At 52.1% G+C, this 57,671-nt stretch carries 49 protein-coding genes (2 of these 49 only partly in view); 29 read left to right on the top strand and 20 right to left on the bottom strand.

The genetic code is table 11. The annotated features are described in order from the left end of the window. A protein-coding gene (gene thiL, locus HJG54_RS06900) for a thiamine-phosphate kinase (RefSeq protein ID WP_316434114.1) crosses the window boundary here: on the top strand, window positions 1-981 show its 3' portion. 84 nt of this gene lie to the left of the window's left edge; 981 of the gene's 1,065 nt are visible here — the last part of the coding sequence; its start codon lies beyond the left edge, outside the window; it ends in the stop codon at window positions 979-981. A 28-nt stretch (window positions 982-1,009) separates the two neighbouring features. Here thiL and HJG54_RS06905 read toward each other — a convergent pair whose 3' ends face one another. Continuing rightward, window positions 1,010-1,222: a hypothetical protein gene (locus HJG54_RS06905; protein WP_036004145.1), complete on the bottom strand. Its 213-nt coding sequence runs from the start codon at window positions 1,220-1,222 to the stop codon at window positions 1,010-1,012. 245 nt (window positions 1,223-1,467) lie between these two features. On the opposite strand from HJG54_RS06905, the gene HJG54_RS06910 reads away from it, so the two are divergent. From HJG54_RS06910 to HJG54_RS06930, 5 genes are all read left to right on the top strand, one after another. Then, on the top strand, window positions 1,468-1,698 hold the full coding sequence (locus HJG54_RS06910) for a hypothetical protein (RefSeq protein WP_316434116.1): 231 nt from the start codon (window positions 1,468-1,470) through the stop codon (window positions 1,696-1,698). A gap of 91 nt (window positions 1,699-1,789) precedes the next feature. Further along, window positions 1,790-3,130: an FAD-dependent hydroxylase gene (locus tag HJG54_RS06915; protein ID WP_316434117.1), complete on the top strand. Its 1,341-nt coding sequence runs from the start codon at window positions 1,790-1,792 to the stop codon at window positions 3,128-3,130. Window positions 3,131-3,229: 99 nt separating this feature from the next. Continuing rightward, window positions 3,230-4,453: an AI-2E family transporter gene (locus HJG54_RS06920; RefSeq protein WP_316434118.1), complete on the top strand. Its 1,224-nt coding sequence runs from the start codon at window positions 3,230-3,232 to the stop codon at window positions 4,451-4,453. Between the two features lie 9 nt (window positions 4,454-4,462). Next, window positions 4,463-5,272, top strand: coding sequence for a threonine/serine exporter family protein (locus HJG54_RS06925; protein ID WP_316434119.1), 810 nt, complete (start codon window positions 4,463-4,465; stop codon window positions 5,270-5,272). A 9-nt stretch (window positions 5,273-5,281) separates the two neighbouring features. After that, the gene (locus HJG54_RS06930; RefSeq protein ID WP_051925514.1) at window positions 5,282-5,722 is read left to right on the top strand and encodes a threonine/serine exporter family protein; all 441 of its coding nucleotides are present in this window, start codon (window positions 5,282-5,284) and stop codon (window positions 5,720-5,722) included. A gap of 24 nt (window positions 5,723-5,746) precedes the next feature. On the opposite strand, the gene HJG54_RS06935 is transcribed toward HJG54_RS06930, so the two are convergent. Then, window positions 5,747-8,194, bottom strand: coding sequence for an ATP-dependent helicase (locus HJG54_RS06935; RefSeq protein WP_316434120.1), 2,448 nt, complete (start codon window positions 8,192-8,194; stop codon window positions 5,747-5,749). Between the two features lie 223 nt (window positions 8,195-8,417). Here HJG54_RS06935 and HJG54_RS06940 point away from each other — a divergent pair, with 223 nt between their 5' ends. The 3 genes from HJG54_RS06940 to HJG54_RS06950 all read left to right on the top strand — a co-directional run bounded on the left by HJG54_RS06940 (window position 8,418) and on the right by HJG54_RS06950 (window position 13,919). Next, window positions 8,418-9,887, top strand: coding sequence for a DUF2079 domain-containing protein (locus tag HJG54_RS06940; protein WP_316434122.1), 1,470 nt, complete (start codon window positions 8,418-8,420; stop codon window positions 9,885-9,887). 74 nt (window positions 9,888-9,961) lie between these two features. Further along, window positions 9,962-11,716 (top strand): hypothetical protein, encoded by a 1,755-nt coding sequence (locus HJG54_RS06945; protein WP_316434123.1) that lies wholly within the window; start codon window positions 9,962-9,964, stop codon window positions 11,714-11,716. Window positions 11,717-12,095: 379 nt separating this feature from the next. Then, on the top strand, window positions 12,096-13,919 hold the full coding sequence (locus HJG54_RS06950) for a glycosyltransferase family 39 protein (RefSeq protein ID WP_316434125.1): 1,824 nt from the start codon (window positions 12,096-12,098) through the stop codon (window positions 13,917-13,919). Window positions 13,920-14,013: 94 nt separating this feature from the next. Here HJG54_RS06950 and HJG54_RS06955 read toward each other — a convergent pair whose 3' ends face one another. The 4 genes from HJG54_RS06955 to HJG54_RS06970 form a co-directional block, all read right to left on the bottom strand. After that, on the bottom strand, window positions 14,014-14,424 hold the full coding sequence (locus HJG54_RS06955) for a hypothetical protein (RefSeq protein ID WP_316434126.1): 411 nt from the start codon (window positions 14,422-14,424) through the stop codon (window positions 14,014-14,016). A gap of 389 nt (window positions 14,425-14,813) precedes the next feature. Next, window positions 14,814-17,759 (bottom strand): HEAT repeat domain-containing protein, encoded by a 2,946-nt coding sequence (locus HJG54_RS06960; protein ID WP_316434127.1) that lies wholly within the window; start codon window positions 17,757-17,759, stop codon window positions 14,814-14,816. A gap of 233 nt (window positions 17,760-17,992) precedes the next feature. Next, window positions 17,993-18,667 (bottom strand): GAP family protein, encoded by a 675-nt coding sequence (locus HJG54_RS06965; RefSeq protein WP_316434129.1) that lies wholly within the window; start codon window positions 18,665-18,667, stop codon window positions 17,993-17,995. A 319-nt stretch (window positions 18,668-18,986) separates the two neighbouring features. Continuing rightward, window positions 18,987-20,162 (bottom strand): LuxR family transcriptional regulator, encoded by a 1,176-nt coding sequence (locus HJG54_RS06970; protein WP_316434130.1) that lies wholly within the window; start codon window positions 20,160-20,162, stop codon window positions 18,987-18,989. 798 nt (window positions 20,163-20,960) lie between these two features. Between HJG54_RS06970 and HJG54_RS06975 the strand changes: the two genes are divergently transcribed. From HJG54_RS06975 to HJG54_RS07000, 6 genes are all read left to right on the top strand, one after another. Then, window positions 20,961-22,364, top strand: a complete 1,404-nt coding sequence (locus HJG54_RS06975) for a PQQ-binding-like beta-propeller repeat protein (protein ID WP_316434132.1) — start codon at window positions 20,961-20,963, stop codon at window positions 22,362-22,364. A gap of 338 nt (window positions 22,365-22,702) precedes the next feature. Further along, complete coding sequence (locus HJG54_RS06980; RefSeq protein ID WP_316431088.1) at window positions 22,703-24,100, top strand: IS110 family transposase; 1,398 nt, start codon at window positions 22,703-22,705, stop codon at window positions 24,098-24,100. Between the two features lie 166 nt (window positions 24,101-24,266). After that, entirely contained in the window at window positions 24,267-25,295 is a 1,029-nt protein-coding gene (locus tag HJG54_RS06985) for an NACHT domain-containing protein (RefSeq protein WP_316434133.1), read from the top strand. After that, window positions 25,285-25,584 (top strand): hypothetical protein, encoded by a 300-nt coding sequence (locus HJG54_RS06990; RefSeq protein ID WP_316434134.1) that lies wholly within the window; start codon window positions 25,285-25,287, stop codon window positions 25,582-25,584. The genes HJG54_RS06985 and HJG54_RS06990 overlap by 11 nt, the downstream gene beginning before the upstream one ends. A 22-nt stretch (window positions 25,585-25,606) precedes the next feature. Continuing rightward, a complete protein-coding gene (locus tag HJG54_RS06995; RefSeq protein WP_316434135.1) occupies window positions 25,607-25,849 on the top strand; it encodes a hypothetical protein in 243 nt (80 codons plus the stop codon). After that, window positions 25,849-26,253: a type II toxin-antitoxin system VapC family toxin gene (locus HJG54_RS07000; protein ID WP_316434136.1), complete on the top strand. Its 405-nt coding sequence runs from the start codon at window positions 25,849-25,851 to the stop codon at window positions 26,251-26,253. The genes HJG54_RS06995 and HJG54_RS07000 overlap by 1 nt, the downstream gene beginning before the upstream one ends. Window positions 26,254-26,384: 131 nt before the next feature. Here HJG54_RS07000 and HJG54_RS07005 read toward each other — a convergent pair whose 3' ends face one another. Next, window positions 26,385-27,065: a type 1 glutamine amidotransferase domain-containing protein gene (locus HJG54_RS07005; RefSeq protein ID WP_316434137.1), complete on the bottom strand. Its 681-nt coding sequence runs from the start codon at window positions 27,063-27,065 to the stop codon at window positions 26,385-26,387. A 145-nt stretch (window positions 27,066-27,210) separates the two neighbouring features. On the opposite strand from HJG54_RS07005, the gene HJG54_RS07010 reads away from it, so the two are divergent. Beyond that, entirely contained in the window at window positions 27,211-28,104 is an 894-nt protein-coding gene (locus tag HJG54_RS07010) for a LysR family transcriptional regulator (RefSeq protein WP_316434138.1), read from the top strand. 50 nt (window positions 28,105-28,154) lie between these two features. Here the strand turns inward: HJG54_RS07010 and HJG54_RS07015 are convergent, their stop codons facing one another. Beyond that, window positions 28,155-30,092, bottom strand: coding sequence for a S8 family serine peptidase (locus tag HJG54_RS07015; protein WP_316434139.1), 1,938 nt, complete (start codon window positions 30,090-30,092; stop codon window positions 28,155-28,157). Between the two features lie 275 nt (window positions 30,093-30,367). Continuing rightward, on the bottom strand, window positions 30,368-31,936 hold the full coding sequence (locus HJG54_RS07020; RefSeq protein ID WP_316434140.1) for a S8 family peptidase: 1,569 nt from the start codon (window positions 31,934-31,936) through the stop codon (window positions 30,368-30,370). 247 nt (window positions 31,937-32,183) lie between these two features. Here HJG54_RS07020 and ileS point away from each other — a divergent pair, with 247 nt between their 5' ends. Further along, window positions 32,184-35,126 (top strand): isoleucine--tRNA ligase, encoded by a 2,943-nt coding sequence (ileS, locus tag HJG54_RS07025; protein WP_316434141.1) that lies wholly within the window; start codon window positions 32,184-32,186, stop codon window positions 35,124-35,126. A 107-nt stretch (window positions 35,127-35,233) separates the two neighbouring features. On the opposite strand, the gene HJG54_RS07030 is transcribed toward ileS, so the two are convergent. Beyond that, complete coding sequence (locus HJG54_RS07030; protein WP_316434142.1) at window positions 35,234-35,503, bottom strand: YciI family protein; 270 nt, start codon at window positions 35,501-35,503, stop codon at window positions 35,234-35,236. 569 nt (window positions 35,504-36,072) lie between these two features. Here HJG54_RS07030 and HJG54_RS07035 point away from each other — a divergent pair. Together HJG54_RS07035 and HJG54_RS07040 are read left to right on the top strand one after the other, a co-directional pair. Then, on the top strand, window positions 36,073-36,255 hold the full coding sequence (locus HJG54_RS07035) for a DUF4278 domain-containing protein (RefSeq protein WP_316434143.1): 183 nt from the start codon (window positions 36,073-36,075) through the stop codon (window positions 36,253-36,255). Window positions 36,256-36,507: 252 nt separating this feature from the next. After that, window positions 36,508-36,954 carry a hypothetical protein gene (locus tag HJG54_RS07040; RefSeq protein ID WP_316434145.1) on the top strand — a complete coding sequence of 149 codons (447 nt, stop codon included), beginning with the start codon at window positions 36,508-36,510 and terminating at the stop codon, window positions 36,952-36,954. Between the two features lie 30 nt (window positions 36,955-36,984). Here HJG54_RS07040 and HJG54_RS35410 read toward each other — a convergent pair whose 3' ends face one another. Next, the gene (locus HJG54_RS35410) at window positions 36,985-37,254 is read right to left on the bottom strand and encodes an HNH endonuclease (RefSeq protein WP_420717383.1); all 270 of its coding nucleotides are present in this window, start codon (window positions 37,252-37,254) and stop codon (window positions 36,985-36,987) included. Window positions 37,255-37,810: 556 nt separating this feature from the next. On the opposite strand from HJG54_RS35410, the gene HJG54_RS07045 reads away from it, so the two are divergent. The 3 genes from HJG54_RS07045 (at window position 37,811) to HJG54_RS07055 (ending at window position 40,972) form a co-directional block, all read left to right on the top strand. Continuing rightward, window positions 37,811-38,257, top strand: a complete 447-nt coding sequence (locus tag HJG54_RS07045; RefSeq protein WP_316434146.1) for a DUF29 domain-containing protein — start codon at window positions 37,811-37,813, stop codon at window positions 38,255-38,257. Between the two features lie 255 nt (window positions 38,258-38,512). After that, window positions 38,513-39,493: a porphobilinogen synthase gene (hemB, locus tag HJG54_RS07050; protein ID WP_036004119.1), complete on the top strand. Its 981-nt coding sequence runs from the start codon at window positions 38,513-38,515 to the stop codon at window positions 39,491-39,493. 231 nt (window positions 39,494-39,724) lie between these two features. Continuing rightward, window positions 39,725-40,972: an ABC transporter ATP-binding protein gene (locus HJG54_RS07055; RefSeq protein ID WP_316434147.1), complete on the top strand. Its 1,248-nt coding sequence runs from the start codon at window positions 39,725-39,727 to the stop codon at window positions 40,970-40,972. Here the strand turns inward: HJG54_RS07055 and HJG54_RS07060 are convergent. Beyond that, on the bottom strand, window positions 40,969-42,750 hold the full coding sequence (locus tag HJG54_RS07060; protein ID WP_316434148.1) for a hypothetical protein: 1,782 nt from the start codon (window positions 42,748-42,750) through the stop codon (window positions 40,969-40,971). The genes HJG54_RS07055 and HJG54_RS07060 overlap by 4 nt on opposite strands. A 201-nt stretch (window positions 42,751-42,951) precedes the next feature. Next, window positions 42,952-43,653: a two-component system response regulator RppA gene (gene rppA / locus HJG54_RS07065; protein ID WP_316434150.1), complete on the bottom strand. Its 702-nt coding sequence runs from the start codon at window positions 43,651-43,653 to the stop codon at window positions 42,952-42,954. Between the two features lie 201 nt (window positions 43,654-43,854). Here rppA and HJG54_RS07070 point away from each other — a divergent pair, with 201 nt between their 5' ends. Continuing rightward, window positions 43,855-44,646, top strand: a complete 792-nt coding sequence (locus HJG54_RS07070) for a circadian clock KaiB family protein (protein WP_316434151.1) — start codon at window positions 43,855-43,857, stop codon at window positions 44,644-44,646. Window positions 44,647-44,759: 113 nt separating this feature from the next. Here the strand turns inward: HJG54_RS07070 and HJG54_RS07075 are convergent, their stop codons facing one another. Then, on the bottom strand, window positions 44,760-45,209 hold the full coding sequence (locus tag HJG54_RS07075; RefSeq protein ID WP_316434152.1) for a transcriptional repressor: 450 nt from the start codon (window positions 45,207-45,209) through the stop codon (window positions 44,760-44,762). Between the two features lie 435 nt (window positions 45,210-45,644). Here HJG54_RS07075 and HJG54_RS07080 point away from each other — a divergent pair, with 435 nt between their 5' ends. Next, complete coding sequence (locus HJG54_RS07080; RefSeq protein ID WP_316434153.1) at window positions 45,645-46,343, top strand: riboflavin synthase; 699 nt, start codon at window positions 45,645-45,647, stop codon at window positions 46,341-46,343. Between the two features lie 3 nt (window positions 46,344-46,346). On the opposite strand, the gene HJG54_RS07085 is transcribed toward HJG54_RS07080, so the two are convergent. After that, on the bottom strand, window positions 46,347-46,691 hold the full coding sequence (locus HJG54_RS07085) for a 2Fe-2S iron-sulfur cluster-binding protein (RefSeq protein ID WP_316434154.1): 345 nt from the start codon (window positions 46,689-46,691) through the stop codon (window positions 46,347-46,349). Window positions 46,692-46,875: 184 nt separating this feature from the next. On the opposite strand from HJG54_RS07085, the gene HJG54_RS07090 reads away from it, so the two are divergent. Next, window positions 46,876-48,078: an acetamidase/formamidase family protein gene (locus HJG54_RS07090; protein ID WP_316434155.1), complete on the top strand. Its 1,203-nt coding sequence runs from the start codon at window positions 46,876-46,878 to the stop codon at window positions 48,076-48,078. Between the two features lie 176 nt (window positions 48,079-48,254). Next, complete coding sequence (locus tag HJG54_RS07095) at window positions 48,255-49,283, top strand: cation diffusion facilitator family transporter (protein WP_316434156.1); 1,029 nt, start codon at window positions 48,255-48,257, stop codon at window positions 49,281-49,283. On the opposite strand, the gene HJG54_RS07100 is transcribed toward HJG54_RS07095, so the two are convergent. After that, window positions 49,237-49,896 carry a DNA-3-methyladenine glycosylase family protein gene (locus tag HJG54_RS07100; RefSeq protein WP_316434159.1) on the bottom strand — a complete coding sequence of 220 codons (660 nt, stop codon included), beginning with the start codon at window positions 49,894-49,896 and terminating at the stop codon, window positions 49,237-49,239. The two genes, HJG54_RS07095 and HJG54_RS07100, sit on opposite strands and share 47 nt — an antisense overlap. Before the next feature lie 222 nt (window positions 49,897-50,118). On the opposite strand from HJG54_RS07100, the gene HJG54_RS07105 reads away from it, so the two are divergent. Beyond that, window positions 50,119-52,074 (top strand): DNA/RNA helicase domain-containing protein, encoded by a 1,956-nt coding sequence (locus HJG54_RS07105; RefSeq protein WP_316434160.1) that lies wholly within the window; start codon window positions 50,119-50,121, stop codon window positions 52,072-52,074. A gap of 2 nt (window positions 52,075-52,076) precedes the next feature. Here the strand turns inward: HJG54_RS07105 and HJG54_RS07110 are convergent, their stop codons facing one another. From HJG54_RS07110 to HJG54_RS07120, 3 genes are read right to left on the bottom strand one after another with little or no spacing between them, the layout of a single operon-like run. Beyond that, on the bottom strand, window positions 52,077-52,487 hold the full coding sequence (locus HJG54_RS07110; protein ID WP_316434161.1) for a DUF2281 domain-containing protein: 411 nt from the start codon (window positions 52,485-52,487) through the stop codon (window positions 52,077-52,079). Then, a complete protein-coding gene (locus HJG54_RS07115; protein WP_316434162.1) occupies window positions 52,484-52,831 on the bottom strand; it encodes a DUF6883 domain-containing protein in 348 nt (115 codons plus the stop codon). Before HJG54_RS07115 ends, HJG54_RS07110 begins: the two co-directional genes overlap by 4 nt. Before the next feature lie 54 nt (window positions 52,832-52,885). After that, on the bottom strand, window positions 52,886-53,917 hold the full coding sequence (locus HJG54_RS07120; RefSeq protein WP_316434163.1) for a tetratricopeptide repeat protein: 1,032 nt from the start codon (window positions 53,915-53,917) through the stop codon (window positions 52,886-52,888). Window positions 53,918-54,293: 376 nt separating this feature from the next. Between HJG54_RS07120 and HJG54_RS07125 the strand changes: the two genes are divergently transcribed. Next, window positions 54,294-54,926 (top strand): TenA family transcriptional regulator, encoded by a 633-nt coding sequence (locus HJG54_RS07125; RefSeq protein WP_316434164.1) that lies wholly within the window; start codon window positions 54,294-54,296, stop codon window positions 54,924-54,926. Between the two features lie 404 nt (window positions 54,927-55,330). Next, on the top strand, window positions 55,331-55,831 hold the full coding sequence (locus tag HJG54_RS07130) for a hypothetical protein (protein ID WP_316434165.1): 501 nt from the start codon (window positions 55,331-55,333) through the stop codon (window positions 55,829-55,831). Window positions 55,832-56,196: 365 nt separating this feature from the next. On the opposite strand, the gene HJG54_RS07135 is transcribed toward HJG54_RS07130, so the two are convergent. Continuing rightward, window positions 56,197-57,671, bottom strand: partial view of an alkaline phosphatase gene (locus HJG54_RS07135; RefSeq protein WP_316434167.1) — the final stretch only. The gene runs 1,645 nt beyond the window's last position; the window shows 1,475 of its 3,120 coding nt (coding positions 1,646-3,120); its start codon lies off the right edge, out of view; the stop codon is at window positions 56,197-56,199.

Consider the following 57,671-nt stretch of genomic DNA (forward strand, 5'->3'; position numbering starts at 1 on the left):
GCGCTGTTGAGTGTTGCAGCGGGCCAATCGCTGGTGGTGACGACGGATATGCTGGTGGATGGGGTCCATTTTAGCGACCGTACTACCAGTCCATTCGATGCCGGCTGGCGTGCAACAGCAGCTAATCTATCGGACTTGGCGGCTATGGGAGCCTCACCTCTGGGCATCACCATCGGTCTCAGCCTGCCTGGAGCAGTAGAGGTGAGCTGGGTCGAGCAGTTTTACCAGGGCATTGTGGCCTGCTTGCAGCCCTATAGCACGCCAATTGTGGGGGGTGATATTTGCCGCTCGTCAGTAATTACGGTATCGATCACGGCCTTTGGCCAAGTCTCGCCGAGTCGAGCTATTCGTCGCTCAACCGCCCGCCCTGGAGATGCCATTCTAGTCACCGGAGTGCATGGCGCGTCTCGGGCTGGGCTAGAACTGCTGCTGCATCCAGACCAGGGTCAGGGGCTATCGGCTGCCGATCGAGCAGCTCTGATTCAGGCACACCAGCGTCCGGTGCCGCGGTTGGATGTGGTCGCGCTGTTGAGAGATGGGGGAGATGCGGCTCCTGAGCCTCGCCGAACGAAGGGAGATGCGGGAGATGCGGCTCCTGAGCCTCGCCGAACGAAGGGGGATGGGTTGCTGCGAGTGGCGGGAATGGACAGTAGCGATGGGTTGGCGGATGCGGTGCTGCAAATCTGTCGGGCGAGTCGGGTTGGGGCCGAGATTGAGCGCAATTTGATTCCGTTTCCACCGGGCTTGACGGCCTGGGTATTGGAGGCGCAGGCAGTGGAATGGGCGCTTTATGGAGGTGAAGATTTTGAGCTGGTGCTCTGTCTGCCACGTCTAGTAGCGCAGCGATTGGTGGAACAACTAGGCAATGGGGCGGCGATTGTTGGCAGGATTACTGCCGAGCCGAAGGTGGTGCTGAGGGACCGGAGTGGCCTGTATGGGGATGAAATTTTGCAGCTAGAAAAGGGATTTCAACACTTCTGAATGCTCTTGGGGTTCATGAATCCTTGGGTCAACGAATCATCCGAAATTCATCGCGGGTCAGCGATAGGACCATATCTTCTCCAATCACCTGGATTAACCAGCGGTTGCTCAATTTTCCTTCGCTTAATTCTCCCTCGCTCAGCTCTTCTGGTCCTAAAACGGTGCCAATTGCGCCAGCAACATAGTCTGGTTGCAGGATTTCGACGGTGGTGCCAATGGGTAACTCTTCGGAAGAATGCACTGATAATAAGTTTTAACCTTTTCTTAACCAGAAATATCATAGCTCTGATGAGTAGGCCGAGACAGGCCAAAAGGAAAGATTTTGCTAATTTAGTCTCACAGATTTGCAAAGTCGGGGGTGAGACACTCGCACTTCAATCACCTATCTAAGCTGATTCACGAATAGCCGACTTTCTTGTTAAATAACAAAGTCAGACAAAATTGGCTGCACACTAAAACCAATGATATCGATAGAGGAATGGCAGGATGATTAATCGACTGGTTAAAATTTTAGCTCTGGGTTTGTTGTTGCCCATGTCAATTGCCATGGTAACAGCCTGCGATGCTGGTGGTGAACGAGACAACCTTGAAGAACAGGAAGAACCTGGGAATGTAGGAGAGGATGAAGGGCAAAATCAAGAGCAGGATGAAGATGAACAAGATGGGGATGGACAAGAAGACGGTGAGCAGAATGAGCAAGATGATGATAACGACTAGAAGATTGCAAATAAGGGTAGTTGGCTTCTCCTAGGCCATCTCCCTCTCCTCGCCGCATTACCGCTTGATCGCCTTACTAAATCAGGGCAAAATGAAAGCAGATAACCTTAACTTTTGTAAAGCGCAGTCTGGCAATCTCATGGCGGGGGATATGGCGGGGGATCAAGTTTCAATGGGTGAGGGAGTTGGTGAAGCCAATAGGAGGGGCGGTGTCGAGGCTCCCTGCAGCTACGATGTGGCGATTGCTGGCAGCGGCATCGTGGGGCTGACGTTGGCCTGTATGCTCAAAAACTCGGGTCTGCGCATTGCCCTGATCGATGCCAAGCCGAAAACAGCCGGTTTGAGCCAGCGTCGCGCCTATGCGATTACACTCCTGTCTGGCCGTATCTTTAAGGGCTTGGGACTCTGGGATCAGATCCTGCCGCAGATCGCTACCTTTCGGCAGATTCGCTTGGCAGACGAGCATAGTTCTGCTGTCGTCAACTTGCAACCCGCCGATCTGGGGACTGAGGTACTGGGCTATGTAGGCGAGCATGGCATTTTGGTCAAAGCTCTACTCGATGCCCTAGAAGCAGCAGAAAATATCACCTGGTTTTGTCCGGCTACCGTGGAGCAGGTCAGATATCAGCCCGATGCCGCTGAGGTGACTCTAAGCTTGGGAGAGAGTCCCGATCAGCCAAAGCAGCAGATCCGGACGCGCTTGCTGGTGGCGGCAGATGGGTCGCGCTCCTCGATTCGACAATGGGCTGGAATTGCGACCCAGGGCTGGCAGTATTGGCAATCTTGTGTGACGGCGGTGATTCGGCCAGAACGGCCCCACGGCAACATCGCTCGCGAACATTTCTGGACCAGCGGCCCATTTGCGACGCTGCCTCTTCCCGATAATCGCTGTCAGATTGTTCTCACTGCACCCCATACCGAAGCCAAGCACTGGCTAGAAGTGGATGAGGCGAGCTTCCTGGCTGAACTGGAGCGGCGCTATGGCGGACAGCTCGGCAAGCTGGAGCTAGTTGGCAAGCGAGCACTGTTTCCGGTGCAGTTGATGCAGAGTCGGCGCTATGTGCAATCGCGGTTAGCGTTGATTGGCGATGCGGCCCACTGCTGCCATCCGGTGGGGGGGCAGGGGCTAAATCTGGGGATTCGCGATGCGGCGGCTTTGGCCCAAGTGCTGCAAACGGCCCATCAACAGGGTGAGGATGTGGGTGAGCTGCGAGTACTTAAACGCTACGAACGCTGGCGGCAGCTCGAAAATTTGGTGATTCTCGGCTTCACCGATTTGCTAGACCGCTGCTTTTCTAATCAATGGTGGCCCTTGGTGGCTCTGCGGCGGTCTGGGTTGCGGCTGATGCGGCGAGTCCGTCCGCTCAAATTTTTGGCACTGCGCTTGATGACGGGGCTATTGGGACGGCAACCGGAGTTAGCTCAACGTTAGTCTGTCCGAATCCAATTCAAGCATAAAGAATGATCCCCATTCTGTTAGCCTGTCTTAAAAATTAAGGATAATATCCGTATTACTGGTCGAGATGGGTTCATGGTCAGTTCTGGGTCATCCAAGCCAAAACGCAGTCGGTTACTGACGTGGTGGGAGTCGCTCTCCCCCTTGTCGCGTTTTTTGGCCATCACACTGGCAGCGCCAATGACGGTCTTGAATGTGTGGGCGCTGGCTACCATCTTTAGTTACTTCCAATCGCTGTTAGTCGTGCTGCTGGTGGCGGCTCTGTTTTCCTTTCTGTTGGATTACCCGGTTACTTGGCTGGAACACAACGGTATCCGGCGGGGGCAGGCGGCGATTCTAGTGTTCTTTGCGGCGATTTTGTTTATCTCGGTGCTGGGGGTGACGTTGCTGCCGCTTGCCTTTGCTCAGGCGCAACAACTCGTGGCCCGGTTGCCGGAATGGTTCGATTCGGGGCAGCGGCAGTTGATGATGCTGAACGAACGCATCGATGGCGCGGGGCTGCCGATCAGTTTGGATGGGGTGATTGCCCAGGTCAACGACCGGCTCAAATCCCAGCTGCAATCCATTGCCGGACGTGCCCTCAACCTGAGTTTAAATTTGGCTGTATTCACGGTAGCCAAACTGCTGGATGTGATTTTGATTGCCATCTCGACGCTGTATTTACTTCAGCACGGACGGGATGTGTGGAAGAGCCTGGTGGAATGGTTGCCCAAACAGGTGCAGCAACCCTTTTCTAAAACGCTGCGGTCTAGTTTCCAGAACTACTTTCTGGGCCAAATTATTTCGGCCACCTGCATGGCGTCCGGTTTAACTTCGGTGTTTCTGCTGCTGCGGGTGCCGTTTGGCTTGCTGTTTGGCTTAACAATTGGCCTGATGGCGCTGATTCCGTTTGGCGGCACGGCGGGAATTGTGCTCATCACCTCGCTGGTGGCCCTGCGCGACATTGGGCAGGCGCTGCAAGTGTTGGCGGTTTCCCTGCTGGTGCAGCAAATTGTCGAGAACGGCATTGCCCCACGGGTGCTAGGAAGCGTTACCGGGCTGAATCCCTTTTGGGTATTTGTGTCGCTGTTGGCCGGGGCGCGGGTGGGTGGCTTACTGGGAGTAGTGGTAGCAGTGCCGATGGCGGTTGTGGTAAAGGAAGCCCTAATTGCGGTGCGTTCGACGCGCAAGAGTGATGACGCTGACCATCATAAGGACGAAACCGAGGAGCCAGTGATTGCAATCGAGGCAGACCGCCCCAGCGCCGAAGTCAGCCCTCCAGAGCGGCGAGCCACCAAACCGATTCCCAAGCCCAACTAGGCGTGTGTTATGACGCGACCTGCGGAACGCCATCAACTCACGGTCCAAGACCTGGTGGAAATCATGCAGGTGGTGATGCGGGTCGGGGTGCTGATGCTGCAAAGCGGTACGGTCAGCTTTCGGGTCGAGCAGGCGATGCAGCGGGTGGCTTTAGGGCTGGGAATGGAGCGCTTGGATGCCTATGTCACCCTCACTGGCATCACGGCCTCGATCCACTGCGGCCATCTGCACTACACCCAAATTGCTAGAGTCAAGCGGCTTGGCGTGGACATGAACCGACTTGGCGCGGTGGAATACCTGACGCTGCATTTGCCCACGGCAGCCACCCCCGCCCAACTCTGTACGCTGCTCGACAAAATTGAACAAACCCCGCCGGCCTACCCAGCCTGGATGGTGCAACTGGCGGTAGCCATAGCCTGTGGAGCTTTTGCGATTCTCAGCGGCGGTAGTGGCATCGATGGGTTGGCGGCCTGTTTGAGTGCAGGGCTGGGGCTAGGATTGCGGCAACGGCTGCAACAACGGCGGCTGAATCCGATTGCGGTCACGATTGTCTGTGCGGCGGTGGCTACGAGTATTTGCTATCTGATTGGGCAGGGGCTAGGATTGTTGCGGCTTCCGGCTTTGCTGCCCCAGGCCAGCTTTGCGGCGGCAGTTTTGTTTCAGGTGCCGGGTATGCTGCTGGTGACGGCATCGCTCGATCTGGTGCGGCTAGATTTAGTTTCGGGCATAGCCCGCGTCGCGTATGCCTTGATACAGCTATTCAGTGTTGCCATCGGCATGCTGATTGTGATGGGAATGACTGGCTTCTCAATTCTGTAGACGTGGTAAATGCTATCAGCAACAGCTTTGCTTCAAGACGCCCTGCTCAGTTTTATTGGGACCTTTGGGTTTGCCCTGCTCTATCAGGTGCCCCGCAAGGCGCTGTGGCTCTGTGCGGCTATTGGCATGGGCGGTTATGTGCTGCGGTCGCTGCTGCATCAGCTAGGGCTGGATCTGGATATCGCCACGTTTTGCGGAGCGCTGTTTGTCGGCTTAGTGGGGACGATTCCAGCCCAACGATTGCAGTTACCGCTGGTGCTGTTTGCCATCACCGGAATTATTTGCATGGTTCCGGGGATTCCGGCCTTTAAGGTGCTGGTGTATTTTGAGCATGGCGATATTCTGGGTGGGCTGGGCAGTGCCATCGAGGCCGGATTTGCGGTAGTGGCGCTGGTGAGCGGCATCGGAGCTGCCCGCATCCTCACCGACTCGGAATGGGGATTTGAATAAGGCTAGCAGGCTACCTTTCGATCCCTAATGCTTCGGCTGCCGCTGAGGCAGGGCTTGGGGAAACTGTTTGCAAAGGGCAGGCAGCACCGGGCAGGGCAGGCGATTGTCCAACAGTTCCGGCTTGCTCCAGCTAAAGGGTGCTTTGTGGGCCGCAGACATCCACAGCAACCGGCGAGCGCGAGTCATCGCCACATACAGCAGCCGGTATTCTTCCGCGGTTTTGAGCGAGGCCGCCCGTAGCCAAGCTGCTTGCGTATCGGGAATCGATTCTTCTTGGTGAATGCAGGCTCGAATTTGCACCCGCGCCACTTCTGCCAAACTGAAATCGCCCAAAAATCTAGCTTGCGGCAAAACCCGCAGTTCGCCCGGAATCAAATGCTCGTGCAGAAATGGAATGAACACAAAGTCCCAATCTAAGCCTTTGGCCTTGTGCATCGTGATGATGGTCAACTGGCCGGGGCGAACGTAGCGCGAGTCGGGATCGTCGGTTTCGACTGGTTCAAACCGCTCCGAGTGGACAATTTCGCTGAGGGCATCCAGCGTTGCCGCCATCGAAGGATTGCCCGCCGTTTGCAGCGCGATCCGGTGGGCCAGTTTATCAGCCGTGGCCAGTTCGGCTTGCTCGTATTGCAGCGTCAGGGCAATGAAGGGAATCAACTGATAGTGGGGCAGTTCGATCCGCGCTCGCAATAGGGCCGTACAATAGCGGCGAGCAGGCAGAGCAGCTTCCGGCAGCGGTGGGTCAAGCGGACTGGGATAGAGAAATTGTTCGGGCAAACTGACCAGCACATTCAGATCTTGGCTGGGAATCAACTGGCGGTCCACCAGGAGCTGAAGGGTAGCCTTGAGGTAGTCGGGCGAATGGGGCCGGTCGAGAAAATGCAGTAGCGTCAGAATTTCCGACGGCACATGGGATTGGCGGTCGTGCTCGCCCACATCATAGAGGTCGATGCCCAGCTCTTTCAGGTTCACCTCGATGCCGTGCTGGTCAGGATGGCGCAGCAGTTCGGTGATGAAGCGGCCCTGTCGGTTTTCCCGCACCAAAATAGCCGCTCGCGCTTCTGGTTCGCGGGTCAACAGTTCAGCCGTGCGTTTGGCGATTAGATTCACGGTTTGGTACACATCGGGCGGAAAGCGAATTTCCAGTCCCGCGCCTTCGGGATCCGGGTTAGCGTCCGGCTGAGGATCGTTGAACGAGACGGGATGGATATGCTGGGGCCGAAACGGCAAGGGAGCTACCGCCTGTTGATTCACCCAGTCCAGCAAAAAATTGGCAGCGGCGATGATCATCGGGCTGCTGCGTCCGGCCTGCTCCATCTCGGCCAGGTTGCCCGACTGCTCACAGGTGGCGCAAAAGTCCGCGAAAAAGATCGGGTCGGCGGGCGTGAAGGTGGAGTTGATCGCCTGGTTGGGATCCCCGACGCGCACCAAGTTCATCTGGGCCGGATTAGCCGGATCGGCAGCCAGAATTTCCAGCAGGCGAGTCTGCAAGGGCGACGAATCCTGGGCTTCGTCCTCAAACACAGCAAAAATCTGCGACTGCCAGAACTGCCTGACTTCTGCATCTTCCAGCACATGCAGCGCCGCCAGAATCATATCGTCGTAGTCGATCAGGCCGCGCTGTTGCAGCAGCATCTGATAGCGCTCGTACAGGCCCGCCGCAATCGCCAGCACATGGTAATCCGGTGCATCAGACGTGGCCCGTTTTGTATGATTAGCCAAGTCCCAGACATCCGCAGGCCGTAAGCCCGAACTTTTGGCTTCGTGGATCACTGTGTAGGCCAGTTCCGGCAAAACCTCGGTGCGCAAAACCGACTGCCGCCGCAGCCGCTCGGTTTCTTCGCCGTCAAACTGGCGGCCTTCTAACAAGTGCTGATAGGTGCGGGGATGGGCCTGAATCCAATATTCCACGCTGGCCCGAATCAGCCGATTGCTTTGGTTGGGCGAAATCAGCGCCAGCCGCTCCCAGTCCAACCCAGAAAGCTGCGGGTGTCGGGTGGCAATATTCAGCGCCAGCCCATGCAGCGTATAGACCATGAATCCCTGAGGCGGCACACCCAGATCTCGTAAATACTGGCGAATTTTGGTCCTCAGGTTAGCAACGGCTGAGCGGGTAAAGGTCACCAGCAGTAAATGACTATTCATTGCCGCGGTCAATTCAGCCGCCATTTCCCGCACCGAGTCATCCAGATCTGCCAGCGGCGAGCGAATCACAAAGGACGGATCCCCACTGCCAGCACTGCCAATCTCACCCCATCCTCCCAGGTTCTCCCGATTCCGGGCCAAATGCCGCTTTGCCAACAAAATGGCCGCCGCAATCGCCATGCCGGTAGATTTGCCTGACCCTGGAACCGCCGAAACCGCTAGGGTACCGCCCTGCCAGTCTGCCATGCGCCGCTGCCCCGGTCGCAGCCCTTGCCGGAGGCGATGCAGCGTTTCTAAAGGAGTGGGAAGGTCGAGATGAATTGACATTTGTAGCTCGTGTCTGAATACTTTCTTAAGCAGATTCCGACGCCATTCCAGGAGCGGCGAGTGGATGAATCCCAGCAATCTACTGACTCATCCTGTAGCTGGTTTGAGTAGAACATTTGAACTACTCTAATCTTAACGAATCCTGATGAGTTGTACTCGGTGCGATGGCCTGCTACTGCTATTGTTCTTCTTCTATCCTGATCTAATCTAGAGTTCAACAGTTATGCCAGAGTTGTCTGAGGCTCCAGAACCTGCATCTAAGCGCCTGGAAGGACTAGCTGTCACCGATGCGGTCAAAACCATTCGCACCCACTTTCTTGCCCACTGGATCGGCATTGCGGTGGTGATTCTGCTGATTGCCAGCAGCGCGCGTCATCTGCTGCTGCGGTCTACCGCCTTTGATCTGGGTATTTACGATCAGGTTGCCTATTTGTTGAGTCGCGGCATGGAGCCGATCTCCTCCTATCTCAACTTTCACCACATGGGCAACCACACCGCCTATTCGTTTTATTTGATGGCGATTCCCTATTTCATTTATCCATCGGTATATTGGTTGTTTTTGGTGCAGGCGGTTTGTTTGGCGATCGGGGCGTTACCGACCTGGCTACTGGCACGGCAGGCGGGTTTAGCAGCAGGATTAGCGAGTGCAATGGTGGCGGTTTATCTCCTGCATCCGCTGATCTTCAACGTCAACATGTTCGACTTTCACCCGGAAGTGATGGCCCTACCGGTGATGCTAGCGGCAATTTGGCTGGCGCGGGCCGACCGGCGCGGGTGGTTTTGTCTGGCGATTGTGTTTGCCCTGGGCTGTAAAGATGCGTTGTCGATCACGATCGCGGCGATGGGATTTTGGCTGCTGGTATTCGAGAAGCGGCGGTTTTGCGGAGCCGTTGCCCTGATTAGCGGAGTGGCCTGGTTTTTGATCGCCACCCAGTGGATCATTCCCACTTTGAGCGGCAGTGAGGCAGCAGCTTTAGGACGCTATGCCCATTTGGGCGGCGATTCGGTGCTGGAAGTGGCGCTGAATGTATTCCTCAAACCCCAGATTGTATTGGGCAAAATGTTTAGCTGGGAGTCGTTGGAATATCTGGCCTTACTGTTTGTCCCGTTTCTCTGGGGGCTACATCCCCGCTATCTGACGCCGTTGGTCAGCGCTATGCCGGTGATTTTGCTCAACATCCTGTCGGAGTCGGACTTGCAGCGCGATTTGCTGCACCAGTATTCTTTGCCGGTCTTACCGTTTTTGTTGGTGGCCGTAATCGATTCGTTGGCGCATGGCAAAGGGATGCTGCGACAGCGACGCTGGATTATCCTCTGGGCGCTTGTGATGTTCATCGCGCTAGCCAAATATGGCCGCTATCACCCCGAATACACCCGCACCCTCGACACTTGGCAAGCCAGCTATGAGGCAATGGCGCTAATTCCACGTCACGAAGGCACCGTGATTACCGATAATCGCTACGGTGCCCACCTCAGCCAACGCCGGCAAATTTCACTGCTGAGCCTCCGCAACTTCAGAAGAGATGTTGCCCAAGCCGACTATGTGCTGATTAACCGCCGCCATCCCTGGGGCGAGAACGATGAGACAACAAATCGCATCTTCGAGCGGCTGCAACAGCGGCCAGACTTCCAGCTCCGCTATGAGCGGGACGGAGTTTATCTATTTACGCGCCTTACCCGCCAGAAACCCTGATGGCTCATGGTAGGATGCCGTAACGAATGCTGCGATCAGCATCGAGCGATTGGCAAATTCAGGCAACAAATTCTATGGCGTTGCAACTACCGCAGGCGGCATCTGACCGTTCTCAAGGTTCTCAAGAAGGGTTCTCTCGTCGCTGGCTTTGGTTTTGGTTGGGGCTGAGCTTGGCGTTTGCCCTGGTTTACAGCATTCTGGTGCTGCAACAGGCGTTTAGTTCGGCCTATGTGGTGCAGGATGATGCCCGTCAGCATGTGTTTTGGATGCAGCGGTTTACCGATCCGGCCCTGTTTCCCAATGACCTGATTGCTGATTATTTTCAGTCGGTGGCACCCGCAGGCTATAGCTGGCTGTATCGGCTTGCCGCTGGGTTGGGTCTGGATCCGCTGCTAATGAGTAAACTGCTGCCGCCAATTTTAGGCGTGATCAGTACCTTGGCCTGCTTTGGGATTATGCTGGAGCTGTTTCCGGTACCGCTGGCGGCCTTTGTGGCCTCGCTGCTGCTGAATCAGGTGCTGTGGATGAACGATGATTTAGTTTCTGCCACGCCCAGAGCTTTTATTTATCCCTTATTTTTGGGCTTTTGCTATTTTTTGCTGCGGCGTTCGCTGTTGGGCTGCGTGGTGACCATTGGGCTGCAAGGTTTGTTTTATCCGCAGGCGGTGTTTTTGTCGGCAGGATTGCTGCTGTGTCAGCTAGTAGAGTGGCGACCTTGGCCGCGGTTATCCAAACAGGGCAAAGATTACTGGTTTTGCGGAGTGGGTCTGCTGGTGGCGGTGGCGGTAATGTTGCCCTATGCGCTGCACCTGTCCCAGTTTGACCCGGTGGTAACCGTGGCCGAAGCCAAACAAATGCCGGAATTTCAGCGGGGCGGACGGTCCGACTTTTTTACCACCAACGCCTGGAAATTTTGGGTAGAAGGATTGCGCAGTGGCCTGTTGCCCTACATCTCTCGCCTGCCGGAACTGTTGTTCGCCGCCTTTCTGCTGCCGATCATGCTGTGCTTTCCACAGCGCTTTCCCTTAACCCAAGCGATCCAACCGGCGATGCGGCTGATTCCCCAACTGATTGCCGTATCGCTGTTCTGGTTTTTGGCAGCCCATGCGCTGCTGTTTCAACTGCATTTGCCCAGTCGCTACACGCAGCATACCTTTCGGATCCTCCTCTGCTGGACGGCAGCAATGGCGTTGGTGATTGGTCTAGACGCCATGAAACGCTGGGCCTCTCAGTCTCCTCAGCAGCGAACGCTACGCAACGGGTTAGCCAGCGGCATCATGGTGGCTCTGGCGGCAGCGCTGATTTTCTACCCCAGCTACACGCCGGAATTTCCCCGCACCAAATACTTTGTTGGCACCCAGCCGCAGCTATACCAGTTTTTTGCCCAGCAGCCCCCCGACACCCTGATCGCCTCCCTCTCGGAAGAAGCCAACAATTTGCCCAGCTTTACCCAACGTTCGGTGCTGGCGGCCCAGGAGTACGCCATTCCCTACCATATGGGCTATTACCGGCCCTTTCAGCAGCGGATGGTGGCCCTGATTCAGGCGCAGTATAGTCCGGGCTTACCGAAAGTTAAGCAATTTATCAAGCAATACGGCATCGATTTTTGGCTGCTCGATGGCGATGCTTTCAGTCCTGACTATCTGGAACAAGCCTGGTTTAAGCAGTATCCTGACGCGGTCAAAGCGGCAAACCGAGTACTCAAGCCAGGTAAGAAACCGGCCCTAGCCAGGAGCCGTCAGACCTGTGCGGTGTTTCAGAATCAGGAGTTTGTGGTGCTGGAGGCAGGTTGTTTGTTGCAGCAAACGGAGGAGGAGTTGGGGGGATAGGAGTTGGGGGTTGGGGGTGGGGAGTTGGGGGTGGGGAGTCAGAATGGAGACTGTGAATTTTGCTGTGTTGGTTTGTGGCTTGACCCACCCGCAGATGCATCGCGGGCTAATAAAGCAAGTCCACTCATACGCTTGCGCTCCCGCAGGGTAGGGGACTAAACCTCTTGCTTAGTCTGCTACTCTGCGAGAAGGCTGCGCCTACAGACTTCCCTGATTAGCCCGCGATGCATCTGCGGGTGGGAGAAGTACGAAGTCAAAAGCTGGATTGACCCAAAACTCTGAACAGACCCTAAGTACATTTTGCGTACTGCTATAACCCCCAACCCCCAACCCCCAACCCCCAACCCCCAACTCCTCACCCCCAACTCCCCACCCCCAAATGCCCCGCCTCACTAAGCCCCTAACTCCCCCCCAGCACCACTTCCTGATTCTGCTCCTGCTTCTGCTGTTGGGATTGGGATTGCGGCTGTGGCAGCTCAACTCGAAGCCGCTCTGGCTGGATGAGGTGCTGACGGCTCTGTTTACGATGGGACGCAGCTATCAAGATGTGCCGCTGCAACAATTTTTTCCACTGACGGCGCTCGATCAGTTGTTTACGGTTCAGCCGGGGTTGAGCTGTACTGATATCGCCTACCGGATCACGACCGAATCAGTGCATCCGCCGGTCTTTTTCTGTTTGCTCTATCGCTGGCTCAACTGGCTGCCTGCTGATTTCCTGCGCCACCCGGAACACTGGATCTGGGCTTTGCGCTTCCTGCCGGCCTTGTTTGGCGTGGCTGCGATTGGGGCAATTTACTGGCTGAATCGGGTTGCTTTTTCAGCAAAAGCGGGATTGCTGGCTGCGGCTTTGATGGCGGTTTCGCCGTTTGCGGTTTACCTATCGCAGGAAGCACGCCACTACACGCTGCCAATGCTGTTGATTACGTTGGCCCTAGCCGCACTAGTGCAGATGCAGCAGGATTTAATGCGTCAAAATTCCTTGCGTCCGCTGGTTTGGCTCGGCTGGAGCTTGCTTAACCTGTTGGGACTCTACACCCACTATTTCTGCATCCTGGCTCTGATCGCCCAAATCGTGGCCCTCACCGGCTGGATGCTAGTGCACCAACGGCAGCTGCTTCGCCGCCACTGGGGGGCTTGGGGATTGGCGATTGCAGCGATTGGTATCGGCTATTTACCCTGGCTGCCCACAGTAATGAGCCACTTCAGCCGTCCCGAAACCGACTGGCTGATTCCCTACAAGCCCGACTGGATCGACCGTCTGGAACCGCTTTACCAAACTCTGGTCGGCTGGACGCTGATGGTGATCGCCCTGCCGGTGGAAAACCAACCCGACTGGATTGCGATTCCGGCGAGTTTGCTGATGCTGGGGTTCATGCTGTGGCTGGTTTGGCAGCTCAAATCAGCTGCACCGCGTCTCTGGCAAGCCGAAGTCAAGCGTCCGGCGATTCTGCTGATCGCTAGCTTTACCGGCTGCATTCTGCTGCAATTTTTCGCCATTGTTTACCTGCTCGATAAAGACCTGACCGTTGTTCCCCGCTACAACTTTGTCTACTATCCGGGAGTTTGTGCGCTGCTAGCGGCCAGTCTTGCCAGTTCAGGCAGTAAGCAACAAGCGGCCACTAGTCATGATGCATCCCAGAAACCAGCGACCAACCTTAACCCTGGATTTCTGCTGCTGGTTGGTCTGCTCAGCAGCGTCATGGTGGTCCACGGTCTCGCCTTCCAGAAGTCCTACCATCCCGATCGAGTCGCGGCTGACCTAGCCTTTGAACCCGACCGACCCTTAGCCGTGGTGATGAGTTACCGTTCGCCGCAGGAAGTGGGGTTGGGGCTTAGTTTTGCCTTAGCCTTGCGTAACCATCTTGCTGTGCTTGCGGAGACACCGCAACCCGTGGACGAGGCATCGGTGCAGTTTGGCTTTATCGACCGTTCCGAAAGCTATGGTCAGGCATGGCGGCAGCTGGCCAGTTTACCTCAGCCTCTGTCGCCGCCCCTCAACCTCTGGGTGATTGCCTCGCCGGGAATGCGTACCAAAGACTATCCGCAGCGCTTGCGGTTGAATGCGCCCCCTACGCCCACCACTCGCCCCAAAATGGACTGCCGGGTTGATCCAGAGCAATTTCACCGACTTGGGTTTCCCTATCAACTGTTTCGCTGTCAGCCGCTACGACGTAGACCTTCGCAGACAAAGGCTGATATTTGAAGACACAGATTAGTTATTTTCAATCTCGATCTTTACTCTCATCCATGTGCATAACTCTTTGACCCAGGTTGTTCAGGTTGTTTGCATCCTATCGTTATTCAACTTCCTCGGTCACACCTTCGAGAAAACCAATTGCGGCTTTGCCCCAGATGTTTTCTTCAAACAAATGTTCGCCTGCTTTCGTCAAGGCAATCTTGCCACCGTTCAATAAATTTTTCGCTTTCAGTAGATTTTTCCATCTCCAGGGTTGTTTCTGCTTAATTTCTTGGAACTCGGCTTCGATGATGGCAGATTGTCGGGCTGGGTCAGTTGTTGGATAGCGAGCTTGCAGATCATGAATCACCTGCTTAAGGTCATCGATTGCAGCTTGATCTTCAGGTGAAAGGGTGTAGTTATTTTGTGTTTCGATATAGTCCCCTTCAACTTTGATTTGCTTGTTGCCTGCGACAAAGTCTTTGAAGGTGCCGCCAGAAATATTGATGTTGGGTCTAGAGTCGCTAGTCATGGGGGTATGGCTAAGGAAGGTAGTACGGTTTCAAGCTAGGCGCGATTGGATTTACAGTCTGCGAAGCTCAGGGCTTCTGGATCAAGAGCAGCAATGGCGGACTCTAACACAGCTTCCATGGGATGGTCGATCTGGGTGACTCGAAGGCTGTTTTGATGTGGGCAGGCAGCATGTCAAAAAATGCCACAGCCGTTTCTCGATCGAGGTGATTGATTGGGGCGTTGTCTGCATAGAATTATTCTCCCATCGGAACTGTGACGTTGAATGGGGGATCGATGGCTCTCAGAATCAAACTCTCTAAATTTAATGATAACGTTGACTACTGCCTGTAATCGAGTGGGTAGGTGGCAATTCTGACATGATCAGGGTTATGGCCTTCTAACAACAAACTAATTTTCTTGCTTCTCAATGTAATTCCCTTCAATCTTCACGCTCTTATCTCCAGCAATAATGTCGCCAACTTTTCCATCATAGATGTTGATTACCGAAGCAGCGCGATCGGTTGCAGAATTAGCCGGTAGAACCATTTGCTCGATCTCGTAATTGTAGAACCGACAGCGTTCTTGAATCGCAGAGATGGCGTCAAAAGCTTCCTGGTTGCCTGATCGATAGAGTTGCCAGAGTTGAGCGAGTAGTTGAGGAGCATCGATTTGCCCTAATGCTTTAGCTGCGCTCGTGCGAATAGAGAAGTCTTTATGGTTGAGGGACTGAATCAGAGCTTCAATCGCCTGAGGAAAACCAATTTTTCCTAATGCTTCAGCCGCACTCCTTTGAACAGGGAAGTCTTTATGGTTAAGGGCAAGGATGAGTGCTTCAATGGCCTGAGGAGAGGCGATTTGACCTAATGCCGAAGCAGCACGCCATCGAACAGAAGAGTCTTCATCATTGAGAGCTAAGATAAGGGCTTCAACCGCCTGAGGAGAGGCGATTTGACCTAATGCCTCAGCCGTGCTCATTCGAACAGAGGAGTCTTCATCGTTAAGGGCCTGGAGGAGCACGGGGATGACTTGAGGAGAAGCAATTTCTCCTAGAGACTCAACAACACTGCTTCGAACAAAGGAGTCTTCATCGTTGAGGGCTTGGATGAGTACGGGGATAATTTGAGGAGCAGCAATTTTCCCCAATGCCTCAGCAGCACTGCTTCGAACAGGCCAATCTTCATCGTTAAGGGCTTGGATGAGGGCAGGGATGGCTTGAGGAGAAGCAATTTGGCCTAATGCCCAAGCAGCCGTACTTCGAACATCTAGGTCTCCATCGTTAAGGGCTTGGATGAGGGCAGGGATGGCTTGAGGAGAAGCAATTTCCCCCAATGCCTCCACAGCATTGCTTCGGACATCTGATTCTCCATTATTCAGGGCTTGAATGAGGGCAGGGATAGCTTGAGGAGAAGCAATTTCCCCCAATGCATTGACAGCAAACCATTGAACAACTGAATCTTTATCGGTGAGGGCTTGAATGAGGGCTTCAACCGCCTGGGGAGAAGCAATTTGACCTAATCCTTCAGTAGCGCCCATTTGAACATACCGATTTTTGTTGTTGAGGGCTTGAATGAGGGCTTCAACTGCTTGAGGAGAAGCAATTTGTCCTAATGTCTTAGCAGCCTTGCCTCGAATCGAGGAGTCTTCGCTATTGAGGGTTTGAATCAGGGCTTCAACCGCTTGAGGAGAAGCAATTTGACCTATTGCATCAACAGCGCTGATTTGAACATTCCGGTTTTCATCCGTAAGGGCGTAAATGAGAATTTCAACTGCCTGAGGAGAAGCGATTTGACCTAATGCCTTAACAGCATTCTCTCTAACACACCAGTTAGCATAGCTAAATACTTGAATCAGTACTGCCAATGCCTCAGGAGAAGCAATTCGACCTAATGCCTTGGCAGCCTTCCCTTGAACAGAGGTGGCTTCATGGTTGAGGGCTTGTGCAAGATAGCTCACCGCCTGCTCAGAGCGGGTTCTCCCCAATAACTCAATCTTTAACCACTCGGGTACATCCAACTCAATCACCCAGCGAATCGTTTGTTGCTGAAACGGTAGCTTCACTTCCCCTGCCAGCCTTGCCCCCAGCATCAGATCTACCTCTAGCGCCAGCTTCACCACGCGCAGCGCCTCTGCCTCGTTGTCCAGTATCCCTAACATCAACGCCAACGATTCGGTCCAGTCGAGCGAGTTGAGATAGCGCTTTTGCAGGGTCAGGTCATCGAGTTTGTCGAGTTGGCGCAGCAGGTATTCTGCCGCATAGTACTCCTGAAATAGCTGATGGTGGAATTCAATCTGCATTGGATCGGCAGCGACTTGCAGCAAATGATGTTCAAGCAAATCCTCTAGCCAGCGTTTGGCTTTGTCGGCGGGTGCATCTACTCGGCCTTGCAACCACTCTTCCAGAATGACCTCCGCTGCTGTCCAATCCATTTGCAAGCGAATTCCAGTTGTGCCCTGTATCATCCGAAACGCCAAATACTGCAAAAGCTCTGTCTTCCAACGTTGCAGCTCTGCCGAAATCGACTCAATCCGCTTGAACCGAGCATAGTCCTGATCAAACCGGCGGAATAGCTCGCCCTGATTGGAGGGGATCTGCTGCGTCTCGGCAAACACATCGCACAGCAGTTTCAGCAACAGCGGCGTTTCGCACAGGTCTCGCAAGCGGTCCTGCAATTGCTTCAGTAGATCGGCTCCCTGAACAGGCAAATAGGCCGAAACAAACTCGCGCATCTGCGGTGGGGTCAGTGGCTGCATTTCCAGCTTTTTACGAATGCCCAGATCCCCCCGCACACCCAGATCTCGCGTTGTAAAGATCATCGGTGTCGAGGCATTGTTGGCTCGAAACTCCTCCAACTGCTGCAGCAGATGATCAGAAACAATCTCGTTAACACCATCGATCAACAGCAGCAATTGGCCATCCCAGAGCAACTCATCGATCTGCTCGTGGCTCAGCTTCAGCCGCTGGCGGCGAAACACCTCCTGAATGGCATCCATCATCGGCTTACCAGCCCGCAACTCCACCAAAACCGGGATTGTGCTGACTACTTCCCGCAGTGCTCGCCCAGCCTCCCGACACAACAGTTGCCTCAAGGCTGTCGATTTTCCCGAGCCGGGTTTGCCGCTCAGCAGCACATGGTCAGAGGCGTATTTGTAAATACCGTCTAGAACAGGCCAACGTTCAACCTTCTCGGCTCTCTCCGCCACTCTGTTGTGTAAAGCGCCTTGCTGTAGGTTCTTCTCTGGCGAAGTCTGAGCATGCAATCGCAGCGTGATTTCCGCATCCGTTTGCACGTAGCTTTCGGTGTAATTGCTACAAATCGCTTCTAGATAGGCTCGAAACAAACCCGTATCCGCCATAGACAAGAATATGGAGGCAGAGATGTGTCTATCATAGCCGATGCTACTTCTAGAGACTCGGCTCTCAATCGCAGGCTGAGCAGTTCATCGTTTGCCGTAGTGAATCAGTGACTTGCGTCAATTCTCGATCATCATGCACCAAGTAATGAGCAGCTTGTCCCAAGAAGGATTGCATCCACTTGATTGACAGCTCTCTGTAAGAAAAGGTTGAGTCAATGGATTATCCGTTTGCATTACAAAAGAAGACCTGAAATTCCTTTCCAAAGAAACAGACTGCCAAAGATGAAGGAAACGGTTAGGGTAATTTGACGGTTATACTGGGTCAGCCAATCCGAAGCGGCCTGTAGCAGGCTGGCGGACTGGCGGGGGGCAATTGCATAGAGCACCAATGGCAAGATGATCAGCGCCTGTGCAATCAGGATGTAGAGTAGGAACGTCTGAAACTCTTCGCTAGGGCTGAGGTTCGCGTCACTAATGACTCCAATGGCTGAGAGAGTGAACACCCACAGCTTGGGCGCGATCAACGTGATCAGGGCACCCAATCCCACTAGAGAAAGGGCGGTTGCTCGATCGAAGCGGCTCATCCACTTGGGTGGGGGTGCATCAAGGTCATCCTCCTTCAGCAGTTTTTTGACCGCTGAGATCAGCAATAAAATCCCCAGCACGACCAGCAGCATCGAAACAATTGGAGAAGGGCCACCGTCTGTCCCACCCACCTCTGAGTTACGGAAAATATGGCCAAAAATGATGCCCTGCAACAGTCGCACGACGGTTGTTCCAACCACAAATGCGGTTGCCTTTATCAAGCCATTCTGGCTTCGTAGAATCAGCAGAACGATGATAATCCAAATAGGGGCCAGAGCGGTCCCCAAGATCATCGGTAAAAGATCCCAGAAAATGTTCATCATTAACGTATAGCTCAAGGTATCAGCGTTTTAGGTATTAGCACAGAAGGTTTGCTAATTAGCTGATTGTTGTCTTGTAAATCTTACCGTCCTTTATGATCACGCTGAAGTTTTGGTCAGGATTCTTCTCAAATAGAACGCTAGTTGGTTGGGGCACTTAAGTGTTTGCTAGACGCGATAGTACATTGTTGTGGCGCGAAGCGCGCCCACAACGATATCTCCGTCCTAACTGTCATGGCGACGGCTATAAATTAAGCTTTTGCTCTCCCTGTCCCAAAATGGCTGCAAGGCGATAATTCTCTATAGTGATGGGGACGGGTTCTTATAAATTAGAATTTATAGGGTTAATTAGTCCTAGTGTGGTCAACGCTTTCATAGTTGCTGCCATTCTAGTTTGGACGCCAAGCTTCTCATAGATGTGTTCAAAGTGTTTTTCAACTGTTTTCTCACGGCATCCGAGAATAGAAGCAATTTCTTTGGTGCTTTTGTCGTTAGCACCCCAAAATAGGACTTCAGCCTCCCGTTTCGTTAACCCAAGCATTTCCAATACTTTTGGTGAAAACCTGCTGGATGGCTGTTCTTCTAGCAGTAGGAAACATTGTGCTTGGGAACGATCGCAGCTCAGGCGCAGAATTAAGCATGTCTTCTCTTGCTCAATCTGTAACGGAGCACGGAGTTGAGTGACATCGTCGCAATTAAACAATGAAATTTGATAGTTGACCCAATGCTGTAACAGCTCAGGCAGATGAAAGCTTGGAGACCAAGTATCGTGAAAATAGCGCGTTAGCAGTTCCCAGGCTTTTTGTGTCATGGTTTGGACCCTGCCGTTAATTGCCAAAGTAATCATCCCCAAGTGCTCCTGCACTTTGTGCAGTTGGGCTAACTCGTGCTGCATGCGGCTAACGGCAATGGCATTTTTGTAAGCCTGAAGCAGATGGGGCTGGAGTAGATTGAGTACTAGACGATCGCGTTCAGTAAAATTCCGTTTAGGTCGATGTAGAGCAATAACAATATCTGTAGCGTGCTGAAATGAAATATCTAATGTATCTGTAGATGCAGTTGGCAACACCACGATCATCTGCTCTTCTGCATCGACTAGGCGCAAGAACCCATGATATAAACCTTCTAACTGATGCAGTTCTGAGCTACTGAGGAAATCCGATATTTTGTAAGCTCTGGCATCATGGGTTTCCACATAGTGTCTGGCTAGCGGATGTTCATAGAAATGGTGATAGGCAGTTTGTTCAACCTCTTCTAGCGCAAGAGAATCAAGGTCTTTTATGACTGCCGGTAATATCCGGTGTTGAGAAAAGTTAGCTGGCGACCAAACAACTAGATCTGAAGCAACGACCTCTGGCAGCACTGAAATTACTTTTGTGGCTAACGTTTCTAGATCGCAGAGAGTATACAACTCCTGGATACAGTGCTGTATTTGCTGAATATCAGCGGACTTCAGAGTAGTCATCGCTCCTCTCCTTTTACAAACAAATTGGCTCAACAGAGAATTTGCTGAGAGCTACATAGAGTAACAACTTCTTAACAGTCGCATACGGGAATTTCCGTATTGAATGTGAACAACTGATTTCATTATGATTCATCTATATAAGTTTTTCTATGTCAGAAGCTTGAGGAATAAATCAAATAAGCATCTCAGCTTGAATTCCTTGAACTTAGCTGGATAGGAGCAAGAATATTTTTCCACCAACTTAAGTTGATATCTGAATATAAGGAGCTTCACATGAATGCAGCATGTCTAGGAATAGCACTAGCTATGCTAATACCAACTACGCCAAACTCACTGTCACCAATGCAGATCGGCAGTTGGTTCCCAGAATCTAAGATTTCTGCTGAGTATGAGCTTGTAGAGAGTTTTGATCTGAGTGTGAACAAGAGCCAAACCTGTCATGTCAATAGTAATACGAAGCCTGTCATGCTGCTGCAACTTGCGGATCCTTCTCTCGTTGAAACTAAGCCCTCTGCAATCGAAACGGATCCCTTTGAAATTGAGACGAATCCTTCGATTGAGGAAACCAGAAGTCCTGTTGATGGCATCACAATCGATGACACCTGGGCACCTGGGTTAGAGGTTGGACCTATCATTCGCGAAGGACCGACCCGATGCTGGGAATGCTGTAACTGGAGGCCGCAAGGGAGGCGCTGGGTTAGGATTTGTCGGCTCTGCTGCCGTTAATTTCAGGACGTTGAATATGATATGTATCCGCTGGAGTTGCCAACTGCCGTTAATGGCTTCTCACAACAGTTAAATTCTGGCTTTGCATCACAGGTGATTCAGACTATGAAAAGGCTACTCAAACAACTAAGCACATTCTGCATTGTGGCTGCCTTGGTCAGCGTAACACCTGCTGCTTATGCGTGGCCGCAATTTCATGCCGATGGGGCCAACTCAGGCTTTGTTGCCCTCCGCACCTCTCCAGCGCGTCAACCAGCTTGGTCAATCGAAGTTGGTCCTGTACTCCATGCCTCTCCGGTCGTGGGTACGGATGGAACTGTGTATATCGGCAATATGAATGGCGAATTATCAGCGTTCAATTCCAATGGCACTCTCCGCTGGAGGCGCACCCTGCCCCGGCGGGGGGAACGGATCATGGCCTCTCCATCCGTAGGCCAGGATGGGAACCTCTATGTGATTGGAACCTTTGCAGCTATTGTCCGAGATCATCGGGATGGCAGAGGCGGTATTGAACGCCGAGTGCTGCAAAGTTACTTACACAGCTACGATGCTAGCGGCAATCTCCGCTGGACCCATACATTTCCAGAAATTAACGGTCAAGGCGGTTTTACCAGTGCAGCTCCCAAGACATGGAGCGATGGTCAAACGCTCTATGTTTTTGTTCCCGTACTTTATACCTACTCAAATCAAGCCAACCGCTATCTTGCTGTAATTGACCAATCAGGCACTGTGGTTGGGCGCTACTATCTCAGTACCTCGGAACGCTCGAATGCAGTGATTGGTGTTGGACCCGATATCAGGGGATTTTTTGCTGACGTCCTGGGCAAGATTTGGGACTGTGTGCGTTTATCCTGTATTGAGTTTGATGTTTCTGGATTGCCACCCGTCCCCTTGCCCGAAAATGTGGGCTGGCCCCACCCCCCTGTTGCTATCCTGGATCGTCCTCCCCATGCCAATCAGCCTTTGGTTATTGTGGATGATAACGAGCAGAATCTAGTCGCCTATCGTCGCAGTGGTTCCTGCCTGCAAGAAATCTGGCGGAAAACAGATCGGCAACCCAGAAATGCCTCTGCACCCTCAGTATTGCTAAACGGGTTATTGGCCGTAGGCTACAGCAATGGCTTCTTCAAGGTATACGATCCAGCAATTGGTAATGAGGTAGCCAGACCGTGGCCCAGAGTAGATAGCCCAATTGCCGCGTCACCAGCTGCCTTTGTAAGACAAATGTACACCGTCAGCCAACGGGGCCGATTTTTAGCAATCGATAATAACGGCAGTATCTGGAAAGAGACGTATCTGGGGGCAGAGAGTATGGCTGCGCCTGCCATGTCTTTCAATTATCTGTACGTGAGCGATGCCAGAGGACTGAGCACCTTCAGCCCAACCCTAGAGCGAGTGAATACTTATCAGGTTGAAGGTGGCGGCATTTCTTCACCGACAATTGCTGCGAATGGAACGGTTTATCTGATTGCAGGTGGACGGTTATATGCCTTTCCACGCAACAACTAGTTAGCATTCCACGTGCTGGCGCACCTTCAGGGTGAAAGAAATTAGATTCGTGGATGAGTATTTATGCTTACTGAAAATCTAATTTCTTAGGAGCGCCTCACTAGGGCAGGTTTGCCCTGTGCACGAATGGAAGAAACAAGTCTGTACTCGATTTATTGTAGAGACAATCCTGAGTTAGGAAACCGAGCGGTCAATAGTATCATCAAGGGTCTGATTAGGAGCGTGGTTGTGGGGCGTACTGGCAATGAGATTGGTGAAGGTGGCAAAGCCTATCCCGTTTGAGAGATTAGCTGTTCAGCCCGCCCCAACTTGGGAGGTTAATCGTAATGAGGAGCGTTATGAAAAATACCTCGTCCATCGCAAAGCGTAAGTTAGCTCAATCTCCAGCCTTGCCTGCCCAGCTGGCTCATCTTGAGCAACTCAATCTGCATGCAGCGGGAATTGATGTGGGTTCTGCTGAGCATTGGGTTTGTGTCCCTGCTGGAAGAGCCGAAGTCAATGTCCGTGCCTTTGGTTGCTTTACCCCAGACTTACAAGCGATGGCAGCATGGTTGCAGGGGTGTGGGGTGACAACAGTCGCAATGGAATCAACAGGAGTCTACTGGATTCCAGTCTTTCAGATTCTGGAGTCCAGCGGGTTGGAGGTCAAACTGGTGAATGCACACCATCTCAAAACGGTGCCTGGACGTAAGAGCGATGTGCTTGATTGTCAATGGCTCCAGAAATTGCACACCTATGGTCTGTTAGCTGGCTCATTCCGTCCTGAGGAGCAAGTATGTGTGCTGCGAAGCTATGTACGTCAACGAGAACGACTGATTCAAAGTGCGGCTGTGCATATTCAACGGATGCAACATGCCTTGATTCAGATGAATCTGCATCTGCACAAGGTGATTAGCGACATTACTGGCTTAACGGGGATGTCCATCATTCGAGCAATTGTTGCAGGAGAGCATGACCCTCAAACCTTAGCTGCCCTCAAGCACTCGCGTATCCGCAGTAGCCATGACGAAATTGCCAAAGCGCTCAGCGGTAATTATCGAGCAGAATTGGTGTTTGTTTTGCAACAGGAGTTAACGCTTTACGATCTGCATCAACAGCAGATTGCTGCTTGTGATGAGCAGATCGAGCAGTGCCTGTTGAAGTTTGATGCAAAAACTGAGCAAGCACCACCAGAGGCAAAGAACAAGCGGCGTAAGACCACTCAAAATGCTCCTGCCTTTGATTTGCGTGGGCAGCTATATCGAATCAGCGGCATCGATTTTACTCAGATTCCTGGGCTTGATGCGTTGAGCGTCCAGACGATTCTCTCTGAGGTGGGCTTAGAGTCCAATCGCTTTGCCAGTGTCAAACACTTTTGTTCCTGGTTGGGATTATGTCCTGGGACGCGCATTACTGGGGGAAAGTCGCTGAGTTCTCAGACACGAGTAGTGGTGAATCGAGCAGCGAATGCTTTTCGTTTAGCGGCTCAAGCTGTTAGCCATAGTCGCTCAGCCTTAGGGGCATTTTATCGACGCCTGCGGTCTCGTTTAGGCGCACCTAAGGCAATCACAGCAACGGCTCACAAGATTGCTCGTCTGTTCTACAAGCTATGGTCTGAGGGCGGAACCTATGCTGACCCTGGAGAAAACTATTATGAGCAGCAATACCGGGAACGCCTGGTTAAACACCTGAAGAAAACAGCTCAGTCTCTCGGTTTTGAAGTTGTGCCCCACTCCTCCACTGAAAGTGTTTCTTGAGAGTCTGCTCAGGCTGTCGGTTGAGTCGTCCTTGAAGACAATTTGCTCAGATGTATCCCTTAGGGGCAACTTAGCAAACCGATCCTTTGAGTCAGCGGGTAAGGGAATCAAACCCTTTGGAGGAGGTTATCCTTGAGAAAGAGTTCTGCCCTCATTGCTGCTGAGCATGTCGAAACAAGACTATGAGTGGAAACGGTTTTGGTGCCCTCGATCAGGTAGCATTAATCTAACTGATGGTGGTTATTCATATGATCCAGATGCAGAATGGGGCAAGGCGTATAATCCAGATTTGGTTAGTTTAGAGGCGATCGCTGAAATCCCATGTTTGGTTTTATTAGGGGAACCAGGTATCGGTAAGTCTCAGGAACTAGAGAACCTCAAAGCCCTTACAGAGAAGAAGATTTGCAATTCCAGTCAAATCTTAGACTTGAATCTCCGCTCCTGTACCAATTTAAAGGCGGATCTGTTTAAAGATGAAACCTTTACTGATTGGTTAGGGAACAGCTATCGTCTCTATTTGTTTCTAGATAGCCTTGATGAAGGGCTTTTGAGCATCCCGACTCTCGCAGCAGGCTTAATTGATGAGCTTAAGAAACCAAAATATCAGAATCATATCAATCGTCTTCATCTCCGTCTAGCATGTCGAACGTTTGTATTCCCAGCAATTTTGGAGGAGGGGCTAAAGAAGCTTTGGAAAGAAGCTAACTTTGCAATTTATAAACTAGCCCCGCTTCGCCGTATAGACGTTATCGAAGCCGCGAAAGCTGAAGGTTTGTCTTCTAATGATTTCCTAAAGGAAATTGACCAGAAGCATGTTGTACCGCTGGCGATTAAGCCAGTCACTCTAAAGTTTCTGCTAGCTAGCTATCGCAAGTACAATGGTCAGTTTCCACCCAATCAAAAACTTCATGAACTTTATCTTGAGGGATGCCGAGAGTTATGTGCTGAACCGAAGGATGAAGAGCGTCATCCGTTAAGATCAGTCAGTTACCTTCTTCCTGAAAAACGTTTGATAGTTGCTGCTCGGATTGCTGCAATTACAATCTTTTTAAACCGATTTGCAGTATGGTCGGGCAGAAAATTTGATATGCCTAATGGGGACGTATTTCTTAACACTCTCTGCCATGGCTATGAAAATGTAAACGGAAGTTCATTTGAGATCACAGATAAAGTAAACAAAGAAAATGGAAGATGAACCTAAAGTTGAAAATAAAACTACCATTTCAAATTCGTCGAATTCACCTATTAATGCTCCAGTTGGAACAAGTGGTGTCACTAACAGTAATGTAAGCATTGCTAGTTCCGATGCCAAGGAAGGAGTTAATTGGGGAAACTGGATTGCTGTGATTGGAATTCTCGTGGCAATCGTTGCTATACCACTCTCAATGAGTGTAAGTGGCGCATTTAACGAAGAGTTTAAAGAATGGTTCAGCCGCATTTTTCCTTCCAAAGTTGAACAGCAACCTGCAACCAAAAGCGAATAAGTTCGTACTAGAGGAGTGTACTATGCAAATTACAATCGACCTACCACCAGATCTTGAGCAAGATTTGCTCCGTCAAGCAGAGCAATCTAACGTTCCGTTGCAAACCTTGATTCTGCAAGCCTTACGTCAGATGATTCAAGCGCCATCTGTTTCCACTTCTCAGTGGCCGGAGGTTATTCTGTCCTACGAAGGAAGCCCTGACTTTCCAGCGTTTGAGTCCTACCGGGACGAACTCCTTCCGCCTCGTGAACTGGAGCTATTTTGATGCATTATCTCCTTGATACCTGCGTCATCAGCGACTTCATCAAAGGTGAAGCTGGAACCACAGCTAGACTCAAACAAACTCCACCAGTTAATATTGCCATCTCAGCAATTACAGTCATGGAATTACGCTACGGTTTGGCACTAAATCCGCAACGGGTCCAGAAGGTTGAACCTGCGATCGCCAGCATTCTATCTTCTGTAACCATTTTGCCGTTTGGCACCGTAGAAGCTGAACAAACTGCTCAAATCCGTGCCGCTCTCAAATCTCAAGGACAACCAATTGGTGCTTACGATGTCTTGATTGCGGCTACCGCACTTCAACATAACTTGATTATGGTTACAGCAAACCAACGAGAATTTGATCGGATTCCTGGCTTACAAACCGAAAATTGGCGACAATTCTAGATGAGTGGTCAATGCTAATTGCAGATTAACACTGCATGGCAGCGGACGGACAAAAGCTGCTGGTGTGGATTTCAAGGTTACCTGCTACCGCTGCACTTCACCGCTGTCTTTGCCAGCGGAAGATAGGACTTCTACTGCGTTTTTACCAACAATCTAACCATTTGCTCGGCCACACCTGCTGCGGATGCGGGATTTTGGCCTGTCACTAGGCGCTCGCTCACGACTACTTTGGCTTGAAAATTCGGAGCCTTTTCAATCAGGGCACCCCGCTCCTTCAGCTTATCCTCTAACAGAAACGGCACCACATCCGCTAGACCAACTTCTACTTCTTCCTCATTGGTAAAGCCAGCGACGACCTTTCCAGCCACCAGATAGTCTCGATTGGCAAGCTGAACGTTAACCAATGCAGCAGGGCCATGACAAACTGCTCCCACAATCCCACCCTGCGCGTAGATGCGGGCCGCAACTTCAGCCAACTCCTGATTATCAGGAAAATCCCACATGGTGCCGTGTCCGCCAGCATAGAAAATCGCTGCATACTCAGACGGATTCACTTGAGTTGGATGCAAGGTATTTTCGACTTGTGCCATCTTGCTAGGATTATCGAGAAATTCTGCATTCAGCGGATCGGTGCGATCGATGCCAATCATCGGCGCTTTTCCTCCCTTGGGACTGACATATTCCACGATTAAACCAGCCCGCTCGAAGACATCAACTGGGTGGCTCACTTCGGGCAGGTAAAACCCGGTTTCTTTGCCTGTATTCCCCAAGGTGTCATGACTTGTCAAAACGATCAGGATCTTCTGAGACATAATTATTGAACTCCAATGGGTGAACTCCAAATCAATCAGGACAATTGGTAAGCAACTTTGCGTTTCGTCACCTGACCCTTTCATCCTAAAAGGTGTTTATCTAAAATACAAATAATGAATATTCGCAATTCCCATAATTTAATTTATGGTTAGTTTGGAATGGTACCGCAGCTTTGTTGAGGTCTATCGAATCGGCACGGTATCGGGCGCAGCCGAAGTCTTGCATCTCACCCAGCCTGCCGTCAGCCAGCATATTGCTGCGCTGGAGTCCGCTTTGGGCGTTGGGCTGTTCCAACGGATGCCGCGTCGGATGCAGCCGACAGAAGCGGGAAAGCGGCTCTATAACCAGGTTGTGGCCGCAATCGAAATGCTAGAATCGATTCCGACCAAAACTGGTTTAGCCAATGCTCCTCTGCTAATTCGTCTAGGCGCACCAACCGATTTTTTCAGCGAATATGTTTTGCAACGTTTACCGAAAGCTGAGAAATCGCTGTTAAAGGTGCAATTTGGCTTGGTTCAGGATCTGATCGAACAACTGTTGCAAAACCAGATCGATTGTGCAATCGCAACTCAAAAAATTGCTAAACCGGAACTGGACTATCAGTTGCTGTTTGAAGAAAACTTTTGGTTGGTTGGTCCACCAAATGTCAAAATTCCCCGATCGCAGAGGCCCGCTAATTTGACCAGGCTCGAACAGTGGCTTAAACCCCAACCCTGGATTGCCTACAGCGAAGATTTACCAATTATTCGTCGATTTTGGCGCGTCGTTTTTGGAAGGCGGTTAGGTATCAATCCTCAACTGGTGATTCCAGATTTACGCAGTATCCGAGAAGCCATCGCTCAAGGCTTGGGATATAGCGTATTGCCAGATTATCTTTGTCAAGACTGGGTCGCCGATAAGCGACTAGCTTTGATTGTAAAACCAACCACCGCCGTGACGAACCAGATCTGGCTCGCTTACCGCAAAAAAGAACGCCAATCGCAATCGGTGGCATTGCTTCTGGATTGGTTGAGAGGGGATGACGAAAGTGACGGTTAATACTATCGATGTTCTTCAGCCTGCTTCACGGCTGATGCTCTATTTTCATCTCAGTCGCGAATCGCGATTGCCACAAAATCAGAGGCAGTCACATCTTCGACCCCCATCAATCGGGCAAGGGAACAGCCTCGCCATTGAATCAGCAGATCTTGACCTTGCGAAGAAAACTGCAACTGGCCGAAGCGCAACTGATCCGCTAGCGCCAGCCGATCGCCCGTTTTGAAGTCACGAATAATTGCAGTACCATCGGTTGACAGCACGAATGTATTTCTGCCCTTGCCGCCCGTTAAGTAATTTGCAGCCGCTCCCCCGGCTAGCAGATCATCCCCATCACCGCCCCAGAGCTGATCGCGGCCTTGATTGCCCAGCAGCGTATCGTCACCTCGTCCACCGACCAGTCGGTCATTCCCTCGTCCGCCGAGCAAGTAATCGTTGCCGGCATTGCCGTACAGGTGATCAGGTTTAGGGCCACCAAACAGCGCATCAAACCCGCCTGCCCCGCTGAGTCGATCGCTGCCGCCCAGTCCAAACAGGTTATCGGCTCCCGCATGTCCTCGTAAGCGGTTCTTACCCTTGGTGCCGCTCAGGTGCCGTTGGTAGGATGCTAAAACGGCGGCATCAGCCTGCACTAAACCAGCCCCGCTGCGGAAGTTGCCGGCTGGGTCGAGAGGAATAGCAGTGCGCTGCATGATTTGAGTAAGTTGGGCAGGCGATAACCGTTTGGGTCCACCGGCTCGCTGCCATAGTAATGCTGCGACGGCTGCTGCATGGGGAGCCGCGGCTGAGGTACCAGAGAAAGGATTGAAAATCCTCAAGCTAGTAGCAACTCCGCTAGGCGCAACTATCTCTGGCTTCAGGCGAATTTCGGGGGTAGGGAGACGATTGCCCTGGGGATCAAACAAAATGGGTGTGCCGCCCCGGCTAGAGAATTCTTCCAGCACGGGTGGATTGACCCCAAACAGAGGCGTTTTACTCAGGGCCACAGCACCCACTGCAACCGCTCCTTTGGCATTCGGTTGGCCATAGATGGTCGATTGTTCTGCTGCGTTATTGGTTTTACTAATATACTCGTAACCTATATCTCGATCGAGATCGTTCGCCGTACTGATCCATTTAACGTAAGTACTGGTATCTCTAACTTCGATTTTTCTAGCAATTACCAGATAAGCTATTTTTGATGTATCGGGCTGATAAAAAAGCTGTTCAAGCGGCTGTTCAATGCCATTAGAAAACAGATTTGTAGAGGCCGCCAGCAGGTTTGCATCGGTGGTAGGCAATTGAGGCGTAGAGACCAAAAACAAAGCCAAATCGCTGCTAATTTTGCCGACCGGCTGATCCCAGCTCAATAGGGGTTGGATGGCTCCACCGAAACCAAAGTTGATATCCTGGAATAGATCAACCCCCTCGCCTGGATCAAAGTCATGCGCTTCATAGGTGATGCCGTTGAGTGTAAAGGTAGCACTGGGGCGGAAGTTACTTTCGTAAGAGCGATTACTATCGTTTCCCACTGCTGAGAAATAGGCCACGCCTCGATCTACCACTTTAGTCACCGTTTGGGCCAACAATCCATCTTGAAAGAATGCAGTTGGTATTCCTACATCATCTACGATGACGTTTGCTCCAGCCCTGGCAAGCGCTTTTACGGCACGGGCAAAACTCTTTTCAGTAATAGCCTTCCTTGACTGGTAGGCGGTATGAAATAGCAGTTCAGCTCCTGGTGCAATGTCGGTAATTATTTGCAGCATGGCCCGTCCTTCATCGCTGCCTCGGCGCAAATCCTTCAAGACTCGTACTGATTTGCTGTAGCCCAAGGGGTTTTGTCGTCCTGGCAACTCACCGCTGGCAACATCGCGACTTGCTTTTCTGAATGCGTTAAAGCTATCTGAGATCACGCCGATCTTGATGCCGCGTCCATCTAGATGGAAATTGCGCCGTGCCACCTGAGCACGCATAACCCGATCGCCTTGAGTTGTAAATTTGCCTACCATGTGGAGGAGTTTTAAGTTCTAAATTCTAAGTTTTGGTAGCAGAGCTTGCACAGTTATACCGATTTGTAACTTGCGGGTATGCAAACCTGAATCTGTGCATACAGTTACGGCATCTGATGGGGAGCCATGCTGTAGAGAGTTTGTGTCAGCGCAGGAGTGATGCAGCCCAGATAAAATTTGATTGGGATGTTGCCCTAGTTTTATTCAACTCTGTTTCTAGCTAACTTGACACTTTCCCAACATCTCGATAAGTCATTGCATGGTCACGATGGCCATTAAAGTGCAAGCTGAATCTGCTGACTAGCGCTAGAGAGAAGAGCGGCTTCTACCTCAGCCGGAGGCAGGTCTGGCTTGGCGCTCAGCAACAGGGCCGCCACACCCGCCACAAACGGAGCGGCGAACGAGGTGCCCTCCAGCAGGTCGTAACTGCTGCCCAGCGTCGTAGAGTAGACATCAACCGCTGGCGCAACCACATAATTAAGCCGCTTCAACCCAGCCGGATTGGAATCAATGTAGAAGTTGCGTTTGTTATCCACGCCACCCACGGCGATTCCTAAACCTGCTGAGGCATAGAGGGCGGGCCGATCCGGTTCTAGTGCACTCAAAAGCTGTCGATCATTGCCAGCAGAAAACACGACAACGACACCAGCCTGTCTGGCTCGTCGCAGCGCTGCCTCGACTTTAGGCAGGGGCGGATCGCTCGAACTGCTACCCAAACTAATATTAATCACCTGTGCTCCATTGTTCGCTGCATAATCAATTCCGGCAGCCACATTCGCGTCAAATTGCGCCAGCGGCGTTTCGCCTTGAATCACCTTTATCGGCATGATCTTAGCGTTATGAGCAACTCCAGTGATCCCGATACCATCGTTGGCGGCGGCAATAATTCCAGCCACCTGGGTGCCGTGGCCCTCAGTGTCGTTCAGGTTAGGATTTTGATCAATAAAGTTCCATCCATGCACATCATCGATAAAACCATTGCGGTCGTCATCAATGCCATTACCAGGAATTTCATCGCTGTTGCGCCACAGATTTCGACTCAGATCGGGATGGTTGAGATCAATTCCTTCATCCAGGACGGCCACCGTCACGCCTTGGCCTGTAAAGCCCTGGGTCCATACTTCTGGCACTCTAACCAAATCCAACCCCCACTGATTGCCGCCTAAAACAGGAACATCTGCCGCCGGTTTAAATAGGGTTTGCCCAGTGACCCGATTGATGGCAGCAGCAGCATCGACTAGACCATAGCCATAGAACAGGTTGAAGTGGCTGGCAATCGGCTTGAGGACGCGGCTTTTGACCAGATATGATCCGATTTGCCGCCGTTGGTCGCTGCTGACCCGCACTAGATACTGGGTCTGGGGCTGCACCGTGAATACTACTCGGGCATTGGTATTGGTGCCGCCCAGATCAGAGCCATAGAGGATGGGCTGCTTGGTGCGGCCATTCACCAACTGAAGGTAGGGATCAAATTGGCGGGAGTTGAGGCGAACTTCAATTTGCTGACCTGCCGTTAACCCTTTGAGGCGGTAATCATCGACGTAGTAGGTGCCCTGAAAGTATGGATCGATGGAGTCGGTAGAGCTGAGTATGCCGCGTACCTGGCCCTGCGGCTTCAGAAACGGTGCGGATGAATTGGTTCGGCGGCGCTTGGCGGGTTGGCTGCGGTTAGTCGCAGCAGAACTATGGGCATACCGCAGCTTAGACGGACCAGAAGCTTGAGCAAACCCTTCACCAAAACTCCGACCACTGGGCTGCCCCAGCAAATTTTTGGCAGCAGCGTAGGCGAATTCAGGAGGCGAGGACTGGAGGCGGAATTGGCGAGGCAAGTGAAAAGCGGACATGCAAAACAATGGCTCAGAAAATTTGAGAAGCTAAACTTTGAGTACTAAACTTTGAGTATTTAAACAAAGCTGCCCAGATGAATTGAGCAAATTGGCAATTAATATTTACCCCAATTACCCCTTGATCTACAGTGTTCTCACAGCATTTCAGGAGAAGAATGGGCCGAGATTTGGCCGCAATCAGCAATGGTTCGATAGAATTCTTAAATGTCCCTTGTCGTTTCATTACTAACTCCAGATCCCACCCGTGACGCTAACAGAACCCGGAAGCTACAAAGATACCGTTAACCTGCCCCAAACCAAGTTTGACATGCGGGCCAACGCGATTAAGCGCGAACCGGAACTGCAACAGTTTTGGGCCGAGCACCAGATCTACGAAAAGCTAGCCGAGCAAAATCCGGGAGCACCCTTCATTCTGCATGATGGGCCGCCCTACGCCAATGGCGCGATTCATATGGGCCACACCCTCAACAAGGTGCTGAAGGACATTCTCAACAAATATCAGATGCTGCAAGGGCGCAAGGTGCGCTATGTCCCCGGTTGGGACTGTCATGGTTTGCCGATTGAGCTAAAGGTGCTGCAAGCCATGAAGCCAGAGGAACGGCAAGCTCTGACGCCGCTGGAATTACGCCGTCGCGCTAAAACCTGGGCACTCGAACAAATGGCGCAGCAGCGGGACAGTTTCAAAAAGCTGGGCATCTGGGGCGATTGGGATCATCCCTATCTGACGATGCAGCCGGAATACGAGGCGGCTCAGATCCGCGTGTTTGGCCAAATGGCGCTGAAGGGCTACATCTATCGCGGCCTAAAGCCAGTGTATTGGAGTCCTAGCTCGCGCACTGCCTTGGCCGAAGCCGAACTGGAATATCCGGACGAGCACACCTCGCGCAGCGTCTATGCCGCCTTTCCGATGGTGAGCTTGGCCGACTCTGCTGCCGCCTTTCAGCCCTATCTCGACAAGCTGGGCGTCGCCATCTGGACCACCACGCCTTGGACTCTGCCCGCTAACCTAGCCGTGGCCGTTAACCCAGAGCTGACCTACGCTGTGGTGGAACTGAAGGGCGAGCATCCGACTGCCTTCCAGTACTTGATCGTGGCAAAGGAGCTAGTGGAAAAGCTGGCCGAGACGCTGGGTGTGGAGCTAGTTGTGCAGGCTGAGCTAAAGGGCAAGCAGCTAGAGCACTCTAGCTATCGTCATCCCTTGATGGACCGCACCAGCGAAATCCTGATCGGCGGCGATTATGTTACGACCGAGTCTGGTACGGGTTTGGTGCACACGGCTCCTGGTCATGGTCTAGAAGACTTTGGCGTCGGGCAGCGCTATGGGTTGCCAGTCCTGTCGCCGGTAGATGACGAAGGCAAGTTTACGGCTGAAGCCGGTCCCTTTGCGGGGCTACAAACCGTAGATGAGGTACTCAGCGAAAAGGGCAAAACCAAATTCCGCCTCAGTTCGGGCAATGCCGCCGTAATCAAAGCTCTGCAGGACGCCAAGGTGCTGCTGAAGGAAGAAGCCTACAAACACCGCTACCCCTACGACTGGCGTACCAAACAGCCCGTTATGTTCCGCGCCACCGAACAGTGGTTTGCCTCGGTGGATGGGTTCCGGGAGGCGGCCTTGAAAGCGATCTCCGAAGTAAAGTGGATTCCGGCTCAGGGCGCAAACCGGATCACGGCGATGGTGTCGGAGCGCTCGGACTGGTGCATTTCGCGTCAGCGCAGTTGGGGCGTGCCAATTCCGGTGTTCTACGACGAAGAAACCAACGAACCGCTGCTGAATGAAGCCACCCTCAACCACATCGAAAAGCTATTTGCCGCCAAAGGCTCCGATGCCTGGTGGGAACTGCCGGTCGAACAGCTGCTGCCAGAGCCATACCGCAACAACGGCCGCCCGTACCGCAAAGGCACCGACACGATGGATGTCTGGTTTGATTCTGGCTCTTCCTGGGCTGCCGTGGCCGAACAGCGCCCTGAACTGCACTATCCGGTTGACCTGTACCTGGAAGGCTCAGATCAGCATCGGGGCTGGTTCCAGTCCAGCTTGCTCACCAGCGTTGCTGTTAACAACCAAGCACCCTACAAAGCGGTGCTGACCCACGGCTTTACCCTCGACGAAGAAGGCAACAAGATGAGTAAATCCCTGGGCAACGTGATCGATCCAATAGTGATCATCCAGGGCGGCAGCCTCAAGATCAAGAACAAAACTGAGAATGTGCCGGCCTATGGAGCCGATGTGCTGCGGCTGTGGGTGTCGTCGGTGGACTACTCAAAAGATGTGCCGCTGGGGTTAAATATCCTGAAGCAGCTTAACGATGTGCGCGGTAAGATTCGCAACACGGCTCGTTTTCTGCTGGGCAATCTGCATGATTTTGATCCGGCCAAAGATGCGGTGCCCTATGAGCAACTGCCCGAACTGGATCGCTACATGCTGCACCGGATGACCGAGGTGTTTGCCGAAGCCACCGATGCCTTCGAAACCTATCAGTTCTTCCGCTTCTTCCAGACAATCCAAAACTTCTGTGTTGTCGATCTGTCCAACTTCTACCTCGACATTGCCAAAGACCGGCTCTATATTAGCGCTCCAGATGCATTCCGCCGCCGCAGTTGTCAGACCGTGTTGGCGGTGGCGATCGAAAACCTAGCTCGCTCGATTGCGCCGGTGCTCTCCCATCTCGCTGAAGATATCTGGCAGTATCTGCCCTACTCAACCCCCTATCAGTCGGTGTTTGAATCCGGTTGGGTGAAACTGGACGACCAGTGGCAGCAGCCCGAACTCAGCGAAAAATGGCAGCAGATCCGGCAACTGCGTGACGAAGCCAACCGAGTGCTGGAAAAAGCCCGGTCCGATAAGGCGATTGGATCTTCGCTAGCAGCCCAATTGTTGCTCTATGTGGCGGATCTGGATCTGCGTCAGCAGCTTACGGCCATGAATCCAGCCGATAGCCTCAAGAGTAATGGCGTTGATGAACTGCGCTATCTCTTCCTCACCTCTCAGGTGGAACTGCTTGATGCGCCTGCTCGCCTAGCTGACTTGAAATACCAGTCCCAGACGGATGCTCTTGGCCTGGGAGTTACCGATGCGGCTGGCAAAAAGTGCGACCGCTGCTGGAACTATTCGGTCCATGTAGGTGAATCCTCAGATCATCCGCTGATCTGCGAACGCTGTGTTGCTGCCCTTGACGGTCAGTTCTAGGCCATTTGCTGAATCAGCAAATTCGTAGCGCAGGCATCTTGTTCACTAGGCAGGACGTCTGCTTTACGTTTGCTCGGTCAATGATCGGTAAACTTTGCTTGGTAAACTCAAAACGCCTGGATCCATTCCATCACTTCATACTCGGTCCAGATGCCGTTTTGCCAGTAGGGATCCTCTTCCACTAATCGCCGTACTGCGGCTTCATCCTCTGCCTCATAGACTCCGAACACTTTAGTTAAATCTTGGGTCGGGCCAAGGGTAATCAGCGTGCCTGTTTCCTTGAGTTGAGCCAGACGATCCAGATGGGCCTGACGATAAGGAGCACGCTTTTCCAACACATTGTCACAGTAGCGACCCCAGAGGACATATTTCGGCATAGCAGATCGGAGAATACATAGTTGAGATTGCGCATACTTTAGCACGAATGATCGTCTAACTCTACGCTGAACTAAGCTGACAGCGCATCTGACCCAGCTCCAATCAAGGCTCTGACTTTCTCCGACTTTTTCCTACCGACAAAGCCAGGACGAGATTCTAATCTAGATGATGTAAAGGGAAAACAACCGAAGGGGAACAAGCGAATCCAACCAAATTCGTTCTCAATTCCTTCTCCCGTTCAACACCGAATCAATTCTTTACATTAATCGTCTGGAAACCGAAAACATTCCTATGAAGTTACAACTGCTTGAACACAACCGATCGACAAACAATAGCGATTTTGTTAGCCCTGTCAATTCTATCAGTCATTCTCATCGCAGCCGTCTAACCGCTCAGTGGTTCGTGATTGATGGAAAACTCGTTTGCAAATGGCTGATTAATTAAATTCTTTCACTGTCGTAGTTAGCATTATTGCTCTAGTTCATTCGATTGTTTTGCTTACCCGTGAATATCGTTCATAAAAGACCATAGAAAGTACCAGCAACATTCATTCTCAGGAGTCAAAGTCATGAAACTATCCTATCGCGGTTTGTCTTACGAAGTTAACTCTTCCGCTATTGAAACGATTGAATCTGATGTATATGCTCAGCATCGCGGTTCAACCTATCCACTGCGTCATCCCGTTAACCAGACAGGAGTGCAAGTTCCGGTTGTTCTGAGATTTCGCGGCAATTCTTATCTCAAATTCTAACAATCTTTAAACTCGTGCTAGCAGCCACCCAATCAATCATTCAATAGCAACATAGGCGCTAGCCAGCATATCTAAATCAACATAGAACACAGTTGCAATTAAGGAAATTAATCAATGTAACAGGCTGTCATATCCTCCCCCGCATAGCAACGAACATAGCAGAATGAGATATATACATGAAGGAGAACCAACCTATTTATTAATTTCCTGCATTCTTGTATAATCTCATTTCTGCTATTTAGAACAGCAAATATGAAACTTCCCCTAGCCGCTGCCGCCCTCTGCTTTGCCACCCTCCTGCCAGCTGCCGTTTTGCCTATCTCTGCCGAGCGCAGTTTTGGTTTTGAAGTAGCTCAATCTGCTGCTGAGGCCATAGGGCGAATTAACCCAAATCGCCCAGTGCAGATCGAGGTTGTGAATGCAGGCGATGCTCCAATTACCTGTATGCTGACCCAACCCGCTTCAGCCGAACGGCGAGTTCCGCCAGGTGGCAAGACTACCTTTGGCAGCACCAGAACCAATTACTTGCCTTTACCCATCAACTTTCTGGCCTATCCGGATCGAGATAATATCGGCATTAGCTCCTATGTTTTTGTTGAAGGGAATGTAGTGAAGATTGTGATTGGAGAACAGATTAGTCAAATATCCGGTGATATTAGTCTGAATATAAACGAAGATGGTAGTATTTTTCTTTTCTGACTCTGCCTTCTCGTATTAACTCTGTAACCGTTAGCGAACCTTGACCCGTTTATTCGTATCTTGTTTTCTGATCCAGGTTAAGAATCTCACCATATCCGGCTGTTGTTTCAGTTTCTCTAAAGTATTTAATTCTGTTGCTAACAGGCGATTGGCAAACAAGCTGTGGATCTGTCGGTGACAGGCCGAACAGATATCAATTGTTTCACCGGGGTCGAGTTTTTTACGTTTAGTGTACTGTCTTGGAACTAGATGGTGAATGGTAGTTTGATTGCAATCACGCTCACAAAGTTGACATTGCATTGAGCAAATTAGTGGTACTTTCCACTCCCACCCTAGCACTTTTTGCAAATCTCGACAGCGGAAACTGGAGGATAGGACATGACCCAGAACGTTATCCTCCAGAAGTTTTTTGGCCCTCTGCGCTGCTGGGGTTGACCCAGTTGCAACCAGAGGGAGATGAGAGAGGTCGGAGCGCACGAGTTCCGAACATGCGCTGCTCGTGGAGCGGGGTGAGCTTTACTGCGGTTACCCAATCGCCTGTGAATTTGGCTACCACTCAACGGCCTGGTTAACCTACAGCTTATCCGACGCTGTGAAACGTAATTGACTCACCATATTGAGTCAATACGGTTCTCGTAGCACTTTCTATAACTAAGCCTTCGATAACTAAACTTTCTATAACCAAATCTTCTGCTAAGCCCTCTGATAAACCCGTAAAAATTAGCTGAACTATATACATACTACATTTATACTACAAAAACGTCAAGACCTTGAGAAATATCTCTATAGTCATAAGGGATTGTGCATGACAGGATTATTTAGACACTAGATTAGAGTCAAGCAAAGGGAGGAAGCGATGCCATCTAATCTTTACGAAACAGATTTCTACGCCTGGACTCAAGAACAATCCAAGTTGCTCAAAGCAGGTGATTTTAAGCATCTAGATATTGTCAATTTGGTGGAGGAAATTGAGTCTTTGGGGAAACAACAGCGTCAGGAACTCAGAAACCGATTAGGCATTTTGATTGGGCATTTTTTGAAATGGGACTACCAACCAGAAAAGCGCAGCAAAAGCTGGCGAGTCACCATTCGAATTCAGCGCCGTGAGGTGGAAGCACTTCTGTCTGATAATCCTAGCCTGAAGTCTTATCTGCCCGAAGCAATTGCAAAGGGCTATGAAGCTGGCCTAGACTTAGCCGTTTTAGAGACGCCTTTGGATTATAAAGACCTACCAACAGACTGCACCTACACAGTCGATCAGATCTTTGATCCTGAGTTTCCCATTGGGATTAATGAGGTTTAATTCAGTCAAGAGCAACCGCTGTGATACTCAAACATCACAACTCCAAAAGTCACCATTTCTAACATTGTACTTATAGCTCTGTGCCCCCATAACGCAAGACTTCTTAACAAATAGACGCTTTGGACAACGACGGGCAATGAGATGATAGTAAACGTGCGGTCGGCTAGGCCGTGCGGGTTATGGCCGAGCTGTCCAGGGCCATAGGAGCCCCATTGTTGAATCAATCGTTCTTATTCGCAGTTTTAGTAGAATCCTATGTTTCCAACCCATCGCCCTCGTCGTCTGCGTAGCCATCCCCAGCTTCGTCGGATGGTGCAAGAAAATGTGCTAACTACCAATGATTTGATCTATCCGCTGTTTGCTGTCCCCGGCGAGGGAATTGCCAAGGAAGTCAAATCGATGCCGGGTGTCTACCAGCTTTCGATCGACAAGATCGTGGAAGAAGCTAAAGAAGTCTATGATCTGGGGATTCCGGCGATTATCCTGTTTGGGATTCCGGCAGACAAAGATGTCGATGCCACTGGCGCTTGGCACGACCACGGGATTGTGCAACAGGCCACGACTGCTGTGAAAGAAGCCGTCCCTGATCTGATCGTGATTGTAGACACCTGCCTCTGTGAGTACACCTCCCACGGTCACTGCGGCTATCTGGAGGTGGGCGACCTGACTGGACGAGTACTGAACGACCCAACCCTGGAGCTGCTGAAGAAGACCGCCGTTTCTCAAGCCAAGGCTGGTGCTGATATCATTGCCCCTTCTGGCATGATGGATGGGTTTGTGCAGGCGATTCGGCAAGGGTTAGATAGCGCTGGCTTCCAGGATTTGCCCATCATGTCCTATGCAGCAAAATATGCCTCAGCTTACTATGGTCCGTTCCGGGATGCGGCAGAATCTGCGCCTCAGTTTGGTGACCGCCGCACCTATCAAATGGACCCAGCTAATGGTCAGGAAGCCCTGAAGGAAATCGAGCTGGATATTGCCGAAGGGGCAGACATGCTAATGGTAAAGCCCGCTCTGGCCTATATGGACATTATCTGGCGCGTCAAGCAAGCGACCCATCTGCCGGTCGCCGCCTACAACGTTTCAGGTGAATACTCGATGATCAAGGCAGCCGCCCTGAATGGCTGGGTGGATGAGCAGCGCGTTGTCCTGGAAACTCTAATCGGCTTTAAGCGGGCCGGAGCCGACCTGATCCTCACCTATCATGCTAAAGATGCCGCTCGCTGGCTAGCTTAGAAAGCATTGATTTGAGAATAGGAGTCAGGAGTCAGAATGGTTTCTGTCTGCTGTGCGGGTAGGATTGCTTGCTGATAGGTCTAACTCGCCATTACCTTGTTGCTAGCCGCAGTCCCAACTCCTGGCTCCTGACTCCTAATTCCTCCTCCTCCTCACTTCAACTGCCCCACACTTGCTAGAATTGCTGACATTCAATGCCGAATCAGCTCGTTCAACCCTATTTCAAGAATCGTGGCGCAGGTTGTTTTAGAAAACATCTATAAAAGCTTCCCGCAGCGGCAAAAGCGGACGCAAACGGCTGGAGTGACTGAACCGGCTAGCGACCCGGCAACGGTAAGCGTGTTGCGACGGATTAATCTAACCGTGCATGACGGCGAGTTTATGGTGCTGGTCGGTCCATCCGGCTGTGGCAAGAGTACCCTGCTGCGGTTGATTGCTGGTTTGGAAACGCTGACGGGAGGCAACATCTGGGTGGGGGAACGGCTGGTCAATGATCTGCCGCCGAAGCAACGCGATATTGCAATGGTGTTTCAAAGCTACGCCCTGTATCCCCATATGACGGTTTACGAAAACCTGGCCTTTGGGTTACGGCGAACGGGCAACAGTGAAAAGTTGGCGTCATCGCGTCCTGTTTGGATGGACCGGGCACTGGTGGGCCTGACTCGTCCGTTGCCGCGACGGTTGCAGTACTGGTCAGCCGAAGAAAAAGCGGTGGCCCAACGGGTCAGTATCGTAGCCCAAATGCTGCAAATCGAACATTTGTTGGACCGATTGCCCAAGCAGCTCTCGGGCGGCCAAAAGCAGCGGGTGGCGCTGGGGCGGGCTATGGCCCGCAATCCCCAAGTGTTCTTGATGGATGAGCCACTCTCCAATCTGGATGCGAAGCTACGCACCGAAACCCGGACCCAAATTGTCAATTTGCAGCGCAAACTGGGCACCACCACGATCTATGTCACCCACGATCAGGTAGAAGCAATGACGATGGGCGACCGGATTGCGGTGATGAATGCTGGCCAGATTCAGCAGGTGGCCTCGCCGTTGGAGCTGTACAACCGTCCGGCCAATCGGTTTGTGGCCGAGTTTATTGGCTCGCCGCCGATGAACTTTTTGCCAGTGCAGGTGAAAGCGCCGCTGCTGATTCAGCATCCCCGGTTTCGCATGACGCTGCCGGAAGAATGGGAAGCCCGCCTGCAACCCTACGACGGTAAACCCCTCAGCTTGGGAATTCGGCCAGAGCATCTCAGTGTCAGTTTGCCTGCGCCCAAAAACCTGCCGGTGGTGGTAAAACGGGTTGAAGCCCTAGGCAGTGAAACCTATCTCACTGTTGGGTTTGCCGATCAGCCGGAGCAAGCACCGCTGCTACAGGTACGCACCGAACCGGACCGGCCTGTCAGTATCGACGAGGAGCTATGGCTCGCCATTGCCCCCGATAAAGTGCATTTGTTTGACGATGCCAGCGGATTGGCGATTCGGCCCTAGAGCGTTCTCAACCACTGGTGTAGCCCGCCTCCCAGTAAGGCTGCCGGAATGATTAGCCCGGTGCTAGCAGTTTGGAACCAGAAGGGCATTTCTTCGACTGCTGGCAGCAGGGCTATCCGTTGCAGGGCAATTCCGATTAGGGTAATCAGGACTCCCATCGCCAAGGCGTGCAGCAGCCCGGCCACCGGAGCCAGTGCCGCCGTTAAAAAGCCACCCAGCCCAATGCAGAAAAAGCTACCCACCAGCACCAGAGTTAACAGACTTTCAGAATCGTAAAAGGTAGGCAGAATCGCTTCGGGAGGCAGATTATTAGCCGTGAAGATAAAGGCCGCCAATAGTCCCAACAGGCAATTCAATAAAGCCAGACTGATCAAACCCGCGCCTGCTCCCAGCAGCACCGCTCGGATGCTGAACGGACTGGACCGGGCCGTGCGAACTGGAGGGGGTGGTAAAAAGGGCGCAATTCGTTCCTGATATATCCGGCGCACTGCTCGCCAAATCACGCGAACCAGCCGCAGCCAGACCAGAGACAGTAACCAGAGCACACTATCTCGAGCCACGTAGAACCAGAGAGAGGGAAGCACTCCCGACGCAACTCGCCAGAAATAAAAGCCTTGCAGCCCAGCTGCCACAAAGATAAACAGATAAAGCCAGCCCGTCAAACGCCGAATTAACTGACTGGCGCGGTTGAGGTGAGCTTCGAGGGTGAGGTGGCGGGCTAATGTAAATAGGGTCCTACCGATGCCCCAAAGGTTGTAAATGGGCAACACAAAGCGCATTACGGCAGCCATTGGCGAAATCGGGTAGGAGCCAAACAAATCCCGCAGGCTCGCGTGAATGCGGTACAGCCACAGCAGCGACAACCCCACCACCCATAGGTTGATCCAAATCCCCAGCTGATCCAACGGCGTAAAGATAAAATCAGCAATGCTGACCACCACCGACAGTAGGCTGGCGAAGGGCTGATTGGTATTGCCTAGATCTAGCCCCGTGTAGAGCGAAACTGAGCCAGCTCCCAGCAGCGAATATATCACTCGCAGCGTATCGACAATCAACCGAACCCATAGCAGGCTTAGCAGTAACTGGGTGAGGTGACGCGGCAGGTTGACTTGAGTTTGGCCTAGCTCTGGCTGAAAATCTGGGGCAGCGGCGCTGGCAGGAGCAGTTGGTGCTAGGGCAGATGGATCGGCAATCGGTAGACCGGGAGGCCGATCAACCGATGGGTCAGATAGGTCGGCCAGAGCAGTTGGTAGATTGGTTGGTAAATCGGTCGGCAAGTCGGTGGGCAAGTCGGTCGTAGGCTCTACTGGCAGCAGAATCATGGCATCGGGATCGAGGTCGTCTAGCCGCACTGTTGGTTCCACCGGCAGCAGAATCATGGCATGGGGATCGAGGTCATCGAGACGAAAGATTGGGGTTTCTGACGCATCCTCGTCGTCATATTTGGCAAGTGATAGGTATGGTTCTGGCTCCTGGGGAATTAGCTCAATCACCTGTCGCCAAGCTAGTGCCGTCTGTCCGGTTTGACGGCCATAGAGTTTGACAGTCTCGATTGTGGCAACATTCAGTTTCTGCATGCCCTGGGTCACGAGCTTTACCATTGTGGATTGATGGGGAACCCGCTCTGCTTCCAGCAGCAATTTGAGACAGTGGCCTTGGCGACTTGCCCTTGCCGTGATGCCATACTTGCCCAGCGTGCGGGTAATCAGATAGGCAATTGCTCTCGGATCACCTTGCTTCGCCAGTTTCACGATTTCATGTTGTGAATGTTGAGCCATCTTTTCTAGAGCAAATCAGACCAACCCTACTGAGCCAACTATTCAGGGATTCAAGGACGGAATCAGGTTAGACCAAGTCTGAGTTCTGAGTTTTGCTGGTGTAACCTGTATGTAGCATGTAGTTTTGTAGGTTGCTGCGGGATGTCCTAATAGATTGTGATCCAGTAGAAGATTGTGATCCAGTAGATTGTGATCCAGCTGTTATCCATCTCCCGCTTCGTCCGCCTCTCCTCCAAAACGATAGCCTTTCCCATAGACGGTGTGAATTAACGGAGCTTCGTGCTCTGCTTCAATTTTGCGACGAAGTAAGCGAATTTGCGCCGCCAAAGCGTTGCTGCTGGGCTTTTCGCCTTCTCCCCACAAATAATTATGAATTTGTTCGTGGGTGAGTAATTGGTTAGGATGGCGCATGAAATAGGCCAAAAGCTGACTTTCTTTCTCCGAAAGGTCGATTTTCCGCACTCCTCGATGAGCAAGCTGATTTTCTAAGTCTAATTCCAGATCTTCGACTCGGAGACGCGAGGGCAGCAAAGTTTCTAATGTCGGAGGACGCCGCAGCAGGGCACGCACCCTCGCCAGCAGTTCCCGTAGCTCAAATGGTTTGACTAAATAATCATCAGCGCCTGCATCCAAGCCCGCTACCCGGTCATCGATCGTGTCTTTGGCCGTCAGAAACAGGACCGGCGTGGTTTTTCCCTGAGAGCGCAGGGTTTGGCAAATTTCTAGGCCGCTTTTGTGCGGCAGCATCCAGTCTAAAATCAGCAAATCGTAATGCTGTCGGCTGGCCAGATGGTTGCCTTCTGCTCCATCGTGGGCCACATCCACCTGGTAGCCTTCCCGACTCAAAATCCGGCTGAGGGGGCCAGTCAGTTCCACTTCGTCATCAACCAATAAGATTTGCATAGGCGGGGGCAGGGGAATTCTAGTCTCTGAATCGGGTGTAGAACTAGTGTAGAACCACTGTAGAACCAGGATGAACTGGTCTAGGTCAGTCGCAGCGCTATAGAATGGGGAACAAGCATTGGGGAACAGCCGACTTGCTCCGATTCGCCGGTTTCTCCGTCAGTTCTAACCTGAAGTCCTAATCTATGATTTTCAACTGAGATGGGCAATGTAACCGACTCAGCCTTCACTCCCCTCAAGGAAAGCATCCCACTGCGCTCGGCGCTGTTCAAAGGCATTGCGGTATTTACGCCAGCCGGGGATCTGGTTTATTGCATCGACCCTCAGAAGCAAAATCGCTGGCATTTGCAACTTTGTATTTTTCTGCAAGAGTTGCTGGGACTACCCGAACCGCCTCATTTTTTGGTGCCTTGCTTCACAGCCACAATTGATCGCTGGCAGGATCCTCGCACTGGCGTGGTCCGCACCTTTGCAGAAGTTTATCCATTTGTGTCGCGGCAACGGGCCTTGCTGAGCGCGGTGTTCGGTTGCTCTGAGGGGGATTGGCAAATTGCGACACCCCAAGCCACCCTCTGCGATCCATTAGTTTTGGCATCCTATCGGCAGCAGTTTCCCGAACTGTGGCAAAATCACGATTTGGTAGCTCAGTTAGAAGCGATTGAGCCAGCATCCCCCCTCCAGCCCGTCAAGCGCCCCACGCCCATCTGGTTTGCCGACCAGTCCCATACGATGCAGGGCTACGTTTTGCGGCTGTTTGTTTCTGGCGGCAGTACGGCGACCGAGCAGATGCTAAAAATGCTGCATCAGCTTCTAGAAGAGCAATTACAGCAGCCCTACACGTTGAAAGTGATTGATGTCCGCAAGCATCCAGAGCAGGCCGAAGCCGATCAGGTAACCGCAACACCTACTCTGCTCAAGGTTTGGCCCCAGCCAGTCCGCCGCGTGGTTGGGGAAGTTGATGATCCAACCATCTTAATGCAGCTAATCCGTTGAACCGAGCTGAGGTCTACAGTTTGCCCCTTTCAGCCTTCTCCCTGCTCTAGCCTTGATGATGCGAGCAATGCAAGCGTCTACAGCGGCTTTCTACATCGACCTACAGCGGCTTTCTACATCGGCAACAACGACCGCTGACAGGTCGGACAAATCGCGTGGATTGTCAGCTGGCAGTCCAGCAGGTGATAGCCTTCTTTCTGAGCGGTTTTCGCGCCCATTTTCAAAATCGAATCATTCTTAAACTCAATGGTTTTATTGCAACGAACGCAAATTAGATGATGATGATGATAAGGCGAGGGTTGATTGATCTCGTAGTGCTTGTGGCCTTCTGCCAGCTCAAGTTCACGCAAGATCCCCATGCGCGACATTAGCTTTAGGTTGCGGTAAATTGTCGACAAACTGATCGGCTCTCCCTCATCCTGAAGGAGAATGTGCAAATCTTCTGCACTCAAATGTTGACCCTTGGGAAGGTTCTGAAAAATTTGCAGGATGGTTTCTCGCTGAGGCGTCAAGCGCCAACCCCGCTCATTTAGTTCAGCCTTGAGGGAGGATACGGTGTACATAAGAATTGTCCTTCTCAATAGTGCTGCCTTAATGAGAAGGATAACAAATTGCTCGGTTTATTTTCAAGAGTGAAGCCTTGTTGAGAATGATGCCTAAGAAGCCGTCAGAGAAAGGTGAACTGGATCAAACCAATGGGGATCAAATCAGGTCCTACCCTAGGGTTTTCTGCTAGATCCTGACTGCTGTTGCTGGATCACTCAGCGGGATAGTTAAGAAAGACTGTCAATCTTCTGCAATTGTGTCTGATTGTAAGGTCAAATTGTTAATCTAGAGAGCTAGAAATAGTTCGATGAAACCCTGATTGCACGGGATGAACCAAGAAAATCAAACCAACGAAGCCTCTTCGAATTTAGGGTTCTGTGTATAGAACAGCGTTCAAATAGAGAAACGAAAATTTACATTCAGTCAACTTACCCTAATCCTCCGAACAAATTGTGTTTACCGGACTTGTGACAACAATCGGCACCCTGCAACTCCTCAGCGAGCAGCAGGTGCGCGTATCCTGTGGGGCAGCTGATCTTTTAGCAGATATGGCGATTGGCGACAGTGTGGCAGTGGATGGCGTCTGTCTCACCGTAACTGAACTACTGCCTGACGGCTTTGTGGCCGCTATTTCGCCGGAAACCATTAGCCGCACCATTTTGAGATGGTCGGGTGGCAGTCGGTCGGTGAACCTGGAGCCGTCCCTACGAGTGGGCAGCAAATTGGGCGGCCATTTTGTCACTGGTCATATCGATGGGGTGGGCTATTTGGAAGCCTCGGTGCAAACCGCCAACGCCTGGGAAATGAGCTTTCAGGTGCCGGATTCACGAGTGTCGCGCTATATCGTGCCCAAGGGCAGCATTGCCGTGAATGGCGTCAGTCTGACAGTGGCCGAGTGCAATGCAACCGGCTCATGGTTTAAGGTGGCGGTGATTCCCCATACCTATGCGGAGACGAATCTGCATGACCTCCAACCCGGCAGCCCGGTGAACCTGGAAGGTGATGTGCTAGGGAAATATGTCGAGAAGTTTCTGCGGCTGAATGGCAGCGTAGAGCAGACAGATACAGAAGCCGTTGACGAGTTTGAAACCACCTACCCGATGTCAGACTCTATCACGCCCTCATTTCTGGCCGAGCATGGCTATTTGTGAGCCTTATTCAGCAACGCCAGATTTTTTCGTCGAGAAATATAGCGAAGACTGATACAACACCGCCTCTTGGTGCGTCAGCAGCGTACAGTCCGAACGTGGGTAGGCCACACAGGTGATGGTGTAACCGGCGGCTACCTCAGAAGGCTGCAAAAAGCCCTGCTCGCTTTGATCCACTTCGCCGCTGATTAGCTTAGCGACACAGGCCGAACAGTTGCCCTGCCGACAGCCAGACGGTAACCGAATTCCAGCACCTTCTGCCATATCGAGAATGTACTGGTCATCTGGTACCGCGATGGTGCAATCCAGCTCTGACTCAGGGTTGAGCAGGCGAACTTGATAGGTTGCCATAACGCCTCGGAAAAACCCAGCACGCTCATTCTACCCAGAGACCCAATTCAGAAGCCGTAACCTGTAGTCCTAGCTACAACATGAATACATGAAAAATTGTTCACTAATGCCACCTAACCATCTCGCAGATCCAAAGGCGACAGGAGATGGCAGGAGTGTGATGTTAGTGAGGAAACGAATGGATATGAGCAGGGCTTGGTTCAACCAGGGTTTGAGAGTTCTGAAAAAGTTTCGGGTGCAGTGGTCAATGGCGATAGGGTTAGGCGTTGCAGTCGCGTTGATTACTGGTCTGCTGTCTCCGGTCCAGTCGGCACCAACCCGCGAAGTGACCGTTATTGGACAAACCACTACCGGATCAACCACTACTGGACAAACCTACTATGTGAAATCTGAGCCGGGAAACGTGATCTGGGGTGAGCTATTCAAACCCGACAGCCCGCCGATTTTGCGAGTCAAGTCGGGCGATCGAATCACGATGGAGACAGTTTCTCATGAAGGGATTTTGCCGGATCAGGGAGAGACGGTTGCCTTTTTGACCGCAGGCGGTATTGCCGAGCAGGATATTTTGCCCGACCAGCTCACAATTAAGGCAGACGTGGAAAAGACCGGGCCAGGGCCGCATGTGATTACCGGACCAATTTATATGGAAGGGGCAGAGCCGGGCGATGTTTTAGAAGTCAAAACGCTGAATATCGAATATCGCGTTCCCTATGGGGTGATTTCTAATCGGCATGGCAGAGGCGCATTGCCCGGAGAGTTTCCAGAGAACGACGCCCCCATCTACACAAAAGTGATTCCGATCGACAAAACCCGGCAGATCGGGATGTTTCACCCTAGTAACGGCTTGAGTAGTTTAGAGATCCCGCTGAAGCCGTTTATGGGTCTTGTGGGTGTTGTGCCTGCCAATCCTGAAGATGCAAAAAATTCGGTGCCACCAGGTCTCTATGGCGGCAATCTGGATATTAAGCATTTGGGGATAGGCAGCAGTCTGTATCTGCCGGTTCAGGTGCCAGGAGCGTTGTTTTATTCTGGCGATCCTCACTGTGCTCAGGCCAATGGCGAAGTAGCACTCACTGCGATCGAATGTTCGCTGACGCCAACCTTTGAGCTGACCCTGCACAAAGGCATGAACCTGGCTACCCCGATGGGAGAAACCGCAGACGCCTGGTATGCAATTGGCTTGGATCAAGATCTGGACGAGGCGATGAAGAAAGCAGTGCGGGAGTATTTGCGCATCGCCAATGAAGAATATGGGCTGACCAAAGCCGATGCCCTCTTGTTTGGCAGTGCTGCAATCGATTTTGAGGTCTCCCAGGTGGTAGACATTGTCAAAGGCATTCACGGCGTCATTCCTAAAACTCTGTTCCAGCCACTGAAGCCGCAGTAGCCAAGGATTGGCAAACACAGATTGGCAAACAGGGGCCAACCTGGGCCAACCAACATGGAGAGCAGAATCTTCAGTAAGATTTATCAGCGTGGGGTTGCAGGAACTTGGTGGCTCCACGTTGCTTCCATGGAGACTCAGAAGCATTGAGTTGCTTAAATGTATTGATTGAACTTTGCATGAACCACTTCCACTTCTTGAGCCACTCAGCGCGTCATTCATCGGGCCATTCCCTCAACTGTCCGCCGAGCTGCACTCATGCCCGTCCGGCCAAAGACAAGGTTCGCTCGCTGGTCCTTGCTCTAATTTTGCTGCTGGCAGCGGCGCTGGCCGAATTTGCGGTTGGGTTGGTTAGCCATAGTTTGGCGCTGATGGCGGAATCGGGCCACATGCTCTCCGATGGACTAGCGTTGGGGTTAGCGCTGTTAGCCACCTGGATTGCCCAGTTTCCGGCCTCGCCCCAGGCCACCTTTGGCTACCGTCGGATCGAAATTCTGGCGGCTTTGGCGAATGGAGTTGGCTTACTAGTAGTAGCCGGTTGGATTAGCTGGGAAGCCCTGACTCGGCTGCAAGCTCCCAGTGAGGAAATTCTCAGCTTACCGATGCTGATCACGGCTACGGTGGGCTTAGGCATCAATAGTATCAATGCCGGACTGCTGCACCAGGACAGTCATCACGATCTGAATCTGCGGGGTGCGTTTTTGCACATGGTGGCAGACGCGATTAGCTCGGTGGGGGTGATGCTGGCCGCTGTGGTGATCTGGCAGTGGGGCTGGACCTGGGCCGATGGAGCCGTCAGCTTAGCCGTAGGGGTGGTGATTGGCCTGGGAGCTATACCCCTGATTCGGCAGAGTTTGGATATTTTGCTGGAAAAAGCGCCATCCCATCTGGATTTAGCGCAAATTGCTGCCCACCTGCGCAGTTTTGAAGGCGTGGTTGCAGTGGATCAGGTGCGAGCCTGGACGATTGCCTTGGGGCAAGATGCGCTTTCGGCCCATTTGACGGTGAGCTGGAATGACGGCAGCAAACGGGACCGGCTCCTACAGCAGCTACAGACCTCTCTACAGCAGGAATTTGGCATCGCCGAAGTGTTTTTGCAGCTCTCGGCGGGTTTGCCCCTAGAGCAAATGGGTCTATCGCTAGCTGAACAAATTGAACGCCTCAGCTTATCGACGACGGAGCCACTGACACCACCGGAGGAAACTTGAGTTCGCCGTCTAAACTGCGCCAGAGGTACCAGCAGGCAACGGTGCGGTAGGGCTGCCAGGGAGCAGCAATCTCTAGCATCGTTTTTTTGGCGGGCAGGTCGGGCAGGCCGTAGAGTTGTCGCATGGCTGAGCGAATACCCAGATCATCCACAGGTAAAACATCCCAGCGGTGCAGGCGAAACATCAGCAGCATCTGAGCCGTCCAGCGGCCAATCCCCTTGACGGCAATCAGCGCCTGGATAATCGCCTCATCCTCCCAGGTGGCTAACTCCTCTAGCGTCGGCAATCCCGCTTCCACTTTTTGGGCCAGATCCTTGAGGTAGGTGATTTTGGGACGAGAAATGCCCGCACTGCGCAGCAGGTCATCCGGTGTGGCAAGAATATCGGCAGCCGTAGGAAAATCTTGGCCGGGATAGAGCTGTAAAAACCGCCGATGGATTGCTGCCGCCGCTTTACCCGATATCTGCTGGTACAGAATTGATTCCGCCAGAGCCGACAGCAGATTGCCGGTTTGCTGCCCTTTGTAAAGCCTGCACTCGCCGACTTGCGTAATCACCTTGGCCAGAACCGGGTCGGATTGTTGCAGGTGGGTCAGCGCCTTTGAGTAGTCCATTCTTTATCAGTTTTGAGTTTTGAGTTTTGAGTTTTGAGTGACGGAACCTGGACGATGCAGCTAGTTGAAGAAACGGAGCGCCTTTGAGTAGTCCATTCTTTATCAGTTTTGAGTTTTGAGTTTTGAGTTTTGAGTGACGGAACCTGAACGATGCAGCTAGTTGAAGAAACGGTGTTATGTGCGATTGCTTCAGATGAGTGAGCAATCTGCCCATAATAAAAAATGCAGTGGGCACCAGTACTAATGATCCAGGATACCTCGAACCAGCTCTCGCTTTTTAAATCTGAATCGGCCTCAGAATCAGTCTCCGCTCCCGTTGCCAGCTATGGCTGGATGGGCAGCAGCGCTCAATTTCTCGCCATCTCCCTTTCGGATTGGTTAGATCAGCTCAGCCGCCGCTATCACGACCTTTACAATCAGCGTCCTACCACCACCCAGATTCAGGCATGGCAGGATTGCGGCGAACGGTTGCAGCAGCAGTTGACGTTATTGCGCCCACTAAGACCCGACAGTTCAGCCTGGACGCTAATTTTTGAGTATGAACTGCCCCACGAAGGCGGACGCCGTCCCGATTTGGTGCTGCTGGCCGCCGGGCAGATTCTGGTGTTGGAATTCAAGCAAAAAACGCATCCGTCCCAGGCGGATTTAGACCAGGTAGCAGCCTATGCCCGTGATTTGGCTGAGTACCACCGCGCTTCTCATCATCGTCCAGTCGTACCCATCCTAGTTCCGACGCGGCGAACTGGCGAAAGCCAACCCTATAAAGAGGGGCAAGGCGTGCAGGTGCTTGCTGTCTCCGAGTTAGCGGCCTGGTTGAGCCAACTCGAACAGGCCAGTGACCTCGATCCAACCACCTGGGTGCAGTCAGACTATGCGCCCTTACCCAGCGTCATGCAGGCAGCTCGGCGAATTTTTCAGCAGGAGCCATTGCCGGAGATTAAACGCGCTCGTAGTGCCGGAATTCCCGAATTGCTGGAGTATCTGTATCGGCTAGTGGAACAGGCGCAGGCGAATCATGAGCGGCATTTAGTCTTGATTACGGGCGTTCCTGGCGCAGGCAAAACGCTGGTCGGCTTGCAATTTGTCTATCAGCATCCGGTGCAGCATGACCAGCAGCGACCGGCGGTGTTTCTGTCGGGCAATGGGCCGTTGATTACTGTGTTGCAATACGCCCTCAAAAGTAAAGCTTTTGTGCAGCCGGTGCGCAATTTCTACCTGCACCATGAGGTGCGCCGCCAGACTGCTCCTACAGAACACCTGATTGTTTTTGACGAAGCCCAACGGGCCTGGGATGCAGAACGCATGGCCGAGAAATATGGCATCGACCGAGCGGCGGCTGGAGCCGTGTTGCGAATTGCCGAACGAGTCCCGGATTGGTGCGTGGTGGTGGGGCTGATGGGCGAAGGGCAGGAAATCCATGTCGGCGAAGAAGAAGGACTGGAGCAATGGAACCAGGGGTTGTCACAAGCCAGCGCCATTTGGCAGGTCCACTGCGCCCCCGGCCAAACCGAATTCTTTCCAGCGGTTCCACCCGATCGGCTTTATGCGCACAAACGGTTTAATCTGACGACCTCGCTGCGCTCCCATCTGGCTAGCCATGTCCAAACCTGGGTGGCCCATTTGTTAGCCGGAGAACTAGGGCAGGCCGCTATCCTCATGCCCAAACTGCGTCAGGCAGGATTTGCCGCCTATCTTACCCACGACCTCGCTGTAGCCAAAGCCTACTGCCGCGAACGCTATCGCCACCAACCCCAGAAACGCTACGGTTTGCTAGCCTCCTCCCGTGCCCGTAACCTGGCCGCCTACGGTATCCCCAACGACTACTACGCCACCTCGCGCCTGAATATGGGAGCCTGGTACATTGACCCACCCGATTCGCCTCTGTCCTGCTGCGCCTTGGAACGAGCCGTCACCGAATTCGGCTGTCAGGGCTTGGAACTCGACTTTCCGATTATCGGCTGGGGTGATGACCTGCGCTGGGACGAAACCGCCTGGAGCAGTTCGGTACGGCAAAAGAACGTGCGTAATCCCCTCAGGCTAAGAATCAACAGCTATCGGGTGCTGCTGACGCGGGGCCGAGACGGATTGATTGTGTTTGTGCCTCCCGAAGCCAAAATGAAAAATACCTACGAGACGCTACACGCCGCAGGACTGGAGGTACTCAGCACCCTCATCTAGATTCAGAGCTGTTGCTGTTTATGCTGAAGAAACTCGGCAAAGTCTTTCACTTCGGCAATTAGCTCGTCGGGTAAATGATCCAAAATTGCCATCAGTTCTGCTCGTGTTTGATCGGCTGAGGTGTGGACCAGCCGGATTTGGCGAGGGGTGACGGTTTCTACTCCCACTGTCTCGCGAAATGCTAGTGGCTCAGTCGCATCTGCCGAAATCAGCTCACCTGCTTCTGCTTTAACCCAACCACCAAACAATTCCACCAGATACGCCTCTCCACCGTTAAACACTTCAACAATGGTTCCAGAAGTCCCAACGGGAGCAACGCTAGCTGGCATGGCTGCATTGGTAAACCCAGACAGAGCAATCGTCTCAGTTAGCTGCACTGTATCAAATAATTGAAATTGGTGAGATTGCGTCATGCTTGCCTCCCCAACCGCTCCGGAATTGCTGTTATGAACCTGGCTATGGTTTCACCATGACGAACAAGCCAACCTGTTCTTACCCGCCAAGATAGGCCAGATGGTCCTGTAATTGAAACAACTGCCTGAAAGCGATAGCCATACTCATTCTGTCCTTGGAGCGATAAAGCGTCTACTGTTAGTTCTGCTAAAATCGCCCCTCGAATTGCTGCTGGAGACTCAAATCCCATCACTTCACGCCAAAACCTTTGTTTGTCTCCACCTCGGCCTGGTTCGGCTGCGTAAGTAAAAAGATAAATCGCCTTCTCAAGCGGAAAGTCTAAGCAAGTTAGTTGGATGGTCACTCGTTCATCCCAGCACTCAGAACCGTTCTGCCATTTTTATAGCTGCCCGCACGCCTATAAAGCATCCAGCATTTGCTGCACTTTCCGCGCTAGCGGTTGATGGTCGATTTGCTCGACGAGTGCTTTTGCCTGGAGGTAGCAGACCCGCGCCTGTTGCTTTTGGGTTAGCTCCAGATAGATGGTGCCAATATTCAGCAGCACCGTGACTTCGCCGGGACGATCGCCAGTTGCCTGGTAGTGGATCAGCGCCTGGGTATAGAACTGAAGTGCCTGCTCCGAGTGGCCCAGCAGCGCATAGGTAAAGCCGAGATTGTGCAGAGTCGTTGCCTCGCCTTGCCGATCGCCCAGTGCCCGATAGGTGAGCAACACCTGATGATAGGTCAACAATGCCTGCTGCGGCTGGCCCAGATCACTATACACCGAAGCCAAATTGTTGAGCGTGGTGGCCTCACCCAGCAGATTGCGCGTGGCCCGCTGAATCGATAGCGCCTCTTGAAAATAGTGCAGCGCCTTTTCCGGTTCACCCAACGCATCGTAGGCAAAACCAATGCCGTTCAGCGTGGTGGCTTCGCCGGAGAAATCGCCCAGCATGCGGCGACGCGACAACACCTGATGGTGAATCAACAAAGCCCGCTTCGGTTCACCCAGCCGCGTGTGCAGCAACGCCACCTGATGCAGCGCCGAAATTTCTCCGGGCAAATCATGAAGCTGTTGGAACAAGGGCAGGGCGTGCTGAAATAGCTCCATTGCCTTCGAGAGCTGACCCAAGGTACCATAGGCCGAACCGAGATTAGTCAGAGTGGTAGCAATCGCCTGGATGTGATGGGCCGCTTCTGCTAAATCAAGCGCCTGATGCAGAAATTCCAGGGCCTGCTGGCACTGATGGCAGCTCAAGTAGGCCAGACCTAAATCGTTGAGCGCATTGCCTTCACGGGCCGTATCCTGCATTTCGCGAGCTAAACGCAAATTTTCTCTAGCTAGATCGAGAAAGTCAGTATATTTTCCGTTCTTGTAAAAATAAAGGGCTTCGTTGCGCTGCTGATCCCATCGTTGGCCTAAAGTCGATTGGTGCGTCGATTGGTGCATAGAAGAGCTACTGAACTCGCCTGAAAGTCAACCCGCTTAGGGTAGAAAGAACTCTTAAAGCAACAGCATACTCTTAAACTGACCTTTAAATTTGCCCGAATCGAACACTTTATATCTTTAGGTAGACGACAAACCTAAAAAAACAATCAGCTCTCTGGTTAGCTAGTGCTACAGGCTCAACTGGAAAACTGGAAAATTTCTCAAGGCGGTCTACTAATTCTTGAGGTGATGATAATCGGGGGGATAATAATCAGAAGGACTGCTGAGATAACAAGCAACCCAGCCATTTATTGATTCTGATTAGAGAGTAAACAGAACTATGCTGTCGTGGGTTCTATCAGTTCTCTTCAATTTTTGACAGCCCATTCCTGAACGAATGTCCTACATCATGCCCCTAACCTGTCAGCACCTGATCAAAACCTATCCAGCCGAGTGGCAGGCCGCCACCGTCCATCCCTTCCTCTCCCAGTGCCGTACCGGCCAGATCCACGCCGACCAGTTCAATACCTGGCTGGTGCAGGATTATTTGTTCGTCATCGAGTTTACTCGCATGGCCGCCCGACTGTTAGCAGCCGCTCCGGTAGACCATTTTGACACGTTATTGAACGGTTTACACGCTCTGCAAATCGAGTTGAGCTGGTTTCGCGACAAGGCGGACGAACGTCAGTTGACATTGGATACAGCTAAGCAGCCCACCTGTCAGGAATACTGCGACTACATGGCGAGTTTAGCCACCACTCCCTATGCGGTTCAGGCCACCGCCTTTTGGGCAATTGAGTATGCCTACAATCAAGGCTGGCAGCTCCCCGGTCATATGGTGCCGCCCTACGATGAATTCGCCGATCGCTGGGGCAATCCCGGCTTTACAGAATATGTGGAATTGTTAGCGAACCAAGCCAATGCTGCATTACAGGATGCCCCAGAAGACGTTCAGCAGCAGGCCGAAGCCGCGTTTCTGCGCATTGCCCGCCTCGAAACAGATTTTTGGCAAATGGCCTATAGCGCCTGATGGCAGGGAGGGGAGGTTTTGAGTTTTGGGTTTTGAGTTTTGAGTTTTGAGTTTTAAGTTTTGAATCATGAAAATATTCGTTGCAGCGACTAATTGTTTGGCTAGTGTTCTCGATCTCGTTCGCCATCCAATCAGATTCAGCCTCTTTAGTGATGGCAATCGATGCTCGAACACTGAGAATACAGAATTTAGACGCAGGTAAAGTTCCAACCAGTCCCCAAACTCAAAACCCCAAACTCAAAACTCAAAACTCAAAACTCAAAACTCAAAACCCCAAACTCAAAACCCCAAACCCCAAACTCAAAACCCCAAACCCCAAACTCAAAACCCAAAACCCCAAACTCAAAACCCCAAACTCAAAACCCCAAACCCAAAACTCAAAACTCAAAACTCAAAACTTCCCTATGCCCGACTCTCTGATTACTCGTAAATTTTCGGTTCCGGAATTGAGCCAAAAAATTCTGGAGATGGCTTCGACTGGCGTGTATCGCGAATCGATTTTTGAAGCATTGCAGCCAGTGGCGACGAAGAAACAAATCCGCGAAGCGATTGCCCACGCTAAACGGTTTGGCTTGGGTTCGGTGGCAAGTCTGCGCGATCCAGAGTTGGGTACTTACTATCAGCTAGACCGGCACAAGTACCAGTCGCTGCAACATTTGCTGCATGATCCGGCCTGTGCGGGCAAAGATGGGGAACTGACACAGCGGTTAACAAATGCGAATCAAACGATTGGACATATGCTGATCGCGGCAGGCAGCTTTGGCGGATTGTTTGGCATTTTTGGCGTGCTGTGCTGGGTTTCGGGCTGGCATCAGGTGGGAGTGGGGCTGCTGGGAGCGGCGGTGAGTGCGCTGGTGCTGTGGCAATTTCAGCGGCAGATCGCGCAGAATCTAGAGCGATACTAAGGAGAGCAGTCAATGGTGAGGGGTGAGGGGTGAGGGGTGAGGGGTGAGGGGTGAGGGTGTTGATTATAAGGCGCTCGGGTTAGTAAAACTAGAGCGATAAAAAAAGAGGCGTTGCTGAATAGAGGTATGAATTGCCCTGTTCGGCTGAGCTCACGTCGCTCGCGGAGCGCATTCCACGAATGAAGCCCTAGCCCCCCCAATTCGGAGGGAACCGGACCTTTCAAAGTCCCCCACTCGTGGGGGATTTAGGGGGCTACCAACGTTACAGCACCGCTCGATAAAAAACGATTGCCCTCGGGGCGTTACCCCAGATGAGCAATCGAGTATGGTTCACACGCAAATTAATCCAGTCTAGTCACCGCAGCCTAACCAATCGCCACAAAATCGGAGACTGCTAGCGTGTTGGCCTGGATGCCCGTCAGAATGGCTAGCACTTCGCCGGTTGCCTTGAGGCTGATCAGCGTGTCGGCACTGCGGTCGCCGCTGCCTTGGGCGATCGTCAGGTCTGCCGGTGTAACGCTGCTGGGATGGCCGATCAGATCTTCGCCTTTTTGGAAATCGCGGATGATGTCGGTGCCTTTGCCTGCCTCAATGAAGAAGACATCGTTGCCCGCTCCACCGACAAGAATATCAGCTCCCTCGTTGCCGCGCAGGAAGTCGTTGCCATCGCCACCGCGCAATAAATCATTGGTAGATTCGCCCAGCAGAATGTCATTGCCCTGCGGATTTAGCGACGGAGACAACCGAATGCCGAAAAGGGTTTGGTACATCAGGCGGTAGATTTCGGTGTTGTCCACGGTGCTAGGCAAGTATTCTGCATTCATGCCGTAGGTTTTGGCGACAATGCTGCCGGGGAAGTCGGGCGTACCGACCCAGCCAACCGCAAAGTTGCTCATCGGTCCATCCAGGCTATCTTTGGCGGCAAAGGGCTTCCAGGGAAATTCCTCGCTGCCCGTGCTGCCGTTAACGCCATCCAGGAAGTTTTTGGTGTTGCTAGTGGTGGGATTGACATTGATGAACGGTACTTGCGGTTCGCTGTCGAGCAGATAGGGATTGTTGGTGAAGCTACCGGAGGGGCGCGTGTAGGGCAGATATTGGAATACCTGCAAACCGCCGGCATCGCTGTCGGCTGCCGTAATCACCATCGTGTTGGGATCGACTTGATCCACATAATTCATGGCGACTCCAATTGCCGCATCGGCTCGCCGCATCGCTTCGATGGTACCCACCGCGTTGTTAGGATTTCCAAAGTTATCGGTGCCTTCTTCTTCCAGCACCACAAAGAAACCATCTTGATCGCGTTGAGCAATTTTTAGTGAGGCTTCCAGCATTTCGGCCACCGTCGGCGCAGTCTCGACATAAAGCGGCTTGGGATTGGCGCTGTTTAGCTCTAGCTCTTCCTCGTTGCGATCATCAAATGTGGCTTTGGCGGCAAATACACCCAACAGTTTCTCCGGCGGATTGGCGCTGTTCACCACCTGATTCATTTGCTCTTCAGTGTATACGACCGTATATCCCAATGATTGCGCCAACTCGATCAGGTTTTGCGTCGGACGCCGCTCCGGACGAGTTTCGGATTGATCTATTTCAGGCGTGACGTGGAATCCGGTGGTACCGATCGGCAGCATATACAGCTCGCCTCCACCCATGATCACATTTGTTCCTGACCGAATCACCTGCTCGATAATTTCAGCGTATTTATCTCTTGCTCGAATATTGTTACCCTCTCGATTCGTAGTAGCCGCAGCGAAGGCAGCTGAGCCAGGTTCAGCCAAATGTCCGGATTGGATCAATACCGTTGCTTTACCGGCATCAATCGCTTCTTCTAGGATTGTTTTAC

This window comes from Leptolyngbya sp. NK1-12 (assembly GCF_032598965.1).
In the GTDB taxonomy this organism is placed as follows: Bacteria; Cyanobacteriota; Cyanobacteriia; order Elainellales; family Elainellaceae; genus Elainella.

What these genes read in the sequence shown, in the direction of transcription:
- HJG54_RS06910 (WP_316434116.1), top strand. Translation starts at nt 1,468, where the DNA reads ATGATTAATCGACTGGTTAAAATTTTAGCTCTGGGTTTGTTGTTGCCC.
- HJG54_RS06915 (WP_316434117.1), top strand. Translation starts at nt 1,790, where the DNA reads ATGAAAGCAGATAACCTTAACTTTTGTAAAGCGCAGTCTGGCAATCTC.
- HJG54_RS06920 (WP_316434118.1), top strand. Translation starts at nt 3,230, where the DNA reads ATGGTCAGTTCTGGGTCATCCAAGCCAAAACGCAGTCGGTTACTGACG.
- HJG54_RS06925 (WP_316434119.1), top strand. Translation starts at nt 4,463, where the DNA reads ATGACGCGACCTGCGGAACGCCATCAACTCACGGTCCAAGACCTGGTG.
- HJG54_RS06930 (WP_051925514.1), top strand. Translation starts at nt 5,282, where the DNA reads ATGCTATCAGCAACAGCTTTGCTTCAAGACGCCCTGCTCAGTTTTATT.
- HJG54_RS06935 (WP_316434120.1), bottom strand. Translation starts at nt 8,194, where the DNA reads ATGTCAATTCATCTCGACCTTCCCACTCCTTTAGAAACGCTGCATCGC.
- HJG54_RS06940 (WP_316434122.1), top strand. Translation starts at nt 8,418, where the DNA reads ATGCCAGAGTTGTCTGAGGCTCCAGAACCTGCATCTAAGCGCCTGGAA.
- HJG54_RS06945 (WP_316434123.1), top strand. Translation starts at nt 9,962, where the DNA reads ATGGCGTTGCAACTACCGCAGGCGGCATCTGACCGTTCTCAAGGTTCT.
- HJG54_RS06950 (WP_316434125.1), top strand. Translation starts at nt 12,096, where the DNA reads ATGCCCCGCCTCACTAAGCCCCTAACTCCCCCCCAGCACCACTTCCTG.
- HJG54_RS06955 (WP_316434126.1), bottom strand. Translation starts at nt 14,424, where the DNA reads ATGACTAGCGACTCTAGACCCAACATCAATATTTCTGGCGGCACCTTC.
- HJG54_RS06960 (WP_316434127.1), bottom strand. Translation starts at nt 17,759, where the DNA reads ATGGCGGATACGGGTTTGTTTCGAGCCTATCTAGAAGCGATTTGTAGC.
- HJG54_RS06965 (WP_316434129.1), bottom strand. Translation starts at nt 18,667, where the DNA reads ATGATGAACATTTTCTGGGATCTTTTACCGATGATCTTGGGGACCGCT.
- HJG54_RS06975 (WP_316434132.1), top strand. Translation starts at nt 20,961, where the DNA reads ATGAAAAGGCTACTCAAACAACTAAGCACATTCTGCATTGTGGCTGCC.
- HJG54_RS06980 (WP_316431088.1), top strand. Translation starts at nt 22,703, where the DNA reads ATGAAAAATACCTCGTCCATCGCAAAGCGTAAGTTAGCTCAATCTCCA.
- HJG54_RS06985 (WP_316434133.1), top strand. Translation starts at nt 24,267, where the DNA reads ATGTCGAAACAAGACTATGAGTGGAAACGGTTTTGGTGCCCTCGATCA.
- HJG54_RS06990 (WP_316434134.1), top strand. Translation starts at nt 25,285, where the DNA reads ATGGAAGATGAACCTAAAGTTGAAAATAAAACTACCATTTCAAATTCG.
- HJG54_RS06995 (WP_316434135.1), top strand. Translation starts at nt 25,607, where the DNA reads ATGCAAATTACAATCGACCTACCACCAGATCTTGAGCAAGATTTGCTC.
- HJG54_RS07000 (WP_316434136.1), top strand. Translation starts at nt 25,849, where the DNA reads ATGCATTATCTCCTTGATACCTGCGTCATCAGCGACTTCATCAAAGGT.
- HJG54_RS07005 (WP_316434137.1), bottom strand. Translation starts at nt 27,065, where the DNA reads ATGTCTCAGAAGATCCTGATCGTTTTGACAAGTCATGACACCTTGGGG.
- HJG54_RS07010 (WP_316434138.1), top strand. Translation starts at nt 27,211, where the DNA reads ATGGTTAGTTTGGAATGGTACCGCAGCTTTGTTGAGGTCTATCGAATC.
- HJG54_RS07015 (WP_316434139.1), bottom strand. Translation starts at nt 30,092, where the DNA reads ATGGTAGGCAAATTTACAACTCAAGGCGATCGGGTTATGCGTGCTCAG.
- HJG54_RS07020 (WP_316434140.1), bottom strand. Translation starts at nt 31,936, where the DNA reads ATGTCCGCTTTTCACTTGCCTCGCCAATTCCGCCTCCAGTCCTCGCCT.
- HJG54_RS07030 (WP_316434142.1), bottom strand. Translation starts at nt 35,503, where the DNA reads ATGCCGAAATATGTCCTCTGGGGTCGCTACTGTGACAATGTGTTGGAA.
- HJG54_RS07035 (WP_316434143.1), top strand. Translation starts at nt 36,073, where the DNA reads ATGAAACTATCCTATCGCGGTTTGTCTTACGAAGTTAACTCTTCCGCT.
- HJG54_RS07040 (WP_316434145.1), top strand. Translation starts at nt 36,508, where the DNA reads ATGAAACTTCCCCTAGCCGCTGCCGCCCTCTGCTTTGCCACCCTCCTG.
- HJG54_RS35410 (WP_420717383.1), bottom strand. Translation starts at nt 37,254, where the DNA reads ATGCAATGTCAACTTTGTGAGCGTGATTGCAATCAAACTACCATTCAC.
- HJG54_RS07045 (WP_316434146.1), top strand. Translation starts at nt 37,811, where the DNA reads ATGCCATCTAATCTTTACGAAACAGATTTCTACGCCTGGACTCAAGAA.
- hemB (WP_036004119.1), top strand. Translation starts at nt 38,513, where the DNA reads ATGTTTCCAACCCATCGCCCTCGTCGTCTGCGTAGCCATCCCCAGCTT.
- HJG54_RS07060 (WP_316434148.1), bottom strand. Translation starts at nt 42,750, where the DNA reads ATGGCTCAACATTCACAACATGAAATCGTGAAACTGGCGAAGCAAGGT.
- rppA (WP_316434150.1), bottom strand. Translation starts at nt 43,653, where the DNA reads ATGCAAATCTTATTGGTTGATGACGAAGTGGAACTGACTGGCCCCCTC.
- HJG54_RS07070 (WP_316434151.1), top strand. Translation starts at nt 43,855, where the DNA reads ATGGGCAATGTAACCGACTCAGCCTTCACTCCCCTCAAGGAAAGCATC.
- HJG54_RS07075 (WP_316434152.1), bottom strand. Translation starts at nt 45,209, where the DNA reads ATGTACACCGTATCCTCCCTCAAGGCTGAACTAAATGAGCGGGGTTGG.
- HJG54_RS07085 (WP_316434154.1), bottom strand. Translation starts at nt 46,691, where the DNA reads ATGGCAACCTATCAAGTTCGCCTGCTCAACCCTGAGTCAGAGCTGGAT.
- HJG54_RS07090 (WP_316434155.1), top strand. Translation starts at nt 46,876, where the DNA reads ATGAGCAGGGCTTGGTTCAACCAGGGTTTGAGAGTTCTGAAAAAGTTT.
- HJG54_RS07095 (WP_316434156.1), top strand. Translation starts at nt 48,255, where the DNA reads ATGAACCACTTCCACTTCTTGAGCCACTCAGCGCGTCATTCATCGGGC.
- HJG54_RS07100 (WP_316434159.1), bottom strand. Translation starts at nt 49,896, where the DNA reads ATGGACTACTCAAAGGCGCTGACCCACCTGCAACAATCCGACCCGGTT.
- HJG54_RS07105 (WP_316434160.1), top strand. Translation starts at nt 50,119, where the DNA reads ATGCAGTGGGCACCAGTACTAATGATCCAGGATACCTCGAACCAGCTC.
- HJG54_RS07110 (WP_316434161.1), bottom strand. Translation starts at nt 52,487, where the DNA reads ATGACGCAATCTCACCAATTTCAATTATTTGATACAGTGCAGCTAACT.
- HJG54_RS07120 (WP_316434163.1), bottom strand. Translation starts at nt 53,917, where the DNA reads ATGCACCAATCGACGCACCAATCGACTTTAGGCCAACGATGGGATCAG.
- HJG54_RS07125 (WP_316434164.1), top strand. Translation starts at nt 54,294, where the DNA reads ATGTCCTACATCATGCCCCTAACCTGTCAGCACCTGATCAAAACCTAT.
- HJG54_RS07130 (WP_316434165.1), top strand. Translation starts at nt 55,331, where the DNA reads ATGCCCGACTCTCTGATTACTCGTAAATTTTCGGTTCCGGAATTGAGC.